Below are 57,671 nucleotides of genomic sequence, written 5' to 3' on the forward strand. Positions count from 1 at the left end.
GTACCGCCGGGGGTGGCACCGGAGCCACCGGCCGGGCCGGGCCGGCCGTTGACCGGGGACGGCTTGGGCGACGAGCCCCGGTCCGACGACTTGTCGGACGACTTGCCGCCGCCGAAAGATTCACGAAGGCGTCGCGCGACGGGTGCTTCCACCGTCGACGACGCCGATTTGACGAACTCGCCCTGTTCGCTCAATCGGGCGAGAACCTGCTTACTGGTGACACCGAGTTCCTTAGCCAACTCGTGCACACGGGCCTTACCTGCCACTACATCTCCTGTCTGGAGGCGACAGCGGTGGTGTGGCGCCGCGCCTCGGGTTTAGCTATGACGCATGGTCATCGGGACTTCACGGTGTGCTCATGTTCTTCGCTGCCTGTTCTCTGTTGCCGCAGTTCATCGAGAACCTCAGCGCCGGGAAGGGCGCTGACGTACTCGATCACCGCGGAGGTGTCCGGTAGACCGGCGATCCGCAACGCTCGAGCGAATGCTCGCCGCCGAATCGCTGCGTGTACACACTGCGGGTCAGGATGCATCCATGCACCCCGCCCCGGAAGGTTACCGGCAGTGTCAACCATCACGGCCGGCACATCAGTGTCTGAACCGAGGGTGCCTGTACCAATTCTGTTCGACGCCGCCACTACTCGAAGCAGTACGACGGCCAGCTCTCGCTTCCGGCAGCCGACACACGTGCGCACCGGTCCTTCTGTACTTCGGTGCTTCCGTGTGTCGGTTCCGGAAGTCTCGCGCTGGATCACGGCTCAGTCTACCGTCACCTGCCGTTTGCTCTAAATCAGGCGGGTGCCGGCCCGGTATCACCCGAATCCTCAGTGACCCTCGGGCACCTCGGGCGACCGCCGATCGCCGTGATGGCCGGCGGCAGGGGCGGCGGGGTCAGGTGCCGCATCACTGCGGATATCGATTCGCCAACCGGTCAGCCGCGCCGCCAATCGCGCGTTCTGACCTTCTTTACCGATCGCCAGCGACAGCTGGAAGTCGGGAACCACCACACGGGCGGCGCGGGCGGCGGCGTCCATGACGGTCACCGAGACCACCTTGGACGGGGACAGGGCGTTGGCGACGAACCGGGCCGGGTCCTCGTCGAAATCGATGATGTCGATCTTCTCGCCCGACAGCTCGCTCATCACGTTGCGCACCCGCTGACCCATCGGCCCGATGCACGCACCTTTGGCGTTGAGCCCGGGCAACCGGGATGCCACGGCGATCTTCGACCGGTGGCCGGCCTCCCGTGCCACCGCAACGATCTCGACGGACCCGTCGGCGATCTCGGGCACTTCGAGGGAGAACAGCTTGCGGACCAGGTTCGGATGGGTGCGGGAGAGCCGGATCTGCGGCTCCCGTAGCCCGCGGGTGACTCCGAGGACAAAGCAGCGCAACCGGTCGCCGTGCTCGTAGCGTTCACCGGGCACCTGCTCGGAGGCGGGGATGACACCCTCGGAGTACTTGGTCTCACTGCCCATTCGCAGCACGACCTCACCCCGCGCGTTGGCACGGGCGTCGCGCTGGATGATGCCGGCGACGATATCGCCTTCGCGTGCCGCGAACTCACCGTAGATCTTCTCGTTCTCGGCGTCCCGGAACCGCTGCAGCATCACCTGTCGGGCGGTGGTCGCCGCGACCCGCCCGAAGCCCTCGGGAGTGTCGTCCCATTCGCTGATGACCTGGCCCTCGTCATCGTGCTCACGGGCCATCACCTTGACTTCGCCGCTCTTGCGGTCGATCTCGATCCAGGCGTCGGCGGAATGCCCCTCGGTGTGCCGGTAGGCAGTCAGCAGCGCTGACTTGATGGTGTCGAGGAGCTCCCCTTCGGGAATCCCCCGATCCACTTCGATGGCGTGTAGCGCAGCCATATCGATGTTCATGCTCCGGCCTCCGTTCCCGCTTGACCAACCAGATCCAGCTCTCGCTGATTGGGCGGTGAAAAATCAACTTGCACAACAGCTTTGACAATTTCGGCGAGTGGCAGTTCACGCACTGACCACGTGCCGGATCCCTTGGTCTTCCCAGGCACCACCAGACGCAACAACCCGATCCCGTTCTCGGTGAGCACCCCGGCGATCCGGCCCGTGAGCTGCTCCCCCGCGGCCAGCGTCAACTCCACCTTGCGGCCATGGGCGCGCCGGTAGTGCTTCTCCTGCGTCAGCGGACGCTCCACCCCGGGCGAGCTGACCTCGAGCAGGTAGGCGTCCAAGGTGTCGGCCAGTGTGTCCAACCGTTCGGAGGCCACCCGGGACAGCTCGGCGACGGTATCCAGATCAAGTGGGATGTCCCCGTCCACGGTCACGACGATCCGAGCCGGTTTCCTCGCGGCGTCAACCCGGACATCGTCGATCTCATATCCAGCCTGCGCGAACTCGCCACCAAGCAGCTCGATCACCTCGTGCGGTGCGGGCAGTCCTCTGGACCGCTCAGTCACGGCGAGCTCCTCATCTTGAGTTGTCCGGTCATGTCGTTCGACGCCTGTTCTGCGGTAGTCCCGCGGAACCAGCCCTCCACGATACGCCAGGAGAACGGCGCGGCGCCCCAATCGAGGTGCCGGCCGGAGCTGACCTGTCGAGATGGCAGGATGAGGCGGTGCTCGGCGTCGTTCACCCTGACAACAGCTCCAGCCGTCGCCGGAACGGATCGATCCCCCGCAGGGACGTTCTGGTGGGTGCCGGTCGCGGCGCCCTGGCGCTGGCACTGCTCGCCCTGGTCACCTCCGCCTGCGGCAGCGAACCGCCCCCGGACGTCGACGAATTACGCGCCCAGCTGGCGCTGGCCACCGACGACAGTGAGCTGGCCCGGACCGTTGCGCAGACCGCCCCGCGAGAGTTGGTGCCCACGCTGACCCAGATCGCCGGCGAGCGCAGCCGACATGCCCAGGCGCTGGCCGATGAGATCTCCCGCACTCTGGGCTCCCTGGTCCCCGCGACCCCGACGCCGACAACCTCCAGCACCGAGACCACCTCCTCCCCCACACCGCCGGTGACCCCGCCGTCGGTGGCCGACCTGTCCGACGCCCTGCGGACCGCCGCCACCCGCGCGGCCGACTACGCCGTCCGGGAATCCGGCTACCGCGCCGGCCTGCTGGGCTCGATCGCAGCGTCCTGCACCACCGCCTACACCGTGGCGCTACCACCGCGGAGGGCCGCACAGTGACCTCGCCAGAGCAGACTTCACCAGAACCGTCCTCGTCGGACCCCACCACACCGCAACGCCCCTCGGACCCGGCCGCCGCCGCTCTCTACGACGCGCTGGCCACCGAGCACGCGGCGATCTACGGCTACGGGATCGTCTCGGCGCACTCCACACCGGAGGACAACTGGCTGATCGCCCAGGCGATCGCCCGGCACCGGGCGCAGCGGGAGTCGCTGATCCCGATGTTGGACGCGCTGTCCGTGAAGCCACCACTGGCTGCCCCCGGTTACCAACTCCCGTCGGTGGTCAACGACCCGACAGAGGCAGCCCAACTGGCCTTGCAGATGGAAAACGACTCCGCCGTCGCGTGGCGCGCCGTGCTGGAGCAGTCCGCCGACGAAGCCGACCGGGCCTTCGCGGTCGACGCATTGACCCAGAGCGCGATCCTGATGGCCCGGTGGCAGAACATCCTGGGGGTCTTCCCGGCCACGGTGGCCTTCCCCGGCGGACCCGAGTAGCGCGCCGTCTCGCGACGCGGGCGAGCTACCGCCCGGAGACCGCCTCCGCGATTTCCGTCGCGGCCGAGTCGACCGGGACCTCACGGGTCTCACCGGTGAACCGGTTACGCAGCTCCACCACACCGTTGGCCCAACCACGGCCGACAACAACCACCCACGGCATGCCGAGCAGCTCGGCGTCCTTGAACTTCACCCCGGGCGATGCCTGCCGGTCGTCGAAGAGGACCTCCAGCCCGATCCGGTCGAGCGCCGCCGCCAGTTCGGTGGCCCCGGTCCGGGCGTCGGCATCCTTGTTGGCAATCACCAGGTGCAGGTCGAATGGCGCGATGGCGGCCGGCCAGCGCAGGCCCAGGGCGTCATGCTGTTGCTCGGCGATCACCGCCACCAGTCGGGAGACGCCGATGCCATAGGAGCCCATGGTCAGCCGCACCGGCTTGCCGTCCTCACCCAGCACGTCGGCGGTGAAGGCATCGGTGTACTTGCGGCCGAGTTGGAAGATGTGCCCGATCTCGATGCCCCGCGCCGAGACCAGCAGCCCCGCACCGTCCGGCGACGCATCACCGTCACGAACCTCGGCGGCCTCGATGGTGGCCTCGGCGGTGAAGTCGCGACCGGCGACCAATCCGACAACGTGCCTGTGGGGCGCGTCGGCGCCGGTGATCCACGCGCTGCCGTCCACGATCCGCGGATCGACAACAAAGCGAACACCGTTTTCCAGCAGCGCTTTTGGACCTACATAACCCTTGACCAGGAACGGGTGCTTGGCAAAGTCGGCGTCGTCGAGCAGGACATACTCGGCCGGCTCGAGCGCAGCCCCGAGGCGTTTGTCGTCGACCTCACGGTCACCGGGCACACCGACGGCCAGCAGTTCCCATTCGCCACCGGGTTGACGGGTCTTGAGCAGAACAACTTTCAAGGTGTCGGCGGCGGTGACCGTGCGGCCGGCGAACTGCGGCAGCTCGGCGCCGTTGGCCCAGTCCACCAGGGTGGCGATGGTCGGGGCATCAGGAGTGTCGTAGACAACTGCCTCGGCTTGTCCGTCGATCGGCAGCGACTCCGGGACGCGGGTGATGACGGCCTCGACATTGGCGGCGTAGCCGGACTCCAGGCAGCGGACGAAGGTGTCCTCGCCGACCTCACTCTCGGCCAGGAACTCCTCGGATGCGCTGCCTCCCATGGCGCCGGACACTGCCGAGACGATCACATACTGCACGTCGAGGCGGGCGAAGATCTTCTGATAGGCCTCACGGTGAGCGTTGTAGGCGTTCTTCAGTCCGTCATCGTCGACGTCGAACGAGTACGAGTCCTTCATCAGGAACTCACGCCCGCGCAGGATCCCGGCGCGCGGCCGGGCCTCATCGCGGTACTTGTTCTGGATCTGGAACAGGATGACCGGGAAGTCCTTGTAGGAGCTGTACTCCCCCTTGACCGTCAACGTGAACAGCTCTTCGTGCGTGGGGCCGAGCAGATAGTCGTTCTTGCGGCGGTCTTTGACCCGAAACAGATTGTCGCCGTACTCGGTCCAGCGGTTGGTGGCCTCATAGGGTGCGCGCGGCAGCAAGCCCGGGAACAGGATTTCCTGGCCGCCGATCTGTGTCATCTCCTCGCGGACCACCCGCTCGATATTGCGCAACACCCGCAATCCCAGTGGCAGCCAGCTGTACAGGCCCGGGCCGACGGGCCGGACGTAGCCCGCCCGGATCAGCAGCTTGTGGCTCGGGACCTCGGCGTCGGCAGGGTCGTCACGGAGGGTTCGCAGGAACAGCTCGGACATGCGGGTGATCACAGCGGGCCAGCCTAGCCGCTGGGCCGGCAAGCTCGGGGAACGACTCCGCCCACCAACGCCGATCCCGTCAGGGCTGTTTGTCGATCGGCGGTGGCTGCCACAGCTTTTGCAGGATCGCTTCCTTCGGTCCGTAGGTGCGCAACACCACCCAGAATGGTCCAGCCGGCGCGGGGAGCCAGTTGCCGGACTGCTCGCCACCGGGATCGTGAGCGGACAGATAGATGGTGGTGGAGCCGTCGGGGTTCTGCCGGAGTTCCGGGGTGTCACTGCCGAGGGAATACCTGTTGATCGGGTTGGACACCAGCCGTCGTTGCGGGATGTCGTACATGGTCAGCGACCAGAAGTACTTCACCGGGGGCTGCCCACCGGGCGGGAAGGTGAGTGTGTAACCGGCTTTGCTGCCGTCGAGAGCCTGCCCATCGCTGTCGGTGGGCAGGCTGTAGTAGACCGCTTGTTCGGCCACATTGCCGAACAGACCCAGATACGCCCCCAGCGCCCGGTCCACATAGTTGTTGCCCATTGTCGCCGGGTGGCCGAAGAGGATCGCCGAGTTCAGGTCTCCGGCTTCGCTGAGACGCTTCAACTCCGCTTGCCCGTCGGCGACTCCGGTCTGCAACGCCTCCTGGACCTCGCGGGAGGACCCTGCGCTGTTGAACGGGGCGTCGCGGGTGATGCCCAACTCGGCCAGTACGTCGAGCATCGCCGAGTCCGCCGAATTGTTGGTGGTGTGGGGCAGCAGCAGCGCCACGTAATCCCAGAATTTGGTGGTGGTTTCGGCGCCTTCGATCCACTCCGGCCACTCGATCGCCGGAGCCGGGTCCGGGGCCGCGGTGCCCAGGAAGCTGCTGAGCGACTCCAGGCGGTAGTTGTCCTGGATCGCCCGGACCTGAGCCATTCCGTCATCGGTGCTGAGCTTCTGGGTTCGAGTCATGGTGCCGAGAAAACTGCTCTCCCCCTTGATGACCCGAGAAACCCCTGGTGGCGGGGCAGCCGTGTCGTCAGGGGCGGCCAACATCACCGAGACACCGTCGTTGCCGTCCTCGAGCCCGCCGGGGCTGCCCAGGACAAATCCCCAGAGATCGTCCCATTGGCTGGCGTGGTAGCGGCCGGCCTCGATCGGCGGCACCGTCAGGACCCAGGGTTGTGAGCGCAGATCCACCCAGGCAAACGAGTACGGCGTGTCATTGTTGGGCGTGACGATGTCGGTGTCCTGCGGTGTCGACTCCCCCATGTGCAACCACCGACCGAACTCGCGGTCCCCCGCGATGGCCTGTCGGTACATCGCGCGGTAGTTCAGCACCAATGGGAAGGCGAAGAGGTAGGCGTCCTTGGCCTTCTCCCGCAAAGTGTCGATCGGTGAGCTGGCAGCATCCGGCAAAACCCGCACGTCGTCGGCGGCCTCCGAGTTGCGGACACCGCCGCACCCCGACACGGCCAGCAGACCGAGCGTCGCCACCAGAGTGACCAGAACTCGCACCGGATGCACAGGTCGCCGCATGATCGATTGCCCACTTACCATCGTGTTTGCCAGCAACATGCCCATGCAGTACAGAACGCCGCGCCGGATAACGATCTGCGGGACCTGTTGTCACCTGTAATCGATTGGAACAGTACATCATTAGCCAGCCCGGCTGGCGCCAACCCGGATTCCGCAACAGCAGCTCACCCGTTTCGGGTGAGGGGCCGAACTGAATTAGCTCAGCCGATGTGGGCCGGTGCGATCACCGACGGCACGGCGGAGTTATCCACAGGAGTTGTGCACAGGTGTGTAGAAATTACATCCATGTATTTCCCCGCCGCGCGGCACCCGTGCGCCTCGGCAGGGTGCACAGTTCACAGCGTACCGGCACACTTACCCCGAGGAATGTGGATTCAAACCAACCCGCGGATCCCGGCGCTGAGCTGGGCTCAGAGCTCGCCGGCGTCGATCGCGTCCTTGACTTCCTGCGCATGGGCCACCTGCTTGGCGGTGTACCCGATGAACAACGCGGCCGCACCCACCAGCACCGCGACGGCCGCCACCCACAACAACCCGTAGGTGTAGCCGGCGTCGAGCGCTCCGAGCTGCGCTTCGTTCATGTTCTTGACCGGGCCGGTGGTACCGCCCAGATACAGGGTGCGTGACGTGATCACAGCCTGGATGATCGCCAGTACCACCGGACCACCGAGGTTCTGCAACATCAGTGCGATCGCGGACACCGGCCCGATGCGGTCGAAGCCCACCCCGGCAATCGCCGAGACCGTCAGCGGCACCACGATCATGCCGATACCAAATCCTCCGACGGTGATCGGGAGAACCAGGTTCGGGAAGTACGGGATGTCACCGTGCAAGGTCGAGCCGTAGATCATGGCAGCCAGCACCATGACACCACCGCCGATCACCAGGATGCGCGGCGGGAACTTCGACACCAGGTGGGACGACAAGCCCAGACCGATACCGAGCGCGATCACGAACGGGATGAAGCCGATACCGGCCCGCAGCGCGCTGTAACCCATGATGTCCTGCACGTACAGACCGATCAGGACGGTCAAGGTGAACATGACACCGCCGGCCAGGAAGATCGCGGCGAAGGTCGCCACCCGGTTCCGGTCCCGGAACAGGTCGAACGGCACCACCGGGTTCTCCGCGGAACGTTCGACGACCACAAAGCCCAGGAACGCCACCACCGCAATGACTCCGGAAGCGATCGTCAGCGGCGCCGACCAACCGTTCTCGGGGCCTTGGGTGAAGCCGAACACCGCGGCGGTGCAGCCCAACGTCGCCAGCAGCGCGCCACCGGCATCGAGCTTCATCCGCTCTTTGTTCGTCTCCCGCAGCGCACGATGTGCCAGATAGATCATCAGGATTCCGATCGGGACGTTCACCAGGAACGCCAGCCGCCACGACACTTCTGTCAGGGCGCCGCCCACCACCAGGCCCATCACCGAACCGACACCGGTCATCGCGGCGAAGACGGCGGTGGCCGCGTTTCGGGCCGGCCCCTTCGGGAAGGTGGTGGCCACCAGCGCCAGACCGGTCGGCGAGGCGATGGCCGCACCCACACCCTGCAGCAGCCGGGCGACCACCAGAGTGCCTTCACTCCAGGCGATGCCACACAGGATCGAGGCGATGGTGAACAGGGCAACACCGACGATGAAGGTCCGCTTGCGGCCGATGGTGTCGCCGAGACGCCCACCCAGCAGCATCAGGCCGCCGAAGGTCAACACATACGCCGTGATCACCCAGCTGCGGCCGGCGTCGGACAAGCCCAGCTCATCCTGAATCTGCGGCAGCGCGACGATGGCGATGGTGCTGTCCATGGTGGCCAACAACTGCATGCCACCGATGGCGACAACTGCGGCGAAGAACCTCCGCGACGGCAGCCAGCTCGGGTACCTGCCGGCCGGCGGGCCCGATGCGTCCACCCGTGCCGGCAGCGCGCGGTCCGAACCGGCAGCGCGCGCTTCCGCGTGCGCCCGCTCGGCGTCGTTGAGAGCCGTCATGCCGAGCTACTCTACAGTAATATTAAGAGTTGTTTAAGCTCGGAACGGTCACAGAGCACCGCCCAGCGCCGCCCCGGCGGGGCTTCCCGCCGAGACCCCGACGACAGATCCGATCACGATGATCGCCGGCGGTCGGATCCCTTCCGCGCGAATCACGTCTGCGACATCGGCCAACGTCGCCGTCACCACCCGCTCCGCCGATGTGGTGCCGTGCTGAACCACCAGGACCGGCGTTTCTGCTGGTCGGCCGCCGTCGCGCAGCACCTTGGCAAACAATTCGATACGTTCGACGGCCATCAACAGCACGATGGTGCCCGATAGCGCCGCCAGCGCATCCCAGTTCACCAGCGAGTCGGGATGATCAGGTGCCAGGTGGCCGCTGACCACCACGAACTCGTGGTTGACCGCCCGGTGGGTGACGGGCACTCCGGCCGCCGCGGGCACCGCGATCGCACTGGTCACACCGGGAACCACTGTGACCGGTATCCCAGCGGCGGCGCAGGCCTGCACTTCCTCATAACCACGGGCGAAGACGAATGGGTCGCCACCCTTGAGGCGCACCACGAACTGGCCGGCCCGGGCGCGGTTGACGAGAACGTCGTTGATCGCTTCCTGAGCCATCGCGCGGCCATAGGGGATCTTGGCCGCATCGATCACCTCGACGTGCGGCGGCAGTTCGGCCAGCAGCTGCTGCGGCGCCAACCGGTCGGCAACCACCACATCTGCCTGCGCCAGCAGGCGTCGGCCCCGCACGGTGATCAGCTCGGGATCCCCCGGCCCACCACCGACCAAGGCCACCCGGCCCCGCAGATCGTTTGCCGTCTCCGCCAGCTCACTCCGGGCGGCGATCACACCGCTCTGCAACGCCTCATAGATCGCCGAGCGGATCGCCGCCGAACGGCGATGCTCGCCCCCGGCCAGCACCCCGATCGACAGCCCGGCGTGATCGAACGTCGCCGGAGTCACCGCGGTGCCGTCGCGGGCGATGTCGGCACGGACGCAGAAGATGTGGTGACGATCCGCCTCCGCGACCACTGCCGCATTGACGTCGGGATCGTCGGTGGCCGCGATGGCGTACCAGGCTCCATCGAGGTCACCGTCGCGGTAGTCGCGCAGCTGCAGGCTGATACCGGCCATCGCTTCGACGGCGGGGGTGGCCGATCGGGTGATGACATGGACATCGGCACCGCTGTCGACGAGTAGGCCCAGCCGGCGTTGCGCCACTGTCCCCCCGCCGACAACAACAACCTTCTTGCCGGCCAGGCGCAGCCCGACCAGGTAGGCGTTCTCGGTCACCCGGCGAGCTTAGTCTGGCCCGGCGGACACTTCCCGGGCCGACTCCTCACGCCTGATCCTCGGTACGGCTTCCCGGACGCAGCATCGGGACGTGCGGAATGCCGTCGTCGAGATATTCCTCACCGTCACGGACAAAACCCTGCGAGGCGTACATCTCGACGAGGTAGGTCTGAGCGTCGATCCGGCAACGGTAGTCACCCACCTCGGCGAGCGCGGCCTGCAGCAGTCGCGTGGTGTGGCCCTGCCCGCGTGCGGACTGCTTGGTGCACACCCGACCGATCCGGAAGGACTTCTCCCCGCCGGCGTGCTCCTCCATCAACCGCAGGATGCTGATCACCTCACCGTCATTCTCCAACCAGAAGTGGCGGGTCTCCGGCAGCAGGTCACGTCCATCGAGTTCCGGGTAGGCACAAGCCTGTTCGACGACAAAGACCTCAACACGCAGCTTCAGTAGCTCGTACAGTGTCGCTGCGCTGACGTCTTGGGCCCACTGCCGGCGCAGCGCCACTGTCATACCACTCCCGCGGGTTCTGGATCGTCGCGCTCGGCGCCGGACACCGATTTGTCGGCACCTGCGGCCAGCGCCGCAGCGGCCGCGTCGGCCCCCGATTCGAGTCCCAGGACCTTGGTGCCCCACGCCCACACCTCGGCGAACAGTTCGGGCTCGTGCGACAACTCGGTGCCCAGCGACGGGATCATCTCCCGCAGCCGCGGCTGCCATCCGGCGAAGCGCTCGCCGAAGCAGCGCTCCATCACATCGAGCATCGCGGGCACCGCGGTGGACGCCCCGGGCGAGGCCCCCAGCAGTCCGGCGATACTGCCGTCGGAGGCGGCCAGCACGGTGGTGCCGAACTCGAGGGTGCCGCCCTTGCCCTTGGCCGGCTTGATCACCTGGACCCGCTGTCCAGCCATGGACAGCTCCCAGTCGGAATCCACTGCGCTGGGGGCAAATTCACGCAGCGCATCCACCCGATCGGCCTCTGACAGCCGCAGTTGGCCGACCAGATACTTCACCAGCGACATCTGCGAGAGCCCCACCCCGAGCATGGAGCCCAGGTTGTCGGGCTTGACCGAGAAGGGCAGATCGGTGAAGTGGCCCTGCTTGAGGAACTTCGGCGACCATCCGGCAAACGGCCCGAACAGCAGCCACGGCTTGCCGTTGATGATCCGGGTGTCCAGGTGCGGCGCCGACATCGGCGGCGCGCCCAGCGGCGGGAAGCCGTACACCTTGGCCCGGTGACCGGCGGTGACCACCGGGTTGGCGGTCCGCAGGAACTGGCCGCCGACGGGAAAACCGCCGTATCCCTTGGCTTCCTTGATGCCCGACTTCTGCAGCAGTGGAAGTGCGTCGCCGCCGGCCCCGACAAAGATGAACTTGGTGTTGATGGTGCGGGTGACACCGGTGCGCCGGTTGGTCACCTTGACGTTCCAGGTTCCGTCGGACTGCTGGGACAGGTTGCGCACCTCGTGGCCGAACAGCGCGGTGGTGCCACTGCGCACGCCGTATCCGATGAGCTGCTTGGCCAGCGACCCGAAGTCGATGTCGGTGCCGTCGGTGGTCCAGTTCAGCGCGACCGGCTCGGCGAAGTCACGTTTGGCCGCCATGAACGGAAGCCGGCGGGCAAACTCGTCGGCGTCGTCGATGAACTCCGTGGTGGCGAACAGCGGATTGGAAGCCAGCGCGTCCCGGCGTCTGCGGAGGTAGTCGACCCGCTCGGCCCCTTCGACATAGCTGACGTGCGGCACCGGGTTCAGGAAGTTGCGGACGTCGGTGAGGATTCCGTTCTCGACGGCGTGGGCCCAGAACTGTCGCGACACCTGGAACTGCTCGTTGACGTGGACGGCCTTGGTGATGTCGATCGAGCCGTCCGGCTTCTCCGGGGTGTAGTTGAGCTCACACAATGCCGAGTGACCGGTACCGGCGTTGTTCCAGGGGTCACTGCTCTCGGCGGCAGCCCCGTCGAGACGCTCGATCAGCGTTATCGACCAGTTCGGCTCCACGATTCGCAGCAACGCACCCAGGGTGGCGCTCATGATTCCGGCGCCGACGAGTACAACGTCTGTCTTGGCTACTGAGGCGTCTGACACGATTACGTGGTCCTTCTAGTCGAATCGGTCGTCGTAGCGATGTCCTGAGCATCGGCGACACTGGTACCGCCAGATTATCCCGCCGCCAAATATCTCAACCCGGCGGTTCAGGTGATCTCTGTCGCCCCACACCGCGCGCCGACGTCCGCGGAGCCCACGCGGCTAAGGTGAAACCGTGACCGTATGGGTCCCCGACGTGCTCCCGGGCTATCTTCAGACCACCTTCGAGCTGGGCGCCGACCCCGACGGTGAGGGTGACCTGGCGGCAACGCTGGTCCGTGCCGCAGCGCCCCCGTCGTCACGACATGCGGTCCTGGCGGTGCACGGCTATACCGATTACTTCTTCAACACCGAACTCGCCGACCGGTTCGCCGACCGTGGCTTTGTGTTCTACGCACTCGACCTGCACAAGTGCGGCCGGTCGTGGCGCGAGGGGCAGACCCCGCACTTCACCACCGACCTGTCCCGCTACGACACCGAGCTCGAACGCGCCTTGGCCGTCATCGGCGCCGAAACCGACTCCGCGACGGTGTGTGTCTACGGGCATTCCGCCGGCGGCCTGGTGGTCACGCTGTGGCTGGACCGGCTGCATGAGCGCGGCGAGACCGCTGCCCGTGGCGTGGGTGGACTGGTGCTCAACAGCCCGTTCTTCGATCTGCACGGTCCGGCGATCCTGCGCACCCCGCCGACCGCGGCCGCCCTGATGGGCCTGGCCCGCATCCGGAAACACCAGGTGATCCGCAAACCGACACCCGGCGGGTACGGGACCTCACTGCATCGGGACTTCCACGGCGAATTCGAATACGACCTGACATGGAAACCCGTGGGTGGCTTCCCGGTGACCTTCGGCTGGATCAATGCAATCCGGCGTGGACACGCCCGGCTACATCGGGGGCTCGATGTGGGGGTCCCGAACCTGGTCCTACGCTCCGATCACAGCGTGCCCGAGGCGCGTGGGGCGCTCGACAGCACGGCGATCCAGACCGGAGACGCCGTTCTCGACGTCCGCCAGATCGCCCGCTGGGCCGGCTGCGTGGGCGGCACACACACCACCGTGGCCCCGATTGTCGACGCCAAACACGATGTGTTCCTGTCCCTTTCGGGTCCCCGCGAGAGCGCCTACCGGGAACTCGACCGCTGGCTGGATCACTATCTCGGCGTGTCGCGGGCCACCTCCACCACCCCTTCCGGACAGGATTGACCTCGTGGACCATTTCGACCTGACGATCATCGGCACCGGATCGGGTAACAGCATCCTCGACGAGCGCTACGACAGCAAGAAGGTGGCGCTGTGTGAACAGGGCACCTTCGGCGGCACCTGCCTCAACGTCGGCTGCATCCCGACAAAGATGTTTGTCTACGCCGCGGAAGTGGCTGCCGGCATTCGCGATTCATCCCGATTCGGGATCGACGCCCGGATCGACAAGGTCCGCTGGAGCGATATCGTCTCCCGGGTCTTCGGCCGGATCGACCCGATCGCGCTCGGTGGGGAGAGGTATCGACGCTCCTCCCCCAACGTGACGGTGTTCGACAGCCACACCAGGTTCGGTCCGACCCAACCGGATGGCCGCTATCTGCTGCGCACCGAGGGCGGTGACGAGTTCACCTCCGACCAGGTGGTGATCGCCGCCGGTGCCCGCGCGTCGGTCCCGGAGGCCATCTCCGAATGCGGAGTGCAGTACTACACCAGCGACACCGTGATGCGGATGTCCGAGCTGCCCGAGCACCTGATCATCGTCGGTGGCGGTTTTGTCGCCGCGGAGTTTGCGCACGTGTTCTCCGCTCTCGGCTCGCGGGTGACCGTGGTGATCCGCGGCTCCACCATGTTGACCCATTGCGACGACACCATCTGCGAACGGTTCACCGATATCGCCGCCAAGAAGTGGGAGATCCACAGCCGGCGAAATGTCGTCGGCAGCCGGCCATGTGACTCCGGTGTCGAGTTGGTGCTCGACAACGGCGCGGTCCTCGAGGCCGACGCGGTGCTGGTGGCCACCGGCCGGATACCCAACGGCGACCTGCTGTCGGCCGACCTGGCAGGTGTGGAGGTCGACGACAACGGCCTGGTCAAGGTCGACGAGTACCAGCGCACCACCGCGCGCGGCATCTTTTCCCTCGGCGACGTCAGCTCCCCCTTCCAGCTCAAACATGTGGCCAACCACGAGGCGCGGGTGGTGCGACACAATCTGCTCACCGACTGGGACGACACCGACGCCATGGCGGCCTCCGATCACCGGTTCGTACCCTCGGCGGTGTTCACCGATCCACAGATCGCGATGGTCGGACTCACCGAAAACGAGGCTCGCGCAGCTGGTTACACCGTTTCGACCAAAGTGCAGGACTTCGGCGACGTCGCTTATGGCTGGGCGATGGAAGACACCACGGGTATCGCAAAGATCATCGTCGAAGCCGACACCGGCAAGATCCTCGGCGCGCACATCATGGGCCACCAGGCGTCCTCGCTGATCCAGCCGTTGATCCAGGCGATGAGTTTTGGCCTCAACGGCCAAGACCTGGCCCGTGGCCAGTACTGGATCCATCCCGCGCTGCCCGAGGTGATCGAGAACGCGCTGCTGTCCCTGTGCGGCGAGCCGCCCTGGCCGCCGCCCAAACGGCACTGAATCCGCGGACCTCTTTCCCGCCGTCGGACTCCACGCTACTATTTGCGTATGAATGCAGATAATGGAGCTGCGGTCGAGCGATTGCCCGACGACCAGGCCGGCCTGGTCGTCGAGGTCTTCCGAATGCTCGCCGATTCCACCCGCATTCAGATCCTGTGGGCACTGACCCGAGGCGAGCGCTCCGTCAACGACCTCGCCGAACACGTCGGCAAGCCCGCACCGTCGGTATCCCAACACCTGGCCAAGCTGCGGATGGCACGGCTGGTCCGCACCCGCAGGGAAGGCACCCAGGTGATCTACCGCGTCGAAAACGATCACGTGCGCCAGCTCGTGGTCGACGCGGTGTTCAACGCCGAGCATGCCGGACCCGGTGTGCCCGGACACCACCGCCGCGATACCGACGTGCATCCCTTCCCGGGCCACAGCGCCTGAACCAGCAGAAAGGCAGCACCCCGATGTCGCAGCAACACACCCATTCCGAAGCACATGTGCACACCCATGACCACGACGACGTCACCCACAGCCACGCCCACACCGAGCATGACCACAGCCATGTCGAGCACGAGCACAGCCATAGCCACGGCACCGAGGAGCACTCCCACCGGCATGTGCACCAACAGGGGCTGGTCGAGGAGCACACCCACTCGCACACCTGATCAGTGGGCGGGGAGCTGGAACCCCCAGGGCAGCTCGAGCTGATGCCGTTGCAGCAGAGCCGAATCCGACAAGATCGAGTTCACCTCGCCGTCGGCAACCACCCGGCCGTCATCGATGACGACGGCTCGGTCACACAGCTGTGCGGCATACGGCAGATCGTGGGTGACCAGCAGCATCGTCGCGCCGACGGTCTGCAGTGTCTCGGCGAGCCGGCGGCGGGCAACGGGATCCAGATTGGCCGACGGCTCGTCGAGCACCAGCACATCCGGTTCGCAGGCCAGCACCGCGGCCAGCGCCGCACGACGACGCTGACCGCCGGACAGGTGGGCGGGGTTGCGCTGCGCCAGCTCGGCCATCCCGACCGTTGCCAGCGCCCGCTCCACCCGCTGCGCGAGCTCCGCACCGCGCACCCCGAAGTTCGCCGGACCGAAGGCGACATCCTGGGCCAGTGTCGGCATGAACAGTTGATCGTCGGGATCTTGGAACACCAGCCCGACCCGACGCCGGATATCATGTAATGTCTTGCGTGCCAGCATGATCCCGGATATCTCCACGGTGCCCGATGCGGCGGTGAGGACCCCGTTGAGATGCAGCATCAGCGTGGTCTTGCCCGCCCCGTTGGGGCCGAGCAGCGCCACCCGCTCACCGGCCGCGACCGATAGGTCCACACCGGCCAGCGCGGTGTGGCCGTCGGGATAGGTGTAGGTCACGCCGGTGACCCGGACCGCCGGCACACTCACCGCAGCAGCCATCCGCCGGCCGCCACCACTACTGCCGCAACGGCGGGCATCAATGCCAGCACCCATTGAGCCGGGGTTGGCCGGGGCACCGCGGCCACCCCGGCCAATTCCGGCATCCGGCCGTCGAAACCCCGGGACAGCATCGCCAGGTACACCCGCTCACCGCGGGAATACGACCGCAGGAACAACGCACCCACACCGGCGGCGATGGCACCGGCCTGATGCAGGGCGCGCGGCGAGTCACCGCGGGACAGTCGGGCCATCCGCATCCTGGCGATTTCTGCGGCAAGCAGGTCGATGTAGCGGATCATCAGCATCAGGATCGAACTCATCATGGCCGGCACCCCGAGCCGGCTCAACGCCACCGGCAATTCCCGCGCCGAGGTGGTCGCGGCCACCGTCAACGACGCGGCCACGCCCAGAGTGCCTTTGACAACAATCCCCCAGGCCGCCCAGAGACCGGCCACCGACAGTTGCAGGCCGGCGAACGTGATTCGATCGCCGCCTTCGGCAAACGGCAGCAGCACCGCCAACACCACAAACGGCGCCTCGATGAGCATCCGCGGCAGGATCCAGCGCAGTGGGATCCTGCCGATTCGCCACACCGTGCAGAGCAGCAACGCATAAACCGCGTAGGGCCAGAACGTCTCCCGCGGTGTGGCCACCACGGCCAGCACGAACAACACCAGTCCGGCCACTTTGGTCTCGGCGGGCAACCGGTGCAGCGGTGTATCGGCGTGCAGATACAGCGGGTGCGCGTGTCCGACCCCCATTTCTGTCAGTTCTCGGGGGTGCGGGAGCGGGCGATGAGCCAGAAGATGCCGCCGGCGATCGCCAGAGTCACGACAGCACCGATGATGCCGGCGATGCCACCGGTGTTGGCGCCGCCGGCGACGGCATAGTCCGCCAGCGGCGAACCCGCCATGGTGTGGTCGGTCGCGTGTTGTGCGATGCAAGAGCCGACGAGTTCCTCACCACCGTCGGTCTCGACCACGTCGCATCCCCGCAGAGTTGCCGAGTCCAGGCCATCGGGGCTGCCGCTGGCCAGGTAGGACACCGCGCCGGCGATCAGCAGTGTGACGATGGCAAAACCGAGCCAGAACAACCGGTTCCGCTTGACCGGGTCGGCGCCGGTGCGCGACTCCACCGTCATGCCGGCACCTCCTGGCGGTTGCGGCTGGTCCGTAGCAGGTACACCAGATCGGGACGTGCCCGGACCACTGTCATCACCGTGAGCGCGGTGATGACACCCTCCCCGATGCCGATGAGCAGATGGGTGCCGAACATGTAGCCGGCGACCGTGGGCAGCGAGGCCGCCGCGGGACCGCCGATGGCGTACTCGAGCACAAAACCCATTGCGGCACAGACTGTTCCGACCGTCGCCGCGGTGAATGCGATGGCCCCCAGCACCGGAACCGAACCCTCGTGGCGGCGCCGAAGCATCTTGTACAGCAGCGCGGCCGTGCCGTATCCGGCAGCAACACCGATCACCGCCATGTTGACGATGTTGGTGCCCAGCGCGGTGACCCCGCCGTCGGCGAACAGCAGTGACTGCACCACCAGCACGATCGCGATACACAGGGCACCGGTGAACGGGCCCACCAAGATGGCCGCCAACGCGCCACCGAGCAGGTGTCCGCTCACCCCGGGCAGGATCGGGAAGTTCACCATCTGCACCGCAAACACGAAAGCCGCCACCAGACCCGCCAGCGGTACCGTCCGCTCGTCGAGTTCGGCGCGGGCACGCCAGACGCACACCGCCAATGCCAGCACTGCGACCACACCGAAGGCCACCGAAACCGGGGCGTTGACGATGCCATCACTCATGTGCATGGCCTGATTGACGATTGTCATCGACCGAGGCTAAGCCCGCCCAGATCGCCTGTCTACCTGTTCAGATAAACGATCGAAGAAATCCCCCGCCCGGGGGATCTTCAGCCGTGCGCGGCACCGATCCAATGCAACAACTCGTGCACGGTGTGGTCCTGCAATTCGTAGGCGACCTGGCGGCCCACCCGGGTCGAGGTGACCCAGCCTTGCTGACGTAGCACCCGCAGAGCCTGCGACACCGCGTTCTCCGACCGCCCGAGCGCCGCAGCCAGATCCCCGACGCAGATGCCGGGCGCCCGGTGCAGCGCCAGCAGGATCTCCAGCCGGTTGGGGTCCGACAGCAGGTCGAAGCGCATCGTCCAGCCCGAGATGTCCACATCGGCAAGCGCCGACGACGCACGGTTCACCGATGTGTCATCACCCCGGGCTGCCATACCCCGAATCTAGTCCAGGAAGCCGTGCAGCAGGGCCGCTGACCCCGCGACATGCGCCCGCATCGCCGTCGCCGCCCGATCGCTGTCACCGGCCAGGATGGCGATCACGATGGCCTCGTGCTGTTCGTCGGAGTGCGCGATGTTGCGCTCCAGCAGTGGTATCTGATCGAGCAGCGCATTGAGCCGCATCCTGTTCTCGGCCACCAGCGGCACCAACGACGGAGTTCCCGCCGCCGCGGCGATCGCCAGATGCAGCCGCGAATCGAGGCGCCGGTAGTCCTCGAGCTTTGCACCGCGGACATCACCGAGCCGCGACCACAGCTCCTCACGTTCGGCCGCGGACAACGTCCGGCTCGCCGCCATCCGGGCCGCGCCGGCCTCCAGGATCTCCCGCAGGCGCAAGGCGTCGTCGATCTCGGCATGCCCCGCCCGTTCGCCGCCGCCGCTGTGCGCGGGGAGTTCGTCAGCCAGGAACGTCCCCCCGTACCGGCCCCGCCGAGACACCAGATAGCCGGCCTCGGCCAGCGACTTGATCGCCTCCCGAACGGTGTCGCGGCTGACTCCCAGGCGTGCCGCCAACTCACGTTCGGGGGGCAACGACTCCCCCGGCGCCAGCACACCCAGGCGGATCATTTGCAGCAGCCGACCAACGGTGTCCTCGAACGCGTTTCCCAGCCGAACCGGCCGCAGCAGGGCTGCGCCGGCCTCGGCGACCTGGGGGATGTCCGGATCGGCCGACACGGTCACTACAGCGGGGTCACGTACGCGGAGCTGATGCCACCGTCGACCAGGAACGTCGAACCGGTGATGAACGACGCGTCATCGGAGGCCAGGAAGGCAACGGCGGCCGCGAGTTCCTCGGGCTCGGCGAACCTGCCGACCGGGATGTGCACCAATCGCCGGGCGGCGCGCTCGGGGTCCTTGGCGAACAGTTCCTGCAGCAGCGGAGTGTTCACCGGCCCCGGGCACAGTGCGTTGACTCGGATGCCCTGCCGGGCGAACTGCACACCGAGCTCCCGCGACATCGCCAGCACGCCACCCTTGGAGGCGGTGTAGGAAATCTGCGAGGTCGCCGAACCCATCACCGCGACAAAGGACGCGGTGTTGATGATGGAGCCTTTTTGCTGCGGAACCATATGGCGCAGCGCGGCTTTGCAGCACAGATACACCGATTTGAGGTTGATGTCCTGCACCCGCTCCCACGCGTCGAGCTCGGTGTTCTCGATCAGGTCGTCCTCGGGCGGGCTGATCCCGGCGTTGTTGAAGGCGATGTCCACCGAACCGAACTTCTCGGCAGCGGTATCGAAGAGCGTGTCCACCGCCACCTTGTCCGCGACGTCCACCGGCACGAACAGACCGTCGAGTTCATCGGCGACGGCTTTGCCGGTGGCCGGGTCGATGTCACCGATCACGATGGTGGCGCCTTCGGCCCGCATCCGCTTGGCGGTGGCCAGACCGATGCCGCTGGCGCCGCCGGTGATGACGGCAACCTTGCCGGCCAGCCGCTGGGTCAGGTCTACCTTTGTTTCCACGGTTAGTTCTCTCCTGCTATCGCGATGAAGACGTTCTTGGTTTCGGTGAAATGCTCTGGCGCATCCGGACCCAACTCGCGACCGAGCCCGGATTGTTTGAAGCCGCCGAACGGCGTGTTGTAGCGCACGGACGAATGTGAGTTGACGCTGAGGTTACCGGCCTCCACGGCACGCGAGACCCGCAGCGCCCGCGACAGATTGTCGGTCCAGATGGATCCGGACAGTCCGTAGTCCGTGTCGTTGGCCAGGGCGATGGCGTCGGCTTCGTCGTCGAACGGCAGCACCGTCACCACGGGACCGAAGATCTCCTCGGTCACGGTCCGGTCGGTGCGCTCCGGGGTCAGCACGGTCGGGGGGAACCAGTAACCGGGGCCTGACGGCGCCGTCCCCCGGAAAGCCACCGGCGCGCCGTCGGGAACGTAGGAGGCCACCGACTGCCAGTGCTTCTTGGACACCAGGGGGCCCATCTCGGTCTCCCTGGCCGCCGGGTCACCGACGACGATGTTTTGCACCGCCGGTTCCAGCAGTTCCATGAACCGGTCGAAGACATTGCGCTGGACCAAGATCCGGCTCCGCGCGCAGCAGTCCTGGCCCGCATTGTCGAAAACCCCCGACGGTGCGGTGGCCGCGGCCCGTTCCAGATCGCAGTCGTCGAACACGATGTTGGCGCTTTTGCCGCCGAGCTCCAGCGTCACCCGTTTGACCTGCTTGGCGGCCCCGGCCATCACCTGGGTGCCCACCTCGGTGGAACCGGTGAAGACGATCTTGTGCACCGCCGGGTTGGTGACGAACCGTTCGCCGATCACCGACCCCTTGCCCGGCAGCACCTGGAACAGGTCCTCTGGCACACCGGCTTCGAGCGCCAACTCGCCCAACCGGATCGTGGTCAGCGGGGTCCACTCGGCGGGCTTGATCAACACCGCGTTGCCTGCCGCCAGCGCCGGAGCAAAACCCCACGACGCTATCGGCATCGGGAAATTCCACGGCGTGATGATTCCCACCACACCGATGGGCTCGTGAAAGGTGATGTTGATACCGCCGGCTACCGGAATCTGCTTGCCGGACAATCTTTCCGGGCTGGCCGCGTAGAACTGCAGCACATCGCGGACAGCTCCGGCCTCCCATTCGGCGGCGCCGATCGGGTGCCCGGAGTTGGCGACCTCGAGTGCAGCCAGCTCATCGACCGCGCCGTCAACGGCTGCCGCGAACGCACGCAACGTGGCGGCTTTCTCGGCGGGCGCGGTGGCAGCCCACTTGCGCTGGGCCACCTGCGCCCGTGCGACGGCGTCGTCGACGGCAGCGACGTCGAGCTGCTCGACCTCGCCCAGCGCCTGCTCGTTGGCAGGATTGATCAACGTCGACTGTGTCATGAAACCCTTTCCGTTGCATACTCTCTGGCTGCATTGACGACTCCGGCGAACAGCCGCAGGTCATCCAGGCGTTCCTCGGGATGCCACTGCACCGCCACCACCCAATCATTGGGATACTGCTGCGGATCGAGCTCGATAGCCTCGATCACCCCGTCGGCACCGTCCTGGGCACTGACAATCAGCCCGCGGCCCAGCTCCGCGATCGCCTGGTGGTGGTAGCACTGCGCGTCGGAGGATTCGCCGATCAGGGCTGCGACCCTGGTTCCGGGTACGGTGCGCACCGTCGAGGTGGTGAACACGGCGTTGCCCGCCTGGTGCCGGGTATGGCCGAGGAGCTCCGGCAGGTGCTGGTGCAGCGAGCCCCCCAGCGCCACGTTGAGCATCTGGGCGCCGCGGCAGATCCCCAGCACCGGCATGTTGCGCGCCAACGCTCCCCGCAGCAGGGCAAATTCCCAGGCGTCGCGGTCCAGCGCCGGCTGGTCGGTCGCCGGATGCGGGTTGTGCCCGTATGCGGCGGGATCCACATCCCGGCCGCCGGTGATGATCAACCCGTCCAGGCCGTCGAGCACCCGACCGGCGATCACCTCGTCGACCGGCTGCGGCGGCAGCAGGGTGGCGACCCCGCCGGCGCGGGTGACACCTTCTAGGTAGATGGCGGGCAGGAAACTGGCCAGCACGTCCCACACCCCCGTCTGCGCTTGCTGGAGGTAGGTGGTCAGGCCGAGAACCGGACTAGAGACGTTCGAAGCCACGCACACGCTCCCAATCAGTGACCGCAGAGTTGAAGGCCGCCAGTTCGACGCGCGCATTGTTCAGGTAGTGCTCCACCACGTCGTCGCCGAAGGCTTCCCGCGCAGTCGTCGAGTTCTCGAACAAGGCCGCGGCCTCGGCCAGCGTCGTCGGAAGGCGTTCCGCACCAGAAGTGTAGGCATTCCCGGCCACCGCATCGTCGAGCTCCAGCCCGGCGTCGATGCCGTGCAGGCCGCCGGCGATCAGAGCGGCCACGGCCAGGTACTGGTTGACGTCGCCTCCCGGCGCGCGGCACTCCATCCTCATCCCGTGCCCGTGCCCGACGACCCGCAGTGCGCAGGTGCGGTTGTCCAGCCCCCAGGCGATGGCTGTCGGCGCAAAACTGCCGTCGACAAACCGCTTGTAGGAGTTGATGTTCGGTGCGTAGAAGAGGGTCAGTTCACGCAGGGTTGCGAGTTGACCCGCGATGAAGCTGCGGAACATCTCCGACATGCCGAGCTCGGCGGAGTGATCGGCGAACACCGCACTGCCGTCGGCGCCCCGCAGGGAGATGTGGATGTGGCAGCTGTTGCCTTCGCGCTCATCATATTTCGCCATGAACGTCAGACTCTTGCCGTGCTGGTCGGCGATCTCTTTGGCGCCGTTCTTGTAGATGGTGTGGTTGTCACAGGTGACCAGCGCTTCGGCGTACCGGAACGCGATCTCCTGCTGACCGAGGTTGCACTCCCCCTTGACACCCTCGCAGTACATGCCCGCGCCCTCCATGCCCAGGCGGATATCGCGTAGCAGCGGCTCCATCCTGGTCGAGGCCAGCATCGCGTAGTCGATGTTGTAATCCGTGGCCGCGGTCAGGCCGCGGTAACCCGCCTTCCACGCCTCGCGGTAACCGTCATCGAAGACCATGAACTCGAGTTCGGTGCCGACAAAGGCCCCCAGGCCACGGTCGGAGAGGCGATCGAGTTGCTTGCGCAGAATGCTGCGGGGCGCCTGTAACACCGGCGTGCCGTCGGTCCAGGACAGATCGGCCATCACCAACGCCGACCCCGGCAGCCAGGGCAGTGGCCGCAGCGTGGTGAAGTCCGGCGTCATCACCATGTCGCCGTAACCGGTCTCCCAGCTGGAGATCGCGTAACCGTCGACGGTGTTGTTGTCGACGTCGACGGCCAGCAGGTAGTTGCAGCATTCGGCGCCGTGCGCAGCGACGTCCTCGACGAACAGCCGTGCCGACACCCGTTTGCCGGTCAAGCGACCCTGCATGTCGGTGAACGCGACGATCACGGTGTCGATGTCACCCGCGGCGATCAGTTCCTCGAGGTGCCGTTGTGTCAGTTTGCCCGTTCTCGATTTGTCAGCCACCCAAGCTCCCTCGTCGATCAGCGATCAAATTCAACCATTGGAGTACAAACACTGCCCAATTCGCCCGAACATTTCATCAAAATAGCCAAGCCAAAGGTCGGACACCAGACCAATAGCGCTCTATTCTGCCACTCAGTGAGATGTCGATCACAGGTCATGGGCGCGCACATCGGCATCCCACCTGTCCGGCTGTGTCGGGAAGGGAGTCGAAGCCGGCTGATGAGTCGAAACCGGCCGATGTAGTGCGACCCCGCCCACGATCGGACGAGGCCGCGATGTTTGTTTCACATTGATTCCGAGTAAGGAGGGCCACCGTGCCCGAGGGTCACGAACACCTCACCGATGACGAGAAACATCTCGCCAAACTGGGCTACGCCCAGGAACTGCAACGCTCGTGGTCGGGGTTCTCGAACTTCGCCATCTCGTTCTCGATCATCTCCATCCTCGCCGGTTGCTTCACGTCATTCGGGCTGGGCTGGAACAACGGCGGTCCGGCAGCCATCGCGTGGGGCTGGCCGATCGTGTCGATCTTCATCCTGATGATCGGCCTCTGCATGTCGGAGCTGGTCTCGGCGTACCCCACTTCCGGCGGCATCTATTGGTGGGCAGCGAAACTGGGCGGTCCGAAGGCGGGCTTCTACACCGGCTGGCTCAACCTCATCGGCCTGATCGCCATCCTGGCCTCGGTGGCCTACGGCAGCGCCACCTTCCTCGACCTGACCCTGAGCACCTTCAGCGCGTCATGGGCCGAAAGCTACAGCCTGACCCGTGTGTTCATCATGTTCGTGGTGATCCTGGCCCTGGTGGCCACCATCAACATCTTCTCGTCGCACCTCCTGGCGGTCATCAACAACATCTCGGTGTGGTGGCACGTGGTGGGCGCCATCGCGGTGGTGGGGATCCTCTGGCTCATCCCGGATCGGCACGCCAGCTTCTCCGAGGTGTTTGCCACCACCGTCAACAACACCGGCATGTTCGACGGTGAAAAAGGGTTCGGCTGGCTGCTGTTCGTGTTGCCGATCGCGGCGATCCTGACGCAGTACACGATCACCGGCTATGACGCGTCGGCACATCTGTCCGAAGAAACCCACAGCGCGGCCGACGCGGCGGCCAAGGGCATCTGGCGGTCCATCTTCTACTCGGCGATCGGCGGCTGGATCCTGCTTCTGACGTTCCTGTTCGCCGTCCAGAACGTCGATGACGTCACCGCCGGGGGCGGCCTCGTTCAGGTGATCTTCGCCCAGGCACTGGACTCGCAGTGGATGGGCGTCGTGCTGCTGATCTCCTCGGCGGGCCAGTTGTTCTGCACCACCGCCTGCCAGACCAGCGCGTCCCGCATGCTGTTCGCGTTCAGCCGCGATCGCGCCGTTCCCGGACACAGATTCTGGTCGAAGATCAACGCCAAGAGGGTGCCCGCCAACGCGGTGCTGGTCACCGCGACGCTGGCCGCCGTGATCACGCTGCCGGCGCTGGTCTCGGTGGACATCAACGGCGCACCGGCACCCATCGCGTTCTACGCGGTGGTCTCCATCGGTGTTGTCGGCCTGTATCTGTGCTTTGCCGTTCCGATCTACCTGCGTTGGCGCATGGGCGATTCGTTCGAGGTCGGCACCTGGAACCTGCGCGGCCATTACAAGTGGCTGGCGCCGGTGGCCCTGATCGAGATCGTGATCACCTCGATCATCGCGATGTTCCCGACGTCCCTCGGTGGGGTGCCGTGGGGTGGCAGCTTCGAGTGGAAGTTCGTGAACTACACGCCGCTGCTGGTCGGCGGGGTGCTCATCCTGCTGTTCGTCTACTGGCACGTGTCGGTGAAGCACTGGTTCACCGGCCCGATCAAACAGGTCGACGCCTCCGGCGAAGAACTCGAAGGAGTGTCCTGACCAGCAGCACCCCTGGATCAACTCTGAAAGGCCCGCCGAGAGGCCGGGCCCCGCGCCCCTCGTGTCGTCGACCGAGGGGCGCGGTCCTGCTGTGACCAGCGTCTCCTACCGAACGTGGCGTCGCGTGTTTGGCCCGTCGGCCAGTGGGTAACCCCCACCTTCGTCGCCGGCTGCCGTCGCGCGGCCACCGCAGAACCGAGAACCGCCGACACCACGAGGTAGGGTCGAACAGGTGTGTGGAGCCACCGGCGAGGTACGCCTCGACGGAAAAACCCCAGATATCAGTGCCGTCGCAGCGATGGCTGAAGTCATGGTCCCCCGCGGGCCGGACTCCTCAGGAGTGTGGTCGCAAGGCAGAGTCGCCCTCGGGCACCGGCGCCTGAAGATCATCGATCTCTCCGAGGCCGGCGCCCAGCCGATGGTCGATTCCGAGCTCGGGTTGACAGTCGCCTGGAACGGTTGCATCTACAACTATGAGGAACTGCGCACCGAGCTGACCGGCCACGGCTATCGGTTCTTCTCCCACAGCGACACCGAGGTGCTCCTCAAGGCCTACCACCGCTGGGGTGACCGCTTCGTCGACCACCTCAAGGGCATGTTCGCCTTTGCCATCGTCGAACGCGACAGCGGCCGGGTGCTGCTCGGACGGGACCGCCTCGGCATCAAACCGCTCTACCTCACCGAAGACGCCCATCGGGTCCGGTTCGCGTCGTCGCTGCCGGCACTGCTGGCCGGTGGCGGTGTGGACACCCGTATCGATCCGATCGCGCTGAATCACTATCTGAGCTTCCACTCGGTGGTGCCACCACCACTGACGATCCTGCGCGGCGTACGCAAGTTGCCCCCGGCGACGCTGCTGGCCATCGAGCCCGACGGCCGACGGGTCACCACCACCTACTGGGCACCGGATTTCTCGCGAGACGCCGAGCGCGCCACCTGGTCGGAGCAAGACTGGGAAGACGCGGTCCTGGAGTCGCTGCGGCTGGCCGTCAAACGCCGCCTGGTCGCCGACGTCCCGGTGGGTTGTCTGCTGTCGGGCGGGGTGGACTCCAGCCTGATCGTCGGGCTGCTCGCGGAGGCCGGACAGCATGGGCTGAAGACCTTTTCGATCGGCTTCGAAGCCGTCAACGGTGTCGCCGGTGACGAGTTCAAGTACTCCGACATCATCGCCGACCGGTTCGACACCGATCACCACCAGATCCGCATCGACACCGCGCGCATGCTGCCGGCGCTCGGTGACGCGATCGGCGCCATGAGTGAACCGATGGTCAGCCACGACTGCGTGGCCTTCTTCCTGCTCAGCCAGGAAGTCGCCAAACACGTCAAGGTGGTGCAGTCCGGCCAGGGCGCCGACGAGGTGTTCGCCGGGTATCACTGGTATCCCCCGATGGGTGAGCCCTCCGCGGCGTCGCTGCAGGGTTCGGTCGCCGCCTACCGCTCGGCATTTTTCGACCGCGACAGCGCGGGGGTCGCAGCCCTGGTCACCGCCGCTTTTGCTGCCGACGGCGATCCCAGCGGGGCATTTGTCACCGAGCATTTCGGCGCGGCGGGAGCGCAGACCGGCGTGGACCGCGCCCTGCGCCTGGACACCACCGTGATGCTTGTCGACGACCCGGTCAAGCGGGTCGACAACATGACCATGGCGTGGGGACTGGAAGGCCGGGTGCCGTTCCTGGACCACGAGCTGGTGGAACTGGCCGCCACCTGTCCACCCGGGCTGAAAACCGCCCACGGCGGCAAGGGTGTCCTCAAACAGGCTGCGCGCAAGGTCATTCCGGCCGATGTCATCGATCGCCCCAAGGGCTACTTCCCGGTGCCGGCACTCACCCACCTCGAGGGCCCCTACCTCGACATGGTGCGTGACGCCCTGTTTGCGCCGGCCGCCAAGGAGCGTGGCCTGTTCCGCCCGGAGGCCGTCGACCGGCTGTTGGCCGACCCGAACGGCAGACTGACACCGTTGCGCGGCAACGAGCTGTGGCAGATCGCGCTGCTGGAGCTCTGGCTGCAGCGCCACGGGATCAGCGGTCCGGCCGCATGAGCGGCATGGCGGGCAGCGAAGTGGGCTCGGACCCGACCGAAGAGATCACCCTCAGCCTGCACGAGGCGTCCCCGCAACACCTCGTCGATGCGATGGCCGACAACGTCGAGATCGAACTCGGTTGGGGTCGACTGATTTTCGGGCAGACCTTCGCCGATCCCGCGGAGCTGGCCGAGGCGCTGCGCCGTGAGGGGCATGGCCGGCGCGACATCTGCATCTACGCCCGAGAGTCGCATGTGCTGGTCGCGCTGGCACCACACGAGTTGTTCATCGATCCCAGCCACACCTACCGGCTGCGCTTCACCGACGACGATCCCGAGCCGCCGACTCCGCCGGTGGGTATCACGGTGCGGACGTTGCGCAGCGTCGCCGACGCCGACGCGATGAACCGGGTGTACGTGCGGTGCGGCATGGTGCCCGCGCCCACCGATCTGATCTGGGACAACCATCAGCACGCCGATGCCGTCGAGTACCTGGTCGCCGTGCGCGACGACGACGACACCGTGATCGGCACCGTGACCGGGGTCGACCACGAACTGTTGTTCTCCGACCCCGAACAGGGTTCCAGTCTGTGGACACTGGCCGTCGACCCCGCCGCCAGCCTGCCCGGAGTGGGACAAGCACTGACCCGCGCGCTGGCGGACATCTTCACCGGCCGCGGCCGCGCCTACATGGATCTGTCGGTCGCCCACGACAACAACGCGGCGATCGGCCTGTACGAGAAACTCGGCTTTCAGCGGGTTCCGGTGCTGGCGATCAAACGCAAGAACGCGATCAACGAACCACTGTTCACCCCGGTCCCGGAAACGGTTGACGACCTGAATCCGTACGCGCGCATCATCGCCGACGAGGCCATGCGGCGCGGGATCCATGTCGAGGTGCTCGACGCCGAGACCGGCGAGATGCGGCTGTCACATGGTGGGCGCAGTGTGGTGACGCGGGAGTCGTTGTCCGAGTACACCTCTGCCGTGGCGATGAGCCGCTGCGACGACAAGCGGTTGACCCGGCGGATCGTCGGCGAGGCGGGTGTCGTCGTACCCCGCGGCCGGCTGGCCACGTTCGACGAAGGCGACCACGAGTTCCTGGCCGAGGTCGGCGATGTTGTCGTGAAACCGACCCGGGGCGAGCAGGGTAAAGGCATCACCGTCGGGGTGTCGGGGCGTGACGAGCTCGACGCCGCGCTGGCCTGGGCCCGCGAGCAGCATCCCGAGGTGCTGATCGAAGCGCGTGCCGCCGGGGATGATCTGCGGCTTGTTGTCATCGACGGCAAGGTCGTCGCCGCCGCCATCCGCAAGCCCGCCGAGATCATCGGCACCGGCAAGCACACCATCGGCGAGCTCATCGAAACTCAGAGCCGGCGCCGCTCGGCGGCCACCGGGGGCGAGTCCCGCATTCCGATCGACGCGATCACCGAGTCGACAGTGGCCGAGGCCGGCCATTCGTTCGAAGATGTGCTGCCCGAGGGCGTGCGGTTACGGGTGCGCCGCACCGCGAACCTGCACCAGGGCGGCACGATTCACGACGTGACCTCCGATGTGCACCCGGAGCTGTGCCGGGTGGCGGTGACCGCGGCCGCCGCGATCGGCATCCCCGTCACCGGCATCGATCTGCTGGTCCCGGATGTGACCACCGAGGAGTACGTGTTCATCGAGGCCAATGAGCGCCCCGGACTGGCCAATCACGAGCCGCAGCCGACCGCGGCCGCCTTTGTCGACTTCTTGTTCCCGGGACAGCCGGGTCTGCCACAAGCCTGGAAACCCCAACTCGCGCCGGAGTGAGCGCCTTCGCGCAGCACACTCCCGGACTGGCGACCAGAAGCTACACAACTTCCATTGAGAACGAAATAGTGACAGCGGTCACAGAATGCTGTGAGTATGGGCACAAGTAACTGAGAGAAGGGAAGGTTGTGCGCATACCATCGGTCCTCCGGTGGGCCATCGGACTCATCTGTGTTGTTGTCCTGGTCGTCGCGGCCGGCATCGACGCCAATCGCAGCGGTTCCGGCGCCGATGCCCGCGCCAAGCTCACCCTGATCGCACCTGCCGCAGCGGGCGGCGGCTGGGATCTGGTCGCCCGCGAGTCCCAACAGGCACTCCGAACCGACGGGATCGTCAACAACGTCCGAGTCATCAACGTCCCCGGAGCCGGCGGCACCATCGGGCTGAGCCAGATGTCGCGGCTCACCGGCGATGCCACCACCATGATGGTCACCGGAACAGTGATGCTCGGCGGCATCATCCGTAACGACTCCCCGATCGACCTGTCCGACATGACACCGGTGGCGCGGCTCGCCGAAGACTTCGAAGTCATTGTGGTGCCTGCTGATTCGCCGTTCCAGACCATCGACGAGCTGATCACGGCGTGGCGTGCGGATCCCGCCGCGTTACCCATCGGCGGCGGCTCGGCCGGCGGCATCGACCACATGATCGCCGCTCAACTGGCTCGTGCCGCCGATATCGACCCGGGGTTGATCCGGTATGCGGCCTATGCCGGCGGCGGCGAACTCACCATCAATCTGCTCTCCACCGCCCCGGGCACCCCCGGCGTCGGCATCAGCGGATACAACGATTTCCGCGACATGCTCAGCGAGGGACGGCTGCGTCCCCTCATGGTGGTGGCCCCGCAGCGGTTGGACGGACTCGACGCCCCCACCGCCGAGGAGGTCGGCTACCCCACCGTCGACCTGGTGAACTGGCGTGGCTACATCGCCCCCGCCGGTCTGGACGCCGAACAACAGCAAGAGCTGATCGACATCGTCGCCGAGATGACCGAGACCGAACACTGGCGCAGCGCGGTCGAACGCAATCGCTGGCAGGAGGCATTCCTGTCCGGCGACGAATTCGGGGCCTTCCTCGAGGAGGAACAACAACGCGTGACAACCCTGCTGACCGAACTGGGGCTGGCATGACCACCACTGACCGAGACCTTGACACCGGATCCGGGGAACCGCCTGCACCGCAGCGGTTCTGGGCCGGCCGCAGCGCTCTGGTGATGCCGGGGTTCCTGATCCTGCTCGGCATCTTCCTCAGTTACGGGATCGCCACCATGGAGGTCGCCGACGACTCGGAAGTCTTTGGCCCGAAGGCTTTTCCCTCCATCACCGCCGGTCTGTGTTTTGTGGTGGCCGCGCTGCTGACGGTCAGCATCCTGCGCAATCCGGAGACGACGGATGACACGGGCGACGCGGGCAGCAACTGGCGGGCCACCACGATCACCGTCGGTTCATTTGTGGCCTTTGCGGTGCTTCTGGTGCCCGCCGGCTGGATCATCGCCGGCGCCGTCGTGTTCTGGGGAGTGACAATCGGTCTGGGCAGTACCCGGTACTTCCTCAATCTCCTGATCGGCCTGGCGGCCTCGTCGATCGTGCAACTGGTCTTCAGCGGGATGCTCGAACTGAACCTCCCTCCCGGAATCATGGGGCTCTTCTGATGGATTCGATAATCGGTCTGATCGGGGGGTTCGGCGCTGTCCTGACCCCCACCAACTTGATGTACGTGCTGATCGGCGCCGTGATCGGCACGGCCGTCGGAGTGCTGCCCGGTCTCGGTTCGGCCATGGCAGTGGCCCTGTTGCTGCCCATCACCTTCACCCTCGATCCGCTGGCGGCGCTGGTGATGTTCGCCGGGATCTACTTCGGCGGGCTCTTCGGTGACGCCATCGCCGGCATCCTGATGAACACGCCGGGCAATTCGACGGCCATCGCCGGTTCCATCGAGGGACATCGGATGGCACGGCGCGGTCGCGGCGCCCAAGCACTGGCGACCTCGGCGATGGGGGCGTTCATCGGCGGCATGATCGCCACCATCCTGGTCGTTTTCTTCGCCCCCAAGCTGGCCGACCTGGCCACCAGTTTCGGCCCCGGCGAGTACTTTGCACTGGCGGTGTTCGCCTTCATCGCCACCTCGGCGGTGGTCTCGGAATCGGCGATCAAGGGCATTGCGGCCCTGCTGATCGGTCTGGTGTTGGCCATGATCGGCACCGACGAGGTCAGCGGTTCCCAGCGCTTCACCTTCGGCAATGTCGCACTGCTCGACGGGGTGAGCATCGTGGTGATCACCGTGGCGATGCTCGCTGTCGGCGAGGTGATCTTCGTGGCGTCCCGGATCGGGCGCCCCGACGACCGCAGCTTCACTCCGACGATCGGGCGCCCGTTCCTGTCCCGTGCGGAGTACCGGGAGGCGCTGCCGGCCTGGTTGCGGGGCACCGGTTTCGGGGTTCCGTTCGGTGTCATCCCGGCCGGTGGCGCGGAGGTGCCGACGTTTTTGGCCTATGGGGCCGAGAAACGTCTGGACGCCCGCCGCACCGACCCGCAGTTCGGCAAGGGCGCCATCCGCGGGGTGGCCGCCCCCGAAGCCGCGGGCAATGCCACCGCGGGTACCGCCATGGGAGCGCTTCTGGCACTGGGCCTTCCGACGTCGGCGACCGCCGCCATGCTCCTTGCCGCGTTCCAGCAGTACGGCATCCAGCCCGGCCCGTTGTTGTTCAGCCGCAACGCCGAACTCGTCTGGGCGCTGCTGGCCAGCCTCATCATCGGCATGGTGGTGCTGCTGATCCTCAATCTTCCGTTTGCCCCGCTGTGGGCCAAGCTGCTGCTGATCCCGAAGGAGTATCTCTACGCGGGTATCGGGATGCTTGCCTGTTTCGGGGTGTACGCGGCCAGCGCGGCCATGGTGGACGTGATCTTCATGCTCGGCCTCGGTGTTGTCGGGTTCGTGATGCGCCGCTACGGCGTACCGATCGCACCGGTGCTCATCGCAGTGATCCTCGGGCCGCTGGCCGAGTCGTCACTGCGCGCGGCGATGAACAACTCCCAGAACAATCCGCTCACGCTGATCAGCACACCGATCACCATCACCCTGTACACGCTGCTGCTGGGCGTCATCGCCATCAGCGTCTACAACAAGTTGAGAATCCGGAAGGACGTGGATCGCTCCCAGAGCGACCTGAGGGTGTGATCTCCGACAAAAATTCAATCAGGCCGAACAACCGGCCCGGACAGCAATTCTGACGACAACCCCGGTGGCCCCTAGGGTGGGCGGGTGAGCAATGTCGAAGACTTCAGGGTGATCGAACGGGCGATCAACGACATGGACTTGTCGGAGCTCACCTCGGCGGTGCGCCCGATGCCGTCATCTCAGATCGTCGAGGTCCTGGGCCGCCTGGATTCGAAGCGGCGGGCGGTGCTCTACCGGTTGCTGTCCAAGGACCAGGCGCTGGAAGTCTTCGAAAATCTCGATCCCGCCCTGCAGAGCGATCTGGTGGGCGCCCTGCAAGAAGACGATGTGGCCGCGCTGTTCGCCGACCTCGACCCGGATGATCGGGTGGAGCTGCTCGACGAGCTGCCCGCCACCGTGGCGCGCCGGCTCATGCAGGCACTGCCACCCGGCGAACGGGATCTGACCGCCGTTGTCCTGGGTTACCCGCAGGGCTCGATCGGCCGGCGGATGAGCCCTGAGTTTGTTGCCGTCCGCCCCGATATGCCCAGTTCGGAGGCGTTGCGCCGGGTCCAGGCACATCTCGACGACGCCGAAACCGTCTACACGCTGCCGGTCACCGACAGCCAACGACGGCTGGTCGGCATCGTCAGCTTGCGGGACCTGATGAAAGCACCGGCGGAGACCACTGTCGGGGAGCTGATGCAGCGGCCGCACAGCGCCCGGGCCACCGACGACGCGGAAGAGTCGGCACGTCGCTGCGCCGACCTCAAACTCCTGGCCCTGCCCATCGGTGACAACGAGAACAGGCTGGTCGGCATCCTCACCGTCGATGATGCGCTGTCGATCCTCGAGGATGCCGACTCCGAGGACCAGGCCCGTATCGGTGGCGCCGAACCACTTCGCCGTCCCTACTTCAGCGCCCCCGTCTCGGATCTGGTCCGCTCCCGGGTGGTGTGGCTGCTGGTCCTGGCGGTCGGCGCCACCCTGACCGTCCAGGTTCTGGAGGTGTTCGAGGCCACCTTGGCGGAGGTGGTGACGCTGGCACTGTTCGTGCCGCTGTTGATCGGCACCGGCGGCAACACCGGCAACCAGGCCGCGACGACGGTGACCCGCGCGCTGGCACTCGGCGACGTCCTACCGCGTGACCTGGGCAAAGTGCTGTTCCGGGAGTTCCGGGTCGGCCTGTCCCTCGGGATCCTGCTCGGATCGTTGGCTTTTGTGGTGACCAGCCTGATCTACGGCATCGACATCGGTACCGTGATCGGGTTGACGTTCCTGAGCCTGTGCACGATGGCGGCCACCGTCGGCGGCGCGATGCCGCTGTTGGCCCGAGCCATCCGCGCCGACCCGGCCGTGTTCTCCAACCCGTTCATCTCGACGTTTGTCGATGCGACCGGCCTGCTGATCTACTTCGTGATCGCCAAGGCCGTGCTCGGGATCTGAGTGCCCGACCGCGGCTACCAGGTACTGGAGCGCAGCACGATCTCGGCGGCCAATTGTGCCGTCGATTCCTGGGCGTTGCGGCGGGTCAGCATGTCGACCAACCGGAATTCGCCGTACACATAACGCTGGCTGGCCCGCGCCGCTGTCCGCGCCGCCGACGAGCTGACCAGCGCGGTGGTGTTCATCTCGACCGCAGGGCAGTCCTCGTCCCGGATCACACCGGAGGCGTCGGGTGCGCGCGGATGGCCACGATCGATCACCACCAGACCGGTGAAACGGTCCAGCCGCGATGCGGCCAACTCCCAGGCCAGCTCGGCTCCGGCACGATCCCCCACCACCACAGCCCATTTCACGCCGACGACGTCGAGGACTCCGAGAGCGGACTTCGGGCTCAGCCTGGCGTCGTAGCCGAGGACCACCGTGCGAAGGTTGGCGGTGTGCAGGCGCTCGCACACCGCGTCGTAGGCCGCGGTCGCCTGCCCGGCAGCACCGAGGAGTACCACGACCGGACCCCGGTCAGGGCCGGAGATGTCCACTGGGATGGGGAAACCATCGACAGTCGGAATCATTGTCGCTGGCATTGCGCCACGCTACAGGGATTCCCGTCGGCGGCGGGCAGTTTCGCTGTGGTCGAAATTTCTCTCTGAGCGAATCAGCGTGATTCGATCCGCTCGGCCTGTTGGGCGACAACATCCAAGAAGGTCTGCGGCAAGGTGGCTTCGACACTGATATCGGGACTCGCCACGGGCAGGCTCAGTCCGTACATGGCCATCGGCCCGATATTGGCAAAAGCCATGTACATGCTGTTCTCGACGCCATTGAGATTCATGGTCTGCTGGTAGACGAGGACCCCGTCCTCGGCGGGCAGCTTGGTGGTGACCATCGGAATGCCGGGCGAGGCCGGGTCGAAGAAGGTCTTGAAGGTCTCGCAGCGGGCCGCCGTCTGCGCCAACGCCTCGAGATCCAGATTCCACGACAGCACCGTCATCACCATGCGGGCCCCGTCGTACCCGGCGCTGTACTGCACCGCGCTGCCGGGACCTCGTTCGGCGGACCCGGCGATGACGTTGGTCAGGCCGTCGGAGCAGCCGGGTGGCTTCGACAGCATCGCCGGCGGGCCGCCGGCACCATCGGGCTGACCGGGGCTGAAGGTGATCCGGTCATAGCGCACCCCCGGCGGGAAGTCCCCAGCGGTCAGCACCACCTTCTCCAGGGTCTCCCCTGGCCAGGTCGGCGAGCCCGGGATGACGGTGCTGCACGCCGACAGGACGGCGACAACCAGTCCGAGAGACGCCAGAACCGCGCTGCGGCGAGTCACCGCTCCCAGGTTACCGGTCAGGACGCCGAAGTCAGGATGTCTGCACCGTCTTGGGTGACCACCAGAGTGTGTTCGAACTGCGCCGTCCAGCGCTTGTCCTTGGTGGCCACGGTCCAGCCGTCCGGCCAGATCTCGTAGTCCAGTGAACCCAGGTTGATCATCGGTTCGATGGTGAACGTCATCCCCGGTTCCAGCACGGTGTCCACCGACGGCTGGTCATAGTGCAGCACCACCAGTCCGTTGTGGAAGGTCTCCCCGATACCGTGGCCGGTGAAATCTCGAACCACGTTGTACCCGAAGCGGTTTGCGTAGGACTCGATGACCCGCCCGACGATCGAGAGTTGACGGCCCGGTTTGACCGCCTTGATCGCCCGCATGGTCGCCTCCCGGGTGCGCTCCACGAGCAGCCGATGCTCCTCGGAGACATCGCCGGCCAGGAAGGTCGCATTGGTGTCACCGTGAACGCCGTCGAAGTACGCCGTGACATCGATGTTGACGATGTCACCGTCTTCGATGACCGTCGAATCCGGGATGCCGTGGCAGATGATCTCGTTGAGCGACGTGCAGCAGGACTTGGGAAAACCCTTGTAGCCGAGCGTCGACGGGTAGGCACCGTGGTCGAGCATGTATTCGTGCGCCACCCGGTCCAGATGATCGGTGGTGACCCCGGGAGCGACGGCATCGCCTGCTGCGGCGAGAGCGTCGGCGGCGATCCGTCCGGCCACCCGCATCTTCTCGATCACCTCGGGTGTCTGAACCCAGGGTTCGGACCCTTCCTTGACCGTGGATTTCCAGGCGTACTCGGGCCGCGGAATCGACTTGGGCACCGGCAGTGTCGGAGACACCTCACCGGAACGGAGCGCGGTGCGAACAGGCATCCCGCCAGCGTAGTCAACCTCCGGGGTCAGCGGTGCAGCCAGCCCTTTCGGGGCCCTCGGATGTCGACGCCACCACACACCACCCTGCCGGTGAGGATGACGTGCGGCGTGCCTTCCGCGGGTGCGTCCTTGCGGCGGTCGTGGGCGCTGCCGACGATCACCTCGACGTCGTCGATGGACGCGCTGGCCCCGTCGGGAAGCCGCAGGTCAAGGCTGCCCACCCGTAGATCGAGTTCGATGACAACGATCGGTCCGGCAAACTTGGCCCGGGTCAGGTCCAGATCCACCGATCCCATTCGGCGCACCAGCGCCAATCGGGTCGGCACCGCCCACTCACCGTGGCGCTTCAGCGAGCCGAGCACCCCCCGGAGTTCCACCCGGTCGGCGGCCGAGGTGACGATGGCCCCGGGGCCCGGCAGGTCCCCGACCAGGACATCGAGCTCGGATTGCATCCTGGCGGCCGACACCTGCGCCGACCGCTCTTCGAACTCGCCGATATCGAGCAGCCCCAGCGCAACGGCGTTGTGCAGGCGCCTCAAGGTCCCGTTGCGGTCTGCGTCAGAGACGCGCATCGCGGCGGTGTGTTCGTCGAGTCCGGTCAATGGCAGTACTCCCACACCAAAACACGGTACCGCGCTTCAGGCCAGGTAGTCAGGCGGCAGACTGTCGAGCATCTGCTTGGTCATCCGCACCGCGTATTCGGAGCTGCCGCCTCCGACGATCAGCGAGGCGAATGCCATGTCGCCGCGGTAGCCGGCGAACCATGAATGGGAACCACCCTCGAATTCCGCCTCGCCTGTCTTGCCGTAGATCACACCTGTGCCGGCCAGGTCCTTGGCGGTGCCGTTGGTGACGACCAGTCGCATCATCGAGCGCAGCCCCTCGAGCAACTCCGGCCTGATCGGCCGCTGATCGCCGGTCACCGTGGTGTCGTGGCCGACGATCAGGTGCGGCACCGGCGTCGTCCCGGAAGCCACCGTGGCCGCCACCATCGCCATGCCGAACGGGCTGGCCAACACCTTGCCCTGACCGAACCCGTCCTCGATGCGCTCGGTGAGGTTCACGGTCGGAGGTACCGAGCCCGTGAAGGTGGTCAGACCTTCGATCTTGTAATCCTGGCCCAAGCCGTACTGGGCGGCCGCGACGGTGAGACCGTCGCGCGGCATCCGGCTGGCCAACTCGGCGAAGGTGGTGTTGCAGGAGCTGGCGAACGCCCGCGAGAGCGGCACCACCCCGAGGTCGAATCCGCCGTAGTTGGGCACCACGCGGTGGCCGATCTCCGCGACTCCCGGGCAGCCCAGCAGGGTGTTCGGGGACGCCATGTCACGGTCCATCGCGGCGCCGGCCGTCACGATCTTGAACGTGGATCCGGGTGGGTAGAGGCCGGTGGTGGCCACGGGTCCGTCGGCGTCGGCGGCGGCGTTCTGGGCGACGGCGAGGATCTCCCCGGTCGACGGTTTGACCACCACCAGCATTGCTTTGCGCCCCTGGCCGTTGACCGCGTTCTGGGCGGCGGTCTGCACGGCCCGGTCCAGCGTGATCGAGATCGAAGGTGCCGGGGACGGGGCCACCTCGTTGAAGACGTCGACGTCCGCACCGTTCTGGTTGACGCTGACCACCCGCCAGCCGGCGTCACCGTCGAGTTCGTCGATGACGGCGCGCTTGACCTCGTTGATGATGACCGGCGCGAACTGTGGATCGGTGGGCAGCAGGTCTGCCTGCGGTGTGATGGTCACGCCGGGGAGTTCGCCGAGCAGTGGCGCGACGCGGTCGTCGTCGTCCTTGCGCAGCGTGATCAGGCTCAGGGCCCCTGGGGTGGAGCTGGCCTGCTCGGCCAACCGTTGCGGGTCGATGGCGGGGATGAAGGGCCGCAGCACATCAGCGACCACCCGCGACGTGGACATCAGCTGGCGGCCGGCCTGGGCGGCATCGAGTTGGTAGTGGTAGAGATTGCCCGGCACCAACACATCGGTGCCCCCCAGTTCGTTCACCGAGGCGCGCCGCGGCGGGTCTGCGCGCAGCTGCAGGGACTGGTTCTCCCCCAGCTTGGGATGCAAACCCGTTGCTGCCCAACGGACTTCCCACTGCCCTTCATCTCGGACCATGTTGAGTTGGCCGTCGTAGGTCCAGGTGCGGTCTTTGGGCAGGTGCCAGGTGTAGCGGAAGTTCACGCTGCCGATGTCCTCGGTGAACTTCGCGCCGGTGACCTGTGCGTCGAGATGTCGGGCTTGCAGGCCGCTCCAGGCGGCGTTCAGCGCGCTGCGCGCTTCCTCGGGTTTGTCGGTGAACTGCGCCGCCGAGGAGGTGTCGCCGGTGGCCAGCGCCGCGAAGAACCGCTCAGCGGCGGGTCCGGGCCCGTCGGGGCGCGGCGTGCACGCCGACAGACCCACGGCGAGTCCGGCAACCGCCACCGTTGCCGTTACGCGAGTTACTAGTGATGCATTCGTGACCATTGGGGCTGATGTTAGAACCGTGCCGCGGGCCCGCCCGGTAGGCGCACCGGTGGATCTCACCAATCTCATGAATGGGTGCCGCAGACACGGCGGTGGCCGACGAGGTGTCAGTCGAGCAGCACCGTGGCGAAGGTGCCGACCTCGGTGAAGCCCACCTTCGCATAGGCGGCGCGGGCCACCGTGTTGTAGTCGTTCACATACAGGCTGGCCACCCGTCCGCCGGCCACCACCGCCGCCGCCAGCGCCGCCGTTCCCGCCGCACCCAGCCCCTGGCCGCGGCGCTCGGGATGCACCCACACACCCTGGATCTGACCGACCGCCGGCGACTGCGAACCGACCTCGGCTTTGAACACCACCTCGCCGCACTCGAACCGCGCCCACGCCCGGCCCGCCGCGATCAACCCGGCCACCCGCCGCCGGTACCCGCGACCGCCGTCGCCGGCCCGGGGGTCCACCCCCACCTCGCCGATGAACATGTCGATGGCCGCAACAAGATAGGCGTCGAGTTCGTCGATGCGCACCCGCCGCACCTCGGGGTCGACCGGGTACGCCGGGGCCGTCGCCATCGCCAGCAGCGGCTGCTGATCCCGCACGTCACGCGCTGGGCCCCAAGCACTTTCGAGTCGTCGCCACATCGGCAACACCAGCTCGGCCCGGCCCACCAACGACGAACAGCGGCGCGCCGAACTCATCGCCTTGTCCGCGAACGCGTGCATGTCGCTCTCGGAGCCACGCAGCGGGATCAGGTTGGCGCCGGCATAACACAGCGATTCCTCGGCCCGCCGGCGAGTCCAGAGTTCACCGCCGATGGCGCTCGGGTCGATCCCGTGGTCGGCGATCCGGGCCGCCACCATGCACGAGGCGACGGGATCGTCGTCGCACACCATGCTGACCGCGGCGGCATCGCGCACCACAGACACCCGCCGTTCGTCGACCAGACGAAACAGAGGTGGAGCCGACATCAGGACTCTTTCCGCGTCAGCGGCCCCCGGATAGCCGCATACCGCCTATCAGCTTACGGTCACGACGGGTGGACCGCTCAGACTTGCGTCCTCGCCCCGCTCTTCGGCGATTCGCAGCGCCTCTTCGATCAGCGTTTCGACGATCTGTGCCTCGGGCACGGTCTTGATGACCTCGCCGCGGACAAAGATCTGCCCCTTGCCGTTTCCGGAGGCCACCCCCAGATCGGCTTCGCGGGCCTCTCCGGGTCCGTTGACCACACACCCCATCACAGCTACCCGCAGCGGGATGTTCATCCCTTCCAGGCCGGCGGTGACCTCGTTGGCCAGGGTGTAGACGTCCACCTGGGCGCGGCCACACGACGGGCACGACACGATCTCCAGACCCCGGGGCCGCAGGTTCAGCGACTCCAGGATCTGATTGCCGACCTTGATCTCCTCGACCGGCGGCGCCGACAGCGACACCCGGATGGTGTCTCCGATGCCCTTGCTCAGCAGCGCGCCGAAGGCGACGGCGGACTTGATGGTGCCCTGGAACGCCGGGCCCGCCTCGGTGACGCCGAGGTGCAACGGGTAGTCGCACTGGGCGGCGAGCTGCTCGTAGGCGGCCACCATGATCACCGGGTCGTTGTGCTTGACGCTGATCTTGATATCGCCGAAGCCGTGCTCCTCGAACAGCGAGGCCTCCCACAGCGCCGACTCGACCAGCGCCTCGGGCGTGGCCTTGCCGTACTTCTTCAGCAGCCGCGGATCCAGTGAACCGGCGTTGACACCGATCCGGATCGGGATGCCCGCGGCCCCGGCAGCCTTGGCGACTTCCTTGACCCGGCCGTCGAACTCCTTGATGTTGCCCGGGTTCACGCGCACCGCGGCGCATCCGGCGTCGATGGCGGCGAAGATGTACTTGGGCTGGAAATGGATGTCGGCGATCACCGGGATGTTCGCCTTCTTGGCGATCGTGGCCAGTGCGTCGGCGTCCTCTTGCCGGGGGCAGGCCACGCGCACGATGTCACAGCCGGACGCCGTGAGCTCGGCGATCTGCTGCAGTGTCGAGTTGATGTCGTGGGTTTTTGTGGTGCACATCGACTGCACGGCGATCGGATGATCGCTTCCGATGCCGACATCGCCCACCATCATCTGGCGCGTCTTGCGCCGCGGTGACAGTGTGGGCGCTGGGGCCGCCGGCATACCCAGGCCGATCATGGTCATCAACTCTTCCTTCTCTAAGTACGACCGACTACTGGAACAGCCTGATCGGGTTGACCAGATCTGCAGTCACGGTCAGCAGCATGTAGCCCACCACCACCACCAAGACTACGTAGGTGGCGGGCATCAGCTTGAGGTAGTTGACGGGGGCGGCGGCCACTTTGCCGCGCGCCGTGCGGAGCATGTTCCGAATCTTCTCGTACAGCGCGATCGCGATGTGGCCGCCGTCGAACGGCAGCAGCGGAACCAAGTTGACCGCGCCGAGCACAAAGTTCAGCTGGGCCAGGAAGAACCAGAAGGCCACCCAGATACCGGCGTCGACGGTGTCCCCGCCGATGATCGAGGCGCCGACCACACTGATCGGGGTCTCCGGATCGCGTTCACCGCCGCCGATGGCGTCGACCAGGGCACCGACCTTGGTGGGGATCTTTGCCAGCGCCTTGCCGAGTTCGACGGCCAGGTCGCCGGTGAAGGCGAAGGTCGCCGGAATCGCCGACAGCGGGTTGTGCTGAGTGGGCCCGAAGTGCGCCGCGGCAACGCCGATGGCACCGACGTCGATGGTCTGCTCGGCACCGTCGGTGCCGGCGGTGATCCGCTGGGTCTGGGTCACGTCGACGACGGTGTCGAAGGTCCGGCCGTCACGTTCCACCTCGAAAACGGTGGGTGCGGCAAGGGCGCGGACCGCGGTCACCATCTCGTCGAAGTTGGCGACGGGAGTGTCACCGACCTTGATGATCGTGTCGCCCGCCTGGATCCCGGCCAGCGCAGCCGGCCCCTCACCGGCGCATTCTCCCAGTTCGCCGCGAGCCACTTCCGGTGCCACACAGGCGGTCTGCCCGACGATCGCGGCGGTGGGCGGGTTCAGGTTCGGCAGACCCCAGATGACGGCGATGGCGTAGATCAGCACCAGGCCGATGGCGAAGTTCATGCCCGGTCCGGCGAACAGGACGGCGACCCGCTTCCAGGTCTTCTGCCGGTACATCGCGTAGCGGCGGTCCTCCGGCGCCAACTCCTCGACCGAGGTCATCCCGGCGATATCGCAGAACCCGCCGAGGGGGATCGCCTTGATGCCGTACTCGGTTTGACCGAGCTTGTTCGGCCGGAACGTCGACCACAAGGTCGGCCCGAAGCCGACAAAATACCGGCGCACCTTCATACCGGTGGCCCGGGCCACCCACATGTGCCCACACTCGTGCAGCGCCACCGACACCACGATGGCCAGTGCAAACAGCACGATACCCAGCGCAAACATCATTTCGTGGTGAGGACCTTCCGTGAGCTGACCCGATCGATGTGCGCACGTGCCGTTCGCTTTGCCCAGCTCTGCGCGTCGAGTATCTCGTCCACGGTAGCCGGTTGCGCGGCCCATTGACCGGCAGCGTGCACCACCTCACCGACCGTCGCCACGATCGAGGGGAAGGAAATGCGGCCGGCGAGAAAGGCCTCGGCGGCCTCTTCGTTGGCGGCGTTGAAGACCGCCGTCATGCTGCCGCCCACTGTCCCGGCGTGCCGGGCCAAGTCCACCGCCGGGAACACCGAGTTGTCGACGGGTTCGAATTCCCAGGTGGAGGCGGTGGTCCAGTCGCAGGCAGCAGCGGCCCCCGGAACCCGGGCCGGCCAGCCGAGTGCCAGCGCGATGGGCAGCTTCATGTCGGGCGGGCTGGCCTGCGCCAGCGTCGACCCGTCGCAGAAGGTGACCATCGAATGCACGATCGACTGCGGGTGGACCACCACTTCGATCCGGTCGTAGGGGACGCCGAAGAGCAGGTGGGTCTCGATGAGTTCGAGCCCCTTGTTGACCAGCGACGCCGAGTTCAGGGTGTTCATCGGCCCCATCGACCAGGTGGGATGAGCTCCGGCCTGCTCGGGGGTGACACGCTCGAGGTCCTCGGCCCGCCATCCCCGGAACGGCCCCCCGGACGCGGTGAGCACCAGGGATGCCACCTCGTCGGGGGTGCCGCCGCGCAGGCATTGCGCCAGCGCGGAATGCTCGGAGTCCACCGGCACCAGTTGGCCGGGTGCGGCGGACTTCAGCACCAACGGACCACCGGCCACCAACGACTCTTTGTTGGCCAGCGCCAATCGGGCGCCACTGTGCAGGGCGGCCAGGGTGGGGCGCAGTCCCAGCGCGCCGACGAGGGCGTTGAGCACCACGTCGACGCCGGTGGTCTCGGCGACGGATTCCACGATCTGGGTGGCAGCCTCCGGCCCGGTGAATCGCACCTGGGCACCGAGCGACTCCACCCGCTGGGCGGCCACCGGATCGGCCACGGCGATGTTGGTCACACCGGTCTGGGCGGCCTGCTGCGCCAGTAGCTCGGGGTTGCCGCCGGCGGCGGCCAGGCCCACGACTTCGAATCGATCAGGGTTGGCGGCGATGACCTCGAGCGCCTGGGTGCCGATGGAACCGGTGCTGCCGAGGATCAGAACCCGCTGGCGGTTGGTGACCACTGCACCATTGTGCCGCGCCGGTGCAAGCCGCACTCCCGGCGGTGCCGACAGCGGCAAAATATGACACAACCGTGACATAACCGCTCCGGTGCCGTCCCCGGCCCCGCCGACTCCGAATGCCTGGTGTCACTCCTCTGACGCTTCACCAGAGACGCTTCACCAGACAAAGGAGTCATGCGCCATGAAACCGGTTCACCGCAGAGTCGTCACCGCGGGCGTTGCCGCGATCGCAGTCCTGGGCCTGTCGGCCTGTTCGAATGACAGCTCGAGCACCGACACCAGCGCCGCCACCTCCGTCGAGATGACCACCATGCCATCCGCCACCTCGGTTGCGCCCACCACCAGCAGCGCGATGGCCGAAGCGGGCACCGATCTGATCGGGACCGGTTGCGCCGCCTACGCCGAGCAGGTTCCCACCGGGCCCGGTTCGGTGATGGGAATGGCACAGGATCCGGTCACGGTGGCCGCCTCGAACAACCCGATGCTGAAGACCCTGACCCAGGCGTTGTCGGGTCAGCTCAATCCGGACGTCAATCTGGTCGACACCCTCAACGGCGGCGAGTTCACCGTGTTCGCGCCCACCGATGACGCCTTCGCCAAAATCGACCCGGCCACCCTCGAGCAGCTCAAGACCGATTCCGCTCTGCTGACCTCGATCCTGACTTATCACGTGGTACCCGGACAGGCCGGCCCCGCTCAAGTGGCCGGTGAGCACGCGACCGTGCAGGGCGCACCGCTGACCGTCACCGGCGAAGGTGACGCGCTCAAGGTCAACGATGCCGGATTGGTGTGCGGCGGCGTCCGAACCGCCAACGCGACGGTCTACATGATCGACACCGTGTTGATGCCGCCGGCCAGCTGACGGCTCCCCCAGACAAGCAAGGCAGCCCGAACCCCCGACCGGGCTGCCTTGCCGTTTTTTGTTGAAGCGGAACCGACCCTCTAGATGGTGCGCACCGTCCCGCCGTCGACCACACAGGTCCGCCCCGACGATCGACGAGGCGGCATCCGGCTCTGGATCGATCCGATGTGCACCACCACCCGCCGCCGCGGCACAACACCTCGACAACCGCCGCACCCGCCCCCTGGGTGCCACCGGTCACGACCGCGCGCCGGCCTGTCATGGGCCGGGCCATCGTTCGCCTGCCCGGAAAACCAGCCAGCACAGATCGGTCTGCCACTGGGTGGAATCAGTTGTGTCCCAGTAGAAGCGGCATGCTGGACGGTCATCGCAGCATTCTGTCAGGGCGGCGGCGCCCGGGCCCGACATCCGGCGTCACGGTAAGTCTCCGGCCGGTGGTTTCCGCCGCCGCGAAATCGGGCAGCATCTCAGGCATGACACGGCTGATGTGGTTTCGGAGAGACCTGCGGCTCGACGATCTGCCGGCCCTGCTCGACGCGGCCTGCGATGGCGCCGAGGTGCTGGCCTGCTACGTCCTCGATCCACGGCTGACCGGGTCCGCGGGTTCTCGCCGGGTGCAGTTCCTCTACGACTCGCTGCGGGAGTTACGGGACGCCCTCGACGGCCGCCTGATGATCACCCGGGGCCGCCCCGAGTCACGGATCCCGGCACTGGCCAAAGCCGTCGAGGCCACCTCGGTGCATGTCTCGGCAGAATTCACCCCGTTCGGGCGGGCCCGTGACACGGCCGTGGCGGATGCTCTGGGAGACATCCCGCTCGAAGCATCCGGCTCGGCATACCTGGTGAGCCCCGGCCGGGTCACCAAGGACGACGGCAGCCCCTACAAGGTGTTCACGCCCTACTTCCGCCGGTGGAAAGACCACGGCTGGCGGGCCCCGGCCAGGACCGGCGCCGACTCGGCCCGCTGGGTCGACCCCGCCGAGGTCGCCGGCGCCAACCTCGACATCCCCGACCCGGGCACCGAGTTGCCGTACGCGGCCGGCGAGAAAGCCGCCCTCCGCCGGTGGCGGCAATTTGTCGATCAGCACCTCGACGACTACGCCGACGACCGCGACCGGCCCGACCTGGACACCACCAGCAGGATGTCGGCCTACCTGCATTTCGGCAACATCCACCCGCGAACCCTGGCCGCCGATCTGGGCAGCAACGCCGCAGGCCCGGCGGCCTATCTGCGGGAGCTGGCGTTCCGCGATTTCTACGCCTCCGTCCTGGCGGAGTGGCCGCGCAGCGCCTGGTGGAACTTCAACAAGGATTTCGACGCCATCCAGGTCGACGACAACTCGGCCGCCGAGCACAGCTTCGCCGTGTGGAAGGAGGGCCGCACCGGCTTCCCGATCGTCGACGCCGGGATGCGGCAGCTGCGCGAGACCGGCTTCATGCACAACCGGGTACGCATGATCACCGCCTCGTTCCTGGTCAAAGACCTGCACCTGCCATGGCAGTGGGGCGCGCGGTGGTTCTTGGACCAACTGCTCGACGGCGATATCGCCAGCAACCAGCACGGTTGGCAATGGGCGGCCGGGTCGGGCACCGACGCCGCACCCTATTTCCGGGTGTTCAACCCCGACACCCAGGGCAAGAAATTCGACCCCGACGGCACCTACGTCCGGCGCTGGGTTCCCGAACACGGAACCGCCGACTATCCGGCGCCGATGGTCGACCACGGCACCGAGCGGGCCGAGGCGCTGCGCCGTTACAACGCGGTGCGCTGAGCGGGCTGGCAGGCGTATGCCAGAATGGCGGCAGGATTTCCGGCCCGATCGTCATAAGGAGCTCAGCAGTGGTCAGCACCGAGGTAGAGCGCTACAACGATGTCGACCCCGCCGATGTGCCTTCCGCGCAGTGGGGCTGGAGCAAGATCAACCACCGCACCTGGCACATCTGGGGCTTCCTCGGAATCGTCTTCCTGCTGCTCATGATGCACGGCAACCACCAGGGCCATGTCGAGGACTACTTCCTCATCGGCTTTGCCGTCGCCGGCCTGTTCTTCCTGGTCCGCGACATGTGGGGCCGCCGCCGCGGCTGGCTGCGGTAAGTCCCGGCGCTCCTAGCGCTCGCGGCGGCACTATCGGCGCGGCACTCTTGGCGGCGGCACTCTCGGCGACACTGAAGCAACGCCGCCGAGCTTGAAACCAGGGCGGGATTTCACACCACAACCCGCCACAGACTCAAGCTCGATCAGCTAGCTCAGGACCCCTCGGCCGCCAGCTGTCCGCACGCGGCGGCAATCTCCCGGCCGCGCGTATCCCGCACCGTGCAAGACACGCCTTTGGCCCGCACCCGTCGCACGAACTCCCGCTCCACCGGCTTCGGGCTCGCATCCCACTCACTGCCCGGCGTCGGATTCAGCGGAATCAGGTTCACATGCACCAGCGGCCCGAAAACGGCGTGCAGCTTCTTGCCCAACAGGTCGGCCCGCCAGGGCTGATCGTTGACGTCGCGGATCAGGGCGTACTCCACCGAGACCCGGCGGCCGCTGCTGTCCGCGTAATACCGCGCGGCATCCAGCACTTCATCGATGTTCCAGCGGTTGTTGACCGGCACCAGGGTGTCGCGCAGCTCATCGTCAGGGGTGTGCAGCGACAACGCCAGCGTCACCCCCAGCTTCTCGTCGGCGAGCTTCCGGATGGCCGGTGCCAGCCCGACCGTCGACACCGTGACCGAGCGGGCCGAGATCCCGAACCCGTGCGGCGCCGGTTCGATGATGCGGCGCACTGTCGTCAGCACCCGGTTGTAGTTGGCCAGCGGCTCCCCCATGCCCATGAACACGACATTGGACAGTCGGCCGCCGAATTCGTCGCGCACCGCAGCGCCCGCGGCCCGGACCTGCTCGATGATCTCCCCGGCCGACAGGTTGCGCATCAGCCCACCCTGACCGGTGGCGCAGAATGGGCAAGCCATGCCGCAGCCGGCCTGCGACGAGATACACACGGTGTTGCGGTCCGGGTAGCGCATCAGCACCGACTCGAACGTGGTGCCGTCGACGGCCCGCCACAGCGTCTTGCGGGTCTCCCCGGCATCGCACTGGATCTGCTTGGCGACGGTCAGCAACTGGGGGAACAGCGCCTCGGCGATCTGGGAGCGCACTCCGGCGGGCAGGTCGGTCATCTGTTCCGGATCGGCGATGAGCCGACCGAAGTACTGCGATGCCAACTGTTTGGCGCGGAACGCCGGTAACCCCAGTTCAGCGACCGCGGCACTGCGGGCCGTCTCATCGAGATCGGCAAAATGGCGCGGGGGTAGGGCCCGTCGCGGCGCCTCGAACACCAACTCTTGCTTCATAGCGGTGTCCAGTATCCGCTAATAGCGCTCCGAACCCGAATTGACGGGTCTAGGCGAGGATGGCGAGCACGATCCAGGTGGCCACCGCCGACGGCAGGATCGAGTCGACGCGGTCCATGATGCCGCCGTGGCCGGGAAGCAATGAGCTCATGTCCTTGATGCCGAGATCGCGCTTGACCTGCGATTCCACCAGGTCTCCGAGGGTTCCGGTGATCACCAGGAAGATGCCCAGCGGGATGCCCACCCAGGCGGGCTGCTCGAGCAGGAACACCACCGCAAGGACCGCGGCCGCCGTCCCGAAGACCAGCGAGCCGGCGAAGCCTTCCCACGACTTCTTCGGGCTGATGGCCGGCACCATGGGGTGTTTCCCGAACAGCACCCCGGCGGTGTAGCCACCGATATCGGAGAACACCACCGCCAACAGCATGCAGAGCACCCGGGCCCAGCCGTCGTCGGGATAGATCAGCAGCACACCGAACGCACCGAACAGCGGGATCCACGCGGCCAGGAAGACCGTCACGGACACGTCCCGCAGATAGTTCGACGGGGCGGCTTTGAGGCCGTGTGCCAGCAGTCGCCAGATGAGGCAGACCAGCACCGTGCCGCCGAACCCGCCGAGCGCGCCGGCAGCGCCGAAGGGCCAGGTCAGCCAGATCATGGCCTGGCCGCCGGCCAGCAACGGCACGATCGGGATGACAAACCCGCCGTCACGCAGGCGGGCAACAACTTCGTGGGTGGCGACGGCCATCGCAACCGCGACGACACCTATCCACACATACGGTGCGAACAGCAGGATCGCGATGAGGCCGAAACCCAGAAATGAGCCGACCGCAATTGCCGCGGGCAAGTTGCGCCCTGCGCGAGAGGTCTTGGGCGCCGGCTCGCTGCCAGTGTCGGTATTCGCCACGGGGGTGCTCACTGGAAGCCGTCAGACTTCCAGCAACTCACCTTCCTTGTGCTTCACCAGATCGTCGATCTGGCTGATGTACTGCTGGGTGGTCTTGTCGATTTCCTTCTCGGCACGGGTGACGTCATCTTCGCCCGCTTCGCCGTCCTTCTTGATGCGGCCGAGCTCTTCCATCGTCTTACGACGGATGTTGCGGACGGACACCTTGGCGTCCTCGCCTTTGCCCTTGGCCTGCTTCACCAGCTCGCGGCGGCGCTCCTCGGTGAGCTGCGGAATGGCGATGCGGATGACGGCACCGTCGTTGCCGGGGTTGACTCCGAGGTCGGAGTTACGGATCGCGTCCTCGATGTGCTTCAACTGCGACGCCTCGTAGGGCTTGATGACCACCAGGCGCGGTTCGGGCACGTTGATGCTCGACAGCTGGGTGATGGGTGTCATCGATCCGTAGTAGTCGATGTTGATACGAGAGAACATGCCCGGATTGGCGCGTCCGGTCCGGATCGCTGCCAAATCGTCGCGGGCCACGGCCACGGCCTTGTCCATCTTCTCTTCGGCATCGAAGAGTGCCTCGTCGATCACGGTCATTCTCTCCCGTCGTTCACGCTCGCCCCGGGGCGTGGTGTCACTGCATCGCTTGCCCTTGACGGTTACGTCAAGTGGTGACCAGTGTCCCGATCTTCTCACCTGCGACGGCCCTGGCGATATTTCCATCGGTCAGCAGATTGAAAACAAGGATCGGCATGCCATTGTCCATGCACAAACTGAACGCGGTGGCATCGGCCACCTTGAGGCCGCGGTCGATCACCTCTCGGTGGGTGACGGCGGTCAGCAGTTCGGCTTCGGGATTGGTCCGCGGGTCGTCGGTGTACACGCCGTCGACCGCCTTGGCCATCAAGACCACATCGGCACCGATCTCCAGGGCCCGCTGTGCGGCGGTGGTGTCGGTGGAGAAGTAGGGCAGCCCCATCCCGGCACCGAAGATCACCACCCGGCCCTTCTCCAGGTGCCGCCGGGCCCGCAGCGGAAGGTACGGCTCGGCGACCTGCCCCATGGTGATCGCGGTCTGTACCCGGGTGTCGATACCTTCCTTCTGCAGGAAGTCTTGCAGCGCAAGACTGTTCATCACGGTGCCGAGCATGCCCATGTAATCCGAACGGGTGCGTTCCATACCGCGCTGCTGTAACTGCGCGCCGCGGAAGAAGTTGCCGCCGCCGATGACCACGGCCATCTGCACACCGTCGCGGACGACCTCGGCGATCTGACGCGCGACCAGGGCGACGACATCGGGATCGAGCCCGACCTGCCCGCCGCCGAACATCTCGCCACCGAGCTTGAGCAGCACCCGAGAGTAGCCAGTCATCAGCCTCCCCCATCAGTTTTTCAGCGTGTTCCGGGCATACGAGTGCCATCCGGGCATTACCCAGGACGGCCGGAACCTATCCTGCCTCATGACTTCGGCGCGGAGTCAGCACGGGGCGATAGTCGTGGAATGCCGCGCCGAAATCGGCGCCACGCTTCCGATGCGCATCGGCACCGAATCCGGCGGCCGGGTGTCCGACGCACCTCCGGCATCACGCTTTCGGCGATTCCAGCAGGTCGTCGGGGCGATCCGCTAGTACTCTTCATCTGATCAGATGAACAGATGAGCGGAGTGGGTGCCGATGACCTGGCAGATGAGAGTGCGCACACACCTTGGCCTCACCATGACGATCGCCACATCGATCGCCGTGGCCGGCTGCTCTCAACCGTCGTCGGCGCCGGGATCGCCGGATCAGATCGTGCTCGCCGAAGCTGCGGAACTCGGCGGGTACAACCCGCTGGCCGGTTACGGAGAACTCGGGGTGTCGCCGCTCTACGAGGGGCTGTTGCGCCCGCAGGCGGAGTCCGATGCCGCCATCCCCGATCTGGTGCCCGCCTTGGCCGCCACGGTGCCCGAACGACTCGCTCCGCAGCGGTGGCACCTGACATTGCGCGAAGGTGTCACCTTCTCCGACGGCAGTGCCTTCGACTCGGCCGACGTGGTGGCAACCTACGCCGCGTTGACAAACCCCACCGTCGCATCCGACATCGCCACCAACATCGGCCCCATCACCGCCGTGACCGCCGACGGCCCCCTGGCGGTGATCGTTGATGTCGACACCGAAGCCGATCCCTCGCCGTACCTGTTGGTCGGCATCGTCCCGTCGGAAAAGGTCGAAGACGCACCAGCAGCCGACTGGGCGCTCAACACCGCACCGGTGGGCACCGGCCCCTACCAGTTGGACAGCCTGCGTCCCGATCAGGCAGTCCTGGTGGCACGCGACGACTACTGGGGAGTGCAACCCCAGGTGACGCGGGTGGTCTACACCCACACTCCGGACGACAACACCCGGGCGCAGCGGATCGCCACCGGCGAGGTCGACGGAGCCAACCTGCCACCCAAGCTCATCGATTCGGTACGCAGCGACACCGAAGGTGATGTGGTCACCACCGTGGCCGTCAAATCCGCCGACTGGCGCGGCGTGTCCTTCCCGGCCGGAATCCCGTTCACCGCGGACCCGCAGGCCCGGCTGGCCATGAACCTCGGCGTCGACCGCAACGCCATGATCCGTGACGTGCTGGACGGGCACGGCCGACCCGCGGACACCCCGATCGGTGAGGTCTACGGCGATGCCCACAACCCCGACGCCACCTTCGTCTTCGACCTGACCGAGGCAGGCACCGTGCTCGACCGCGCGGGCTGGCGACCGGGCCCGGACGGGATCCGCACCAAAGACGGCGCCACCGCCGAATTCGAACTCCTCTACAACGCCTCCGACACGCTGCGCCGCGACCTCGCCGTGGCCTTCGCCGCGGCGATGAAACCGCTTGGCATCCAGGTGAATCCCCGCGGCAGCAGCTGGGACGAGATCGACACCCGCTTCGAGACCTCTGCCGTGCTGCTCGGCGGCGGCTCGACGCCCTACAGCATCGACTCGCAAGTGTTCGACACCCTGCACACCAGGCTGCCCGACTCCTCGCCGTACGCCAACCCGGGCAACTTCACCGCCCCCGGACTCGATCAGCTACTCGAGCAAGCGCGCCAATCCGCCTCCGGCCCTGGCAAAGACGCCCTCTACCGGGACATCCAGACCAGCTACGTCGCGCAGCCGTCGAATGTGTTCCTGGCGTTCCTCGATCACACCTACGCCTACCGCGATCTGGGCTGGAAACAATCGGCGCCCATCCTGGAACCGCATGCACACGGTGTCGCATGGGGCCCGTGGTGGCATCTGAGCACGTGGACACGCTGAAAACCCCGGCGCCCGGCGGTGTGACCGCTGCCGATCCGGCACCGGCACCGGTCAACTGGCGCCGCAACCGCAGCCGCCCGGCTGCCAGGTTGCTCGTGATCCGTTCTGCCATCGCGATTCCGGTCACCATCGGGGTGTCCTTCGGCGTGTTCTTCATCGCCTCGCTGTCCCCGCTCGACCCGCTGGCGGCCTATCTGGGCAGCAACTATCAGTTCGCCACGGAATCCCAGCGGGCCGCCATGCGCGTCGCCTACGACCTGGACCAGCCGTGGTGGCAGGCGTGGTGGCAGTGGATCACGGCGGCGGCACAGGGCGATCTCGGCTGGTCCTCGACGCAGTCCCTGCCGGTCACCACCGTGCTGGCTGAACGCTTGCCGTTCACCCTGGCACTGTCGGGTACCGCGCTGGCGCTCAGCGCTCTGATCGCGCTGGCCCTCGGCTGCCTGGCCGGCATGCGCGGCGGCGTGTTCGACCGACTGTGCGCCGTGTTCGCGGTGACGTTCGCCTCGATGCCACCGTTTGTGGTGTCGCTGGCCTTGGTGACGGTCTTTGCGGTCGGCTTGCGCTGGCTGCCCACCTCCGGCGCCCGGCCGCCCGGCGGCGAGTATTCGGTCAGCGGGCTGGCGACGTATTCGATACTGCCGCTGATCGCCCTGGTCGTCTCGCAGATCCCCTGGCTGTTGTTGACCACCCGGACCGCGGTGCGCGAGGCCTGTTCGTCCGACGCGGTGCGGGGGGCCCGCGCCCGGGGAATTCACGGCTGGCCGCTGCTGCGTGGACACATCGCCCCCGTCTCGGTGCTGCCGACGCTGGCCCTGCTGGGAACCCGGCTGCCCGAACTCATCGCCGGCGCCGCGATCGTCGAGACCGTGTTCGGCTGGCCGGGGGTGGCCGCGACCCTGGTGGATTCGGCTGCCGCGTTGGACTTTCCGCTGCTGGCAGCGTTGACGGTGGGTGCTGCTGCGGCGGTGCTGCTCGGCTCGGCGCTGTCCGACGCCGCCGCCGTTGCGCTGGACCCGAGGATCGGACTCCGCGCATGAGCACTCCCCCGCTTCTGCGGCCGGCCATCTCTGCGTGGCCGTGGTACGCGCTGGCGGTCATCGTTGTCGCCGCGGTGGGAATTCCGTTGGCCGCGGGTGAGCAAACCGCCGATTTCGGCCGGGCGCTGCAACCCCCGAGCCCCGCGCACCTGGTCGGCACCGACCACTCCGGCTACGACCTTCTTGTCAGATCCGCACAGGGACTGCAGATCTCACTGCTCATCGCGGCTGTATGCGCAGTGATCGCCACCATCTTGGGATCGTTGATCGGGATGGGATCGGCGCTGGCCGGCGGTTGGATCGACGCCACCGTCATGCGAGTCGTCGACGGTGTGAACGCGCTGCCACACCTTGTTGTCGGGATCGTCATCGCCGCGATGTGGCGGGGCGAGCCGCTGGCCATCATCACTTCGATCGCGCTCACGCACTGGCCGGCCGTCGCACGGGTGGTGCGCGCCGAGCTTCTGGCCGTCACCGATGCCGGCTGGGTGCAGACTTCGCGGTTGGCCGGCGCCTCCCGGTGGTTCATCGCCCGCCATCATCTGGTGCCGGCGATGGCCGGGCAAGCGGTGGTCGCCATGGTCATGCTGCTGCCGCACGCGGTGTGGCACGAGTCGACGCTGTCCTTTCTGGGTGTGGGGTTGTCCCCGGACCGGGCCAGCCTGGGAACCCTACTGGGGCAAGCTCGCGGCGATATCCTTTCCGGCGCCTGGTGGACGCTGGTGGTGCCCGCCGCTGCCCTGACCGTCGCCGCCCTGGTGTTCGCAGCGGCCGCATCGGCGTTGCGGCGCCGCAGCGAGCCGCCCAGCGGGCGGGTCTGGTGATGACCCGACCAGCCGCCCAGTTGACCGGTTTCACGGTCGACATCGCCACGCGCCGCGGCCGCCGTTCCCCTGTCGTGCGCGCCCTCCACGACGTTGACCTCACCGTCCACCCCGGGTCGGTCACCGCGCTCATCGGCGAATCGGGCTGCGGTAAATCGCTTGTCGCCGCGGCACTGTGCGGGCTGCTGCCACCGGGGTCCCGTACCGAGGGCCGGCTTGTCATCGACGGCGACGACTTCTCCGGAGCCGATGAACGGCAGTGGCGTTCGGTGCGCGGCTCCCACATCGGCCTGGTTCCGCAGTCGGCGGCGACGTCGTTCACCCCGGTGCACACCATCGGCGCCCAACTGAACCAGGTGTGTCGGCAGCTGAACTCCGACCGCAGCGCCGCCGAACTCCTCACCGCGGCCCACCTTGCGGTGGAGACCGGCTCACTGTATCCCCACGAAATCTCCGGCGGGATGGCCCAGCGTGCGGCCATCGCGGCGGCAATGGCCGGGCGTCCGGAGCTGTTGGTGGCAGACGAGCCGACATCGGCGCTCGACCCGGGTCACGCCGCCGCGGTCTGGGAGTTGCTCGCCGAGGTGGCCGGCACCGGCACCGGGGTGCTGGTGATCACCCACGATCTCGACTCACTCATGGAATCGCAGGTGTGCCGCGAGATCGCGCTGATGCGAGAGGGTTCGGTGATCTGTCAAGAACCGGCGGTCGCCATGACCGACAGCACCGACGGCTATGTCCGGTCGTTCTTCACCGGAGCGCTGTCGTGACCGCGCACCGACTGGAGGCCACGGGTATCACCATCGGTTTCGGTGCCCGTCCCGTCCTGCACGATATCGGCCTGACCGCCGGCAGCGGTGAGACCATCGGGGTCACCGGGCCGTCGGGATGTGGCAAGACCACGCTGCTGCGGGTGCTGGCCGGATTGCAGATCCCGGACGGCGGTACCGTGCGTTACGACGGAAATGACAGGTGTGCACCGGGTTTCCTCGGCATGCTGGCGCAGCACCCGCGGCTGGTGTGCAATCCCCGCTGGACGCTGCGTGCCGTCATCGGCGAGCCCGCCCGGATCCGGGGAGCCGGCGCCGACCTCGATGCGGTGATCGACCGGGTGGGACTGGACCAGGCATTGCTGGATCGCTACCCGGCGCAGGTCAGCGACGGCCAGTTGCAGCGCGCCTGCCTCGCCCGGTCCCTGATGGGCATGCCCCGATTCCTGCTGTGTGATGAGCCGACCGCGATGCTGGACCCCATCGCGGCCGGCGCCGTCGTCGAACTCCTGAAGCAGGTGGCTGCCGAGTCCACCGGAATCGTTCTGGTGAGCCACAATCCGAAAGTGGTCAGCGCATTGGCCGACACGGTTGTCGACCTCGGCAGCCAGGCTCAGCCGCTGTGATGACACGCCGCAGGCGGTGACGGCGGGATGTCCAGTGCCGGGTTGCCGTCGAAGAACCCGACCGGTTTGAGATGGAAGCCGGCGTAGGCACACGGCATCACCGGCCAGTCCTCGGGCCGGACCACGTGATGGGCGCCCACGGTATACCAGAGCACCACATCGGTGTCTTCCAACGGTGCATCATCAGCGATGAACTGCGGCAGACCCTGCGCATCCGCCGACTGGTACATGTAGTCACCGGCAGCAAACCTCTCCGCGGAATCGAACTTCGTCACCCAGAGGTTGTGCTGAACGAACCGGGCCCGGTCATAGATGTAGGACCCCTCCTGGACCATCACCGGCACCACCTCCCGGGGAGTCAGCTTGTAGGACACCGGGTTACCGAGCTCGTTGAGTTTCGAGGGGTTGCTCACCTTCCAGTAGCGGCCGGTGGCCCAGTTCCAGTCACGCGCCCCTTCAGCTTCGGAGCCCACCAGCGTGTCCTGGGTGATCCAGGCGTTTCGATGCGGGTTGAGCTCCGGATCCGGCTCCGGAATCGAATCCACCTCGTACACCGAGTTTCCCGGGCCGTCGATGTTCATGTCGAGCCGGAAGTTGAAGAAGTGTTGGTGATTGGGCCCGTACATACCGGGAGCCACCATCTTGCCCCACCGGGGCGTTTCACCCTCCGCTACCGCCCCGGTGGTCAGCACACCGGACAGTTTGACCTCGACCTCGATGGACGCATCGTTGTAGAAGTACCAGAAGAACCCGTACTCGTAGTTGCCGACCGTGCAGATCATCGAGATCACCAACCGGCGCGACCGCCGCACTTCGACCTCCTCGGTGCGGAAATCGGTGTGCTTCCAGGAGATCCCATAGTCCTCCTCGTGCATGCAGATGGCGTTCGGGATCGTCACGGCAGTACCGCTGGAGTCGTTGACCGTGCCGTCGAAGTAGAAGATCTCGCCCAGACAGTCACAGCCGAGCGTCAGCGGGTTCGCCGAGAATCCCATGCCGACTTCGCCCATGTCGAAGACGTTCTTGTTCCAGTGGGTGGCTGAACTGTCGCCGTAGGGCACCACCATCTCCGACAGCGATCCCCGGTACATGATCGGGCGGGTCTGGCCCCGATCGGTGTAGGTGACCTCGTGGATGGTCAACCCTTCACGCGGATTGAATCCGATCCGCATCGACCATTTCTGCCAGCTCACCTGCCACCCGTCGACGGTGAAGCTCGGGCCATCCGGCTGGGTGATCTCGATGGGCTTGACGCCGTCCCGGAACTGCGTGAACGCCGGGCGGTTGTCGGGGTCGAACATGAATGCCGAAGAATAGTTGCCCGCCTTCGGCGGTAACGGAACCACCCCGTGATCCTCGATGTCGATGACGGCCATGGCATCGAGGTCGAAGGTGACGATCAGACCTTCGACCGGCCGGGCGTAGCCATGCTCGGAAGGAGCGGCCCGGATGAAGGTCAATGGGCGGCAGATCAGTGCCGAATTGTCGTAATGGTCTTGGGCACCGTAGTAACCCGCCGGCCACGGGTCGATCATCGCCAGGCTGAAATCGGTGACACCACGTTTGCGGATCGCCTCCTGCCAGCGCGGATCTTCCCGGACCTTCTCCTCTACCCCGGTCATGTGCTCGACCAGGTAGGACGGGAATCGTCCGGGAATCGACTTCCACCCGTCGACGGTGCCTGCCACGACGTCGACCACCGCTTCGTACACCATCTTGGCCGCCGTGTCGTACATCGTGACAAAGGCCTGCCGCGGCACCACCGCGGCCGAGTCGAAGGTGAGCTCCGGCGTCTTGTCAGGCTCGGCGAGCTGGATCATCACGAACCTCAAAGTGGCAGTGCCGTACTCGGACTCCGAGACGATCCGGGCCGCCGACTCGATCTCCGCACCCGACAGCGGATCCAGAGGGTAGCGGGCGCCATCATCGGAGCCGGGTGTTCTCAGTACGGTGCTTTCCATCGTCATTTGGTGGTCCCTTCCTGATCCTTGAGATCGAATACTGCGAGATGCGCCAGGGAGTCCTCCTGCGACATCCGGCGGGCCGAGCGCCTACCGAAGACGTAGACCGTCAGGCCCAGCGCGAACATGCCCAGGCTGATACCGCCGACCCACGTCATCCACGTCGCCGTGGGCACGTCGATCCACGGCGTGACAAACGAGTAGTAGATGCCACCGACGGTGCCGATCGAACCGACGACAACCACCGTCCACACCCCGGCCATACCGCCCGGGATACGCCAGAACTGTTCGTTGGCATAGCGATCCGCGTACTTCTTGCGGGCGACGATCAGCGGGATCAGGAAGAAGAACCCGGACAGCAGCCAAACCGTGGACAGACCGCCCTGCAGATAGATGGTGACGTTGGCCATGCTGCTCTGGGAGTAGAGCCCAACCAGGATCAGTGAGGAGATGACGCCCTGGATCAGCACGGCTGTCACCGGGTTTCGGGTCCGCGGGTTGAGATGGGTGAAGATGCGGGGCAGGTGTCGTTCCAGGCCGGAGACGAAGATCAGCCGCGAGTAGGCGACTTGGTAGGTCATCAACGCGATGATGACGATGAATGCCAACACCACCGCACAGATCTCCATCAGGCCGGGAAAACCGGCAACTCCCAACATGCCGATCACCCCGGTCACCGGATCGATCTGGTCGCGGGGCAGCGCCATCATGGTGCCCAGCGTCGTCAGCAGGTAGATGGCGACCAGTGCCGTCGATCCCCAGAGGATCATTTTCGGTCCGCTCTTGCGGACCGACAAGAACTCCGCGCCCATGTTGTAGGGCGTCTCCACTCCCAGCAGGTACAGCAGCACGGTGCCGTAGAGGAAACCTGCGACCGCGAAGTTCGGGATGGTGGCCTCCGCC

Annotated in this window: 57 protein-coding genes (1 of these 57 running past the window's edge); 22 read left to right on the forward strand and 35 right to left on the reverse strand. The window is 66.5% G+C overall.

Annotated features, from left to right (window positions below):
* From WBB07_RS19140 to rimP, 4 genes are all read right to left on the reverse strand, one after another.
* On the reverse strand, positions 1-266 hold a 266-nt coding region (locus WBB07_RS19140), incomplete at its 3' end, for a translation initiation factor IF-2 N-terminal domain-containing protein (protein WP_526309971.1).
* A gap of 68 nt (positions 267-334) precedes the next feature.
* On the reverse strand, positions 335-754 hold the full coding sequence (locus WBB07_RS19145) for a DUF448 domain-containing protein (RefSeq protein WP_526309972.1): 420 nt from the start codon (positions 752-754) through the stop codon (positions 335-337).
* Positions 755-823: 69 nt separating this feature from the next.
* On the reverse strand, positions 824-1,879 hold the full coding sequence (gene nusA / locus WBB07_RS19150; RefSeq protein WP_526309973.1) for a transcription termination factor NusA: 1,056 nt from the start codon (positions 1,877-1,879) through the stop codon (positions 824-826).
* On the reverse strand, positions 1,876-2,433 hold the full coding sequence (rimP, locus tag WBB07_RS19155; RefSeq protein ID WP_526309974.1) for a ribosome maturation factor RimP: 558 nt from the start codon (positions 2,431-2,433) through the stop codon (positions 1,876-1,878). The genes nusA and rimP overlap by 4 nt, the downstream gene beginning before the upstream one ends.
* A 233-nt stretch (positions 2,434-2,666) precedes the next feature.
* Between rimP and WBB07_RS19160 the strand changes: the two genes are divergently transcribed.
* Positions 2,667-3,158 (forward strand): hypothetical protein, encoded by a 492-nt coding sequence (locus WBB07_RS19160; protein ID WP_526309975.1) that lies wholly within the window; start codon positions 2,667-2,669, stop codon positions 3,156-3,158.
* A complete protein-coding gene (locus tag WBB07_RS19165; RefSeq protein WP_526309976.1) occupies positions 3,155-3,655 on the forward strand; it encodes a ferritin-like domain-containing protein in 501 nt (166 codons plus the stop codon). The genes WBB07_RS19160 and WBB07_RS19165 overlap by 4 nt, the downstream gene beginning before the upstream one ends.
* A 25-nt stretch (positions 3,656-3,680) precedes the next feature.
* Here WBB07_RS19165 and WBB07_RS19170 read toward each other — a convergent pair whose 3' ends face one another.
* The 6 genes from WBB07_RS19170 to mqo all read right to left on the reverse strand — a co-directional run bounded on the left by WBB07_RS19170 (position 3,681) and on the right by mqo (position 12,254).
* Entirely contained in the window at positions 3,681-5,441 is a 1,761-nt protein-coding gene (locus tag WBB07_RS19170; protein ID WP_526309977.1) for a proline--tRNA ligase, read from the reverse strand.
* Positions 5,442-5,508: 67 nt separating this feature from the next.
* Entirely contained in the window at positions 5,509-6,939 is a 1,431-nt protein-coding gene (locus WBB07_RS19175) for a DUF1254 domain-containing protein (protein ID WP_526309978.1), read from the reverse strand.
* A gap of 410 nt (positions 6,940-7,349) precedes the next feature.
* Positions 7,350-8,924, reverse strand: coding sequence for an MFS transporter (locus WBB07_RS19180; protein ID WP_526309979.1), 1,575 nt, complete (start codon positions 8,922-8,924; stop codon positions 7,350-7,352).
* A 48-nt stretch (positions 8,925-8,972) separates the two neighbouring features.
* Positions 8,973-10,220 carry a uroporphyrinogen-III C-methyltransferase gene (gene cobA / locus WBB07_RS19185; protein ID WP_526309980.1) on the reverse strand — a complete coding sequence of 416 codons (1,248 nt, stop codon included), beginning with the start codon at positions 10,218-10,220 and terminating at the stop codon, positions 8,973-8,975.
* Between the two features lie 46 nt (positions 10,221-10,266).
* On the reverse strand, positions 10,267-10,734 hold the full coding sequence (locus WBB07_RS19190; protein ID WP_526309981.1) for a GNAT family N-acetyltransferase: 468 nt from the start codon (positions 10,732-10,734) through the stop codon (positions 10,267-10,269).
* Positions 10,731-12,254 carry a malate dehydrogenase (quinone) gene (gene mqo, locus WBB07_RS19195; protein WP_526310048.1) on the reverse strand — a complete coding sequence of 508 codons (1,524 nt, stop codon included), beginning with the start codon at positions 12,252-12,254 and terminating at the stop codon, positions 10,731-10,733. Before mqo ends, WBB07_RS19190 begins: the two co-directional genes overlap by 4 nt.
* Before the next feature lie 229 nt (positions 12,255-12,483).
* On the opposite strand from mqo, the gene WBB07_RS19200 reads away from it, so the two are divergent.
* The 4 genes from WBB07_RS19200 to WBB07_RS19215 are packed head-to-tail and all read left to right on the forward strand — an operon-like array spanning position 12,484 to position 15,585.
* On the forward strand, positions 12,484-13,509 hold the full coding sequence (locus WBB07_RS19200) for an alpha/beta hydrolase (protein ID WP_526309982.1): 1,026 nt from the start codon (positions 12,484-12,486) through the stop codon (positions 13,507-13,509).
* A 4-nt stretch (positions 13,510-13,513) separates the two neighbouring features.
* Positions 13,514-14,929, forward strand: a complete 1,416-nt coding sequence (mtr, locus tag WBB07_RS19205; RefSeq protein WP_526309983.1) for a mycothione reductase — start codon at positions 13,514-13,516, stop codon at positions 14,927-14,929.
* Positions 14,930-14,977: 48 nt separating this feature from the next.
* Complete coding sequence (locus WBB07_RS19210; protein WP_526309984.1) at positions 14,978-15,361, forward strand: ArsR/SmtB family transcription factor; 384 nt, start codon at positions 14,978-14,980, stop codon at positions 15,359-15,361.
* A gap of 23 nt (positions 15,362-15,384) precedes the next feature.
* The gene (locus WBB07_RS19215) at positions 15,385-15,585 is read left to right on the forward strand and encodes a zinc transporter Slc39a7 (RefSeq protein ID WP_526309985.1); all 201 of its coding nucleotides are present in this window, start codon (positions 15,385-15,387) and stop codon (positions 15,583-15,585) included.
* On the opposite strand, the gene WBB07_RS19220 is transcribed toward WBB07_RS19215, so the two are convergent.
* The 10 genes from WBB07_RS19220 to WBB07_RS19265 all read right to left on the reverse strand — a co-directional run bounded on the left by WBB07_RS19220 (position 15,586) and on the right by WBB07_RS19265 (position 23,598).
* On the reverse strand, positions 15,586-16,338 hold the full coding sequence (locus WBB07_RS19220; RefSeq protein WP_526309986.1) for an energy-coupling factor ABC transporter ATP-binding protein: 753 nt from the start codon (positions 16,336-16,338) through the stop codon (positions 15,586-15,588).
* Positions 16,323-17,099, reverse strand: coding sequence for a cobalt ECF transporter T component CbiQ (cbiQ, locus tag WBB07_RS19225; protein ID WP_526309987.1), 777 nt, complete (start codon positions 17,097-17,099; stop codon positions 16,323-16,325). Before cbiQ ends, WBB07_RS19220 begins: the two co-directional genes overlap by 16 nt.
* A 5-nt stretch (positions 17,100-17,104) precedes the next feature.
* Positions 17,105-17,479, reverse strand: coding sequence for a PDGLE domain-containing protein (locus WBB07_RS19230; protein WP_526309988.1), 375 nt, complete (start codon positions 17,477-17,479; stop codon positions 17,105-17,107).
* A complete protein-coding gene (locus WBB07_RS19235) occupies positions 17,476-18,180 on the reverse strand; it encodes an energy-coupling factor ABC transporter permease (RefSeq protein ID WP_526309989.1) in 705 nt (234 codons plus the stop codon). Before WBB07_RS19235 ends, WBB07_RS19230 begins: the two co-directional genes overlap by 4 nt.
* Before the next feature lie 80 nt (positions 18,181-18,260).
* Positions 18,261-18,590, reverse strand: a complete 330-nt coding sequence (locus WBB07_RS19240; protein WP_526309990.1) for an ArsR/SmtB family transcription factor — start codon at positions 18,588-18,590, stop codon at positions 18,261-18,263.
* Positions 18,591-18,599: 9 nt separating this feature from the next.
* Positions 18,600-19,331, reverse strand: coding sequence for a FadR/GntR family transcriptional regulator (locus WBB07_RS19245; protein ID WP_526310049.1), 732 nt, complete (start codon positions 19,329-19,331; stop codon positions 18,600-18,602).
* A 5-nt stretch (positions 19,332-19,336) separates the two neighbouring features.
* The gene (locus WBB07_RS19250) at positions 19,337-20,122 is read right to left on the reverse strand and encodes a 3-oxoacyl-ACP reductase (RefSeq protein WP_526309991.1); all 786 of its coding nucleotides are present in this window, start codon (positions 20,120-20,122) and stop codon (positions 19,337-19,339) included.
* A gap of 2 nt (positions 20,123-20,124) precedes the next feature.
* Entirely contained in the window at positions 20,125-21,492 is a 1,368-nt protein-coding gene (locus tag WBB07_RS19255; RefSeq protein ID WP_526309992.1) for an aldehyde dehydrogenase family protein, read from the reverse strand.
* Positions 21,489-22,301 carry a gamma-glutamyl-gamma-aminobutyrate hydrolase family protein gene (locus tag WBB07_RS19260; RefSeq protein ID WP_526309993.1) on the reverse strand — a complete coding sequence of 271 codons (813 nt, stop codon included), beginning with the start codon at positions 22,299-22,301 and terminating at the stop codon, positions 21,489-21,491. The genes WBB07_RS19255 and WBB07_RS19260 overlap by 4 nt, the downstream gene beginning before the upstream one ends.
* Entirely contained in the window at positions 22,225-23,598 is a 1,374-nt protein-coding gene (locus WBB07_RS19265; RefSeq protein WP_526309994.1) for a glutamine synthetase family protein, read from the reverse strand. Before WBB07_RS19265 ends, WBB07_RS19260 begins: the two co-directional genes overlap by 77 nt.
* Before the next feature lie 314 nt (positions 23,599-23,912).
* Here WBB07_RS19265 and WBB07_RS19270 point away from each other — a divergent pair, with 314 nt between their 5' ends.
* The 7 genes from WBB07_RS19270 to mgtE all read left to right on the forward strand — a co-directional run bounded on the left by WBB07_RS19270 (position 23,913) and on the right by mgtE (position 33,899).
* Entirely contained in the window at positions 23,913-25,481 is a 1,569-nt protein-coding gene (locus WBB07_RS19270; protein ID WP_526309995.1) for an amino acid permease, read from the forward strand.
* Positions 25,482-25,713: 232 nt separating this feature from the next.
* Positions 25,714-27,519 (forward strand): N-acetylglutaminylglutamine amidotransferase, encoded by a 1,806-nt coding sequence (locus tag WBB07_RS19275; RefSeq protein ID WP_526309996.1) that lies wholly within the window; start codon positions 25,714-25,716, stop codon positions 27,517-27,519.
* The gene (gene ngg / locus WBB07_RS19280) at positions 27,516-29,297 is read left to right on the forward strand and encodes an N-acetylglutaminylglutamine synthetase (protein ID WP_526309997.1); all 1,782 of its coding nucleotides are present in this window, start codon (positions 27,516-27,518) and stop codon (positions 29,295-29,297) included. The genes WBB07_RS19275 and ngg overlap by 4 nt, the downstream gene beginning before the upstream one ends.
* Positions 29,298-29,425: 128 nt before the next feature.
* Entirely contained in the window at positions 29,426-30,427 is a 1,002-nt protein-coding gene (locus WBB07_RS19285; RefSeq protein ID WP_526309998.1) for a Bug family tripartite tricarboxylate transporter substrate binding protein, read from the forward strand.
* Positions 30,424-30,948, forward strand: a complete 525-nt coding sequence (locus WBB07_RS19290) for a tripartite tricarboxylate transporter TctB family protein (RefSeq protein WP_526309999.1) — start codon at positions 30,424-30,426, stop codon at positions 30,946-30,948. The genes WBB07_RS19285 and WBB07_RS19290 overlap by 4 nt, the downstream gene beginning before the upstream one ends.
* Positions 30,948-32,474 carry a tripartite tricarboxylate transporter permease gene (locus WBB07_RS19295; protein WP_526310000.1) on the forward strand — a complete coding sequence of 509 codons (1,527 nt, stop codon included), beginning with the start codon at positions 30,948-30,950 and terminating at the stop codon, positions 32,472-32,474. The genes WBB07_RS19290 and WBB07_RS19295 overlap by 1 nt, the downstream gene beginning before the upstream one ends.
* 84 nt (positions 32,475-32,558) lie before the next feature.
* Positions 32,559-33,899, forward strand: a complete 1,341-nt coding sequence (gene mgtE / locus WBB07_RS19300; RefSeq protein ID WP_526310001.1) for a magnesium transporter — start codon at positions 32,559-32,561, stop codon at positions 33,897-33,899.
* A gap of 14 nt (positions 33,900-33,913) precedes the next feature.
* Here the strand turns inward: mgtE and WBB07_RS19305 are convergent, their stop codons facing one another.
* The 9 genes from WBB07_RS19305 to dxr form a co-directional block, all read right to left on the reverse strand.
* Positions 33,914-34,480, reverse strand: a complete 567-nt coding sequence (locus WBB07_RS19305) for an alpha/beta fold hydrolase (RefSeq protein ID WP_526310002.1) — start codon at positions 34,478-34,480, stop codon at positions 33,914-33,916.
* Between the two features lie 71 nt (positions 34,481-34,551).
* The gene (locus WBB07_RS19310; RefSeq protein ID WP_526310003.1) at positions 34,552-35,217 is read right to left on the reverse strand and encodes a hypothetical protein; all 666 of its coding nucleotides are present in this window, start codon (positions 35,215-35,217) and stop codon (positions 34,552-34,554) included.
* A gap of 17 nt (positions 35,218-35,234) precedes the next feature.
* Positions 35,235-36,095, reverse strand: a complete 861-nt coding sequence (gene map, locus WBB07_RS19315) for a type I methionyl aminopeptidase (RefSeq protein WP_526310004.1) — start codon at positions 36,093-36,095, stop codon at positions 35,235-35,237.
* A gap of 26 nt (positions 36,096-36,121) precedes the next feature.
* The gene (locus WBB07_RS19320) at positions 36,122-36,667 is read right to left on the reverse strand and encodes a DUF1707 domain-containing protein (RefSeq protein WP_526310050.1); all 546 of its coding nucleotides are present in this window, start codon (positions 36,665-36,667) and stop codon (positions 36,122-36,124) included.
* A gap of 66 nt (positions 36,668-36,733) precedes the next feature.
* A complete protein-coding gene (locus WBB07_RS19325) occupies positions 36,734-38,548 on the reverse strand; it encodes a penicillin-binding transpeptidase domain-containing protein (RefSeq protein ID WP_526310005.1) in 1,815 nt (604 codons plus the stop codon).
* Between the two features lie 107 nt (positions 38,549-38,655).
* On the reverse strand, positions 38,656-39,510 hold the full coding sequence (locus WBB07_RS19330; RefSeq protein ID WP_526310006.1) for a GNAT family N-acetyltransferase: 855 nt from the start codon (positions 39,508-39,510) through the stop codon (positions 38,656-38,658).
* A 48-nt stretch (positions 39,511-39,558) separates the two neighbouring features.
* Positions 39,559-40,716, reverse strand: a complete 1,158-nt coding sequence (gene ispG / locus WBB07_RS19335) for a flavodoxin-dependent (E)-4-hydroxy-3-methylbut-2-enyl-diphosphate synthase (protein WP_526310007.1) — start codon at positions 40,714-40,716, stop codon at positions 39,559-39,561.
* Positions 40,717-40,744: 28 nt separating this feature from the next.
* The gene (locus WBB07_RS19340) at positions 40,745-41,968 is read right to left on the reverse strand and encodes a M50 family metallopeptidase (protein ID WP_526310008.1); all 1,224 of its coding nucleotides are present in this window, start codon (positions 41,966-41,968) and stop codon (positions 40,745-40,747) included.
* Positions 41,965-43,164, reverse strand: coding sequence for a 1-deoxy-D-xylulose-5-phosphate reductoisomerase (gene dxr, locus WBB07_RS19345; RefSeq protein WP_526310009.1), 1,200 nt, complete (start codon positions 43,162-43,164; stop codon positions 41,965-41,967). The genes WBB07_RS19340 and dxr overlap by 4 nt, the downstream gene beginning before the upstream one ends.
* A gap of 181 nt (positions 43,165-43,345) precedes the next feature.
* Between dxr and WBB07_RS19350 the strand changes: the two genes are divergently transcribed.
* The 3 genes from WBB07_RS19350 to WBB07_RS19360 all read left to right on the forward strand — a co-directional run bounded on the left by WBB07_RS19350 (position 43,346) and on the right by WBB07_RS19360 (position 46,121).
* Complete coding sequence (locus tag WBB07_RS19350) at positions 43,346-44,026, forward strand: fasciclin domain-containing protein (protein WP_526310010.1); 681 nt, start codon at positions 43,346-43,348, stop codon at positions 44,024-44,026.
* A gap of 473 nt (positions 44,027-44,499) precedes the next feature.
* Positions 44,500-45,798, forward strand: coding sequence for a cryptochrome/photolyase family protein (locus WBB07_RS19355; RefSeq protein ID WP_526310011.1), 1,299 nt, complete (start codon positions 44,500-44,502; stop codon positions 45,796-45,798).
* 68 nt (positions 45,799-45,866) lie between these two features.
* Entirely contained in the window at positions 45,867-46,121 is a 255-nt protein-coding gene (locus tag WBB07_RS19360) for a DUF2631 domain-containing protein (protein WP_526310012.1), read from the forward strand.
* Positions 46,122-46,273: 152 nt separating this feature from the next.
* Here WBB07_RS19360 and rlmN read toward each other — a convergent pair whose 3' ends face one another.
* From rlmN to pyrH, 4 genes are all read right to left on the reverse strand, one after another.
* A complete protein-coding gene (rlmN, locus tag WBB07_RS19365; RefSeq protein WP_526310013.1) occupies positions 46,274-47,368 on the reverse strand; it encodes a dual-specificity RNA methyltransferase RlmN in 1,095 nt (364 codons plus the stop codon).
* 49 nt (positions 47,369-47,417) lie between these two features.
* A complete protein-coding gene (locus tag WBB07_RS19370) occupies positions 47,418-48,275 on the reverse strand; it encodes a phosphatidate cytidylyltransferase (RefSeq protein WP_526310014.1) in 858 nt (285 codons plus the stop codon).
* Positions 48,276-48,296: 21 nt separating this feature from the next.
* Complete coding sequence (frr, locus tag WBB07_RS19375; RefSeq protein ID WP_526310051.1) at positions 48,297-48,854, reverse strand: ribosome recycling factor; 558 nt, start codon at positions 48,852-48,854, stop codon at positions 48,297-48,299.
* A 73-nt stretch (positions 48,855-48,927) separates the two neighbouring features.
* On the reverse strand, positions 48,928-49,635 hold the full coding sequence (pyrH, locus tag WBB07_RS19380) for a UMP kinase (protein WP_526310015.1): 708 nt from the start codon (positions 49,633-49,635) through the stop codon (positions 48,928-48,930).
* 88 nt (positions 49,636-49,723) lie between these two features.
* Here pyrH and WBB07_RS19385 point away from each other — a divergent pair, with 88 nt between their 5' ends.
* From WBB07_RS19385 to WBB07_RS19410, 6 genes are all read left to right on the forward strand, one after another.
* Entirely contained in the window at positions 49,724-49,891 is a 168-nt protein-coding gene (locus WBB07_RS19385) for a hypothetical protein (RefSeq protein ID WP_526310016.1), read from the forward strand.
* Between the two features lie 87 nt (positions 49,892-49,978).
* A complete protein-coding gene (locus WBB07_RS19390; RefSeq protein WP_526310017.1) occupies positions 49,979-51,547 on the forward strand; it encodes an ABC transporter substrate-binding protein in 1,569 nt (522 codons plus the stop codon).
* Positions 51,520-52,587, forward strand: coding sequence for an ABC transporter permease (locus WBB07_RS19395; protein ID WP_526310018.1), 1,068 nt, complete (start codon positions 51,520-51,522; stop codon positions 52,585-52,587). The genes WBB07_RS19390 and WBB07_RS19395 overlap by 28 nt, the downstream gene beginning before the upstream one ends.
* Positions 52,584-53,411, forward strand: a complete 828-nt coding sequence (locus WBB07_RS19400) for an ABC transporter permease (RefSeq protein WP_526310019.1) — start codon at positions 52,584-52,586, stop codon at positions 53,409-53,411. The genes WBB07_RS19395 and WBB07_RS19400 overlap by 4 nt, the downstream gene beginning before the upstream one ends.
* Positions 53,411-54,181, forward strand: coding sequence for an ATP-binding cassette domain-containing protein (locus tag WBB07_RS19405; RefSeq protein WP_526310020.1), 771 nt, complete (start codon positions 53,411-53,413; stop codon positions 54,179-54,181). The genes WBB07_RS19400 and WBB07_RS19405 overlap by 1 nt, the downstream gene beginning before the upstream one ends.
* Positions 54,178-54,807 (forward strand): ABC transporter ATP-binding protein, encoded by a 630-nt coding sequence (locus tag WBB07_RS19410; protein ID WP_526310021.1) that lies wholly within the window; start codon positions 54,178-54,180, stop codon positions 54,805-54,807. Before WBB07_RS19405 ends, WBB07_RS19410 begins: the two co-directional genes overlap by 4 nt.
* Here WBB07_RS19410 and WBB07_RS19415 read toward each other — a convergent pair.
* Together WBB07_RS19415 and WBB07_RS19420 are read right to left on the reverse strand one after the other, a co-directional pair.
* Positions 54,795-56,774: a primary-amine oxidase gene (locus tag WBB07_RS19415; RefSeq protein WP_526310022.1), complete on the reverse strand. Its 1,980-nt coding sequence runs from the start codon at positions 56,772-56,774 to the stop codon at positions 54,795-54,797. The genes WBB07_RS19410 and WBB07_RS19415 overlap by 13 nt on opposite strands.
* Positions 56,771-57,671: the 3' portion of an amino acid permease gene (locus WBB07_RS19420; RefSeq protein ID WP_526310023.1), read on the reverse strand. It continues 605 nt past the right edge of the window; 901 of the gene's 1,506 nt are visible here — the last part of the coding sequence; its start codon lies off the right edge, out of view — the gene reads right to left on this strand; its stop codon occupies positions 56,771-56,773. Before WBB07_RS19420 ends, WBB07_RS19415 begins: the two co-directional genes overlap by 4 nt.

It is taken from the genome of Mycobacterium sp. (genome assembly GCF_049647605.1).
Lineage (GTDB): Bacteria > Actinomycetota > Actinomycetes > Mycobacteriales > Mycobacteriaceae > Mycobacterium.

What these genes read in the sequence shown, in the direction of transcription:
- nusA (WP_526309973.1), bottom strand. Translation starts at nt 1,879, where the DNA reads ATGAACATCGATATGGCTGCGCTACACGCCATCGAAGTGGATCGGGGG.
- WBB07_RS19175 (WP_526309978.1), bottom strand. Translation starts at nt 6,939, where the DNA reads ATGCGGCGACCTGTGCATCCGGTGCGAGTTCTGGTCACTCTGGTGGCG.
- WBB07_RS19180 (WP_526309979.1), bottom strand. Translation starts at nt 8,924, where the DNA reads ATGACGGCTCTCAACGACGCCGAGCGGGCGCACGCGGAAGCGCGCGCT.
- WBB07_RS19190 (WP_526309981.1), bottom strand. Translation starts at nt 10,734, where the DNA reads ATGACAGTGGCGCTGCGCCGGCAGTGGGCCCAAGACGTCAGCGCAGCG.
- mqo (WP_526310048.1), bottom strand. Translation starts at nt 12,254, where the DNA reads ATGAGCGCCACCCTGGGTGCGTTGCTGCGAATCGTGGAGCCGAACTGG.
- WBB07_RS19210 (WP_526309984.1), top strand. Translation starts at nt 14,978, where the DNA reads ATGAATGCAGATAATGGAGCTGCGGTCGAGCGATTGCCCGACGACCAG.
- WBB07_RS19215 (WP_526309985.1), top strand. Translation starts at nt 15,385, where the DNA reads ATGTCGCAGCAACACACCCATTCCGAAGCACATGTGCACACCCATGAC.
- WBB07_RS19220 (WP_526309986.1), bottom strand. Translation starts at nt 16,338, where the DNA reads ATGGCTGCTGCGGTGAGTGTGCCGGCGGTCCGGGTCACCGGCGTGACC.
- cbiQ (WP_526309987.1), bottom strand. Translation starts at nt 17,099, where the DNA reads ATGGGGGTCGGACACGCGCACCCGCTGTATCTGCACGCCGATACACCG.
- WBB07_RS19230 (WP_526309988.1), bottom strand. Translation starts at nt 17,479, where the DNA reads ATGACGGTGGAGTCGCGCACCGGCGCCGACCCGGTCAAGCGGAACCGG.
- WBB07_RS19235 (WP_526309989.1), bottom strand. Translation starts at nt 18,180, where the DNA reads ATGACAATCGTCAATCAGGCCATGCACATGAGTGATGGCATCGTCAAC.
- WBB07_RS19240 (WP_526309990.1), bottom strand. Translation starts at nt 18,590, where the DNA reads ATGGCAGCCCGGGGTGATGACACATCGGTGAACCGTGCGTCGTCGGCG.
- WBB07_RS19255 (WP_526309992.1), bottom strand. Translation starts at nt 21,492, where the DNA reads ATGACACAGTCGACGTTGATCAATCCTGCCAACGAGCAGGCGCTGGGC.
- WBB07_RS19260 (WP_526309993.1), bottom strand. Translation starts at nt 22,301, where the DNA reads ATGCGCGCGTCGAACTGGCGGCCTTCAACTCTGCGGTCACTGATTGGG.
- ngg (WP_526309997.1), top strand. Translation starts at nt 27,516, where the DNA reads ATGAGCGGCATGGCGGGCAGCGAAGTGGGCTCGGACCCGACCGAAGAG.
- WBB07_RS19290 (WP_526309999.1), top strand. Translation starts at nt 30,424, where the DNA reads ATGACCACCACTGACCGAGACCTTGACACCGGATCCGGGGAACCGCCT.
- WBB07_RS19295 (WP_526310000.1), top strand. Translation starts at nt 30,948, where the DNA reads ATGGATTCGATAATCGGTCTGATCGGGGGGTTCGGCGCTGTCCTGACC.
- WBB07_RS19305 (WP_526310002.1), bottom strand. Translation starts at nt 34,480, where the DNA reads ATGCCAGCGACAATGATTCCGACTGTCGATGGTTTCCCCATCCCAGTG.
- map (WP_526310004.1), bottom strand. Translation starts at nt 36,095, where the DNA reads ATGCCTGTTCGCACCGCGCTCCGTTCCGGTGAGGTGTCTCCGACACTG.
- WBB07_RS19320 (WP_526310050.1), bottom strand. Translation starts at nt 36,667, where the DNA reads ATGCGCGTCTCTGACGCAGACCGCAACGGGACCTTGAGGCGCCTGCAC.
- WBB07_RS19325 (WP_526310005.1), bottom strand. Translation starts at nt 38,548, where the DNA reads ATGGTCACGAATGCATCACTAGTAACTCGCGTAACGGCAACGGTGGCG.
- WBB07_RS19330 (WP_526310006.1), bottom strand. Translation starts at nt 39,510, where the DNA reads ATGTCGGCTCCACCTCTGTTTCGTCTGGTCGACGAACGGCGGGTGTCT.
- ispG (WP_526310007.1), bottom strand. Translation starts at nt 40,716, where the DNA reads ATGACCATGATCGGCCTGGGTATGCCGGCGGCCCCAGCGCCCACACTG.
- WBB07_RS19340 (WP_526310008.1), bottom strand. Translation starts at nt 41,968, where the DNA reads ATGATGTTTGCGCTGGGTATCGTGCTGTTTGCACTGGCCATCGTGGTG.
- WBB07_RS19350 (WP_526310010.1), top strand. Translation starts at nt 43,346, where the DNA reads ATGAAACCGGTTCACCGCAGAGTCGTCACCGCGGGCGTTGCCGCGATC.
- WBB07_RS19355 (WP_526310011.1), top strand. Translation starts at nt 44,500, where the DNA reads ATGACACGGCTGATGTGGTTTCGGAGAGACCTGCGGCTCGACGATCTG.
- rlmN (WP_526310013.1), bottom strand. Translation starts at nt 47,368, where the DNA reads ATGAAGCAAGAGTTGGTGTTCGAGGCGCCGCGACGGGCCCTACCCCCG.
- pyrH (WP_526310015.1), bottom strand. Translation starts at nt 49,635, where the DNA reads ATGACTGGCTACTCTCGGGTGCTGCTCAAGCTCGGTGGCGAGATGTTC.
- WBB07_RS19385 (WP_526310016.1), top strand. Translation starts at nt 49,724, where the DNA reads ATGACTTCGGCGCGGAGTCAGCACGGGGCGATAGTCGTGGAATGCCGC.
- WBB07_RS19390 (WP_526310017.1), top strand. Translation starts at nt 49,979, where the DNA reads ATGACGATCGCCACATCGATCGCCGTGGCCGGCTGCTCTCAACCGTCG.
- WBB07_RS19400 (WP_526310019.1), top strand. Translation starts at nt 52,584, where the DNA reads ATGAGCACTCCCCCGCTTCTGCGGCCGGCCATCTCTGCGTGGCCGTGG.
- WBB07_RS19405 (WP_526310020.1), top strand. Translation starts at nt 53,411, where the DNA reads ATGACCCGACCAGCCGCCCAGTTGACCGGTTTCACGGTCGACATCGCC.
- WBB07_RS19415 (WP_526310022.1), bottom strand. Translation starts at nt 56,774, where the DNA reads ATGACGATGGAAAGCACCGTACTGAGAACACCCGGCTCCGATGATGGC.